The organism is Corynebacterium breve (assembly GCF_030252165.1).
GTDB lineage: Bacteria > Actinomycetota > Actinomycetes > Mycobacteriales > Mycobacteriaceae > Corynebacterium > Corynebacterium breve.
Genome location: NZ_CP126969.1, coordinates 230,686 through 286,038, shown reverse-complemented (window position 1 = coordinate 286,038; position 55,353 = coordinate 230,686). Strand labels below are relative to the sequence as shown.

62 protein-coding genes and 4 tRNA genes (2 of these 66 cut by a window edge) are annotated in these 55,353 nt (G+C 58.0%); 17 read left to right on the top strand and 49 right to left on the bottom strand.

Annotation, left to right across the window (positions count from 1 at the left end; genetic code table 11):
- Positions 1–649, top strand: partial view of a carbohydrate kinase family protein gene (locus QP027_RS01450; RefSeq protein ID WP_284825412.1) — the 3' portion only. It extends 236 nt beyond the left edge of the window; only the last 649 of its 885 coding nucleotides appear in the window; the start codon falls outside the window, past its left edge; its stop codon occupies positions 647–649.
- Between the two features lie 64 nt (positions 650–713).
- Here the strand turns inward: QP027_RS01450 and rpsQ are convergent, their stop codons facing one another.
- From rpsQ to rpsJ, 11 genes are read right to left on the bottom strand one after another with little or no spacing between them, the layout of a single operon-like run.
- Entirely contained in the window at positions 714–992 is a 279-nt protein-coding gene (gene rpsQ, locus QP027_RS01445) for a 30S ribosomal protein S17 (RefSeq protein ID WP_284825411.1), read from the bottom strand.
- A 2-nt stretch (positions 993–994) separates the two neighbouring features.
- Complete coding sequence (gene rpmC / locus QP027_RS01440; RefSeq protein WP_284825410.1) at positions 995–1,225, bottom strand: 50S ribosomal protein L29; 231 nt, start codon at positions 1,223–1,225, stop codon at positions 995–997.
- Entirely contained in the window at positions 1,225–1,641 is a 417-nt protein-coding gene (rplP, locus tag QP027_RS01435; protein WP_284825409.1) for a 50S ribosomal protein L16, read from the bottom strand. Before rplP ends, rpmC begins: the two co-directional genes overlap by 1 nt.
- 5 nt (positions 1,642–1,646) lie before the next feature.
- Positions 1,647–2,393 (bottom strand): 30S ribosomal protein S3, encoded by a 747-nt coding sequence (gene rpsC, locus QP027_RS01430; RefSeq protein ID WP_284825408.1) that lies wholly within the window; start codon positions 2,391–2,393, stop codon positions 1,647–1,649.
- Complete coding sequence (rplV, locus tag QP027_RS01425; protein ID WP_284825407.1) at positions 2,393–2,755, bottom strand: 50S ribosomal protein L22; 363 nt, start codon at positions 2,753–2,755, stop codon at positions 2,393–2,395. Before rplV ends, rpsC begins: the two co-directional genes overlap by 1 nt.
- A gap of 3 nt (positions 2,756–2,758) precedes the next feature.
- Complete coding sequence (rpsS, locus tag QP027_RS01420) at positions 2,759–3,034, bottom strand: 30S ribosomal protein S19 (protein WP_092256463.1); 276 nt, start codon at positions 3,032–3,034, stop codon at positions 2,759–2,761.
- A gap of 16 nt (positions 3,035–3,050) precedes the next feature.
- On the bottom strand, positions 3,051–3,887 hold the full coding sequence (gene rplB, locus QP027_RS01415; protein ID WP_284825406.1) for a 50S ribosomal protein L2: 837 nt from the start codon (positions 3,885–3,887) through the stop codon (positions 3,051–3,053).
- A gap of 24 nt (positions 3,888–3,911) precedes the next feature.
- A complete protein-coding gene (gene rplW, locus QP027_RS01410; protein WP_284825405.1) occupies positions 3,912–4,217 on the bottom strand; it encodes a 50S ribosomal protein L23 in 306 nt (101 codons plus the stop codon).
- Entirely contained in the window at positions 4,217–4,873 is a 657-nt protein-coding gene (gene rplD / locus QP027_RS01405; protein WP_284825404.1) for a 50S ribosomal protein L4, read from the bottom strand. Before rplD ends, rplW begins: the two co-directional genes overlap by 1 nt.
- On the bottom strand, positions 4,870–5,526 hold the full coding sequence (rplC, locus tag QP027_RS01400; RefSeq protein WP_284825403.1) for a 50S ribosomal protein L3: 657 nt from the start codon (positions 5,524–5,526) through the stop codon (positions 4,870–4,872). The genes rplD and rplC overlap by 4 nt, the downstream gene beginning before the upstream one ends.
- A gap of 37 nt (positions 5,527–5,563) precedes the next feature.
- Positions 5,564–5,869 carry a 30S ribosomal protein S10 gene (rpsJ, locus tag QP027_RS01395; protein WP_003848085.1) on the bottom strand — a complete coding sequence of 102 codons (306 nt, stop codon included), beginning with the start codon at positions 5,867–5,869 and terminating at the stop codon, positions 5,564–5,566.
- Between the two features lie 637 nt (positions 5,870–6,506).
- Between rpsJ and QP027_RS01390 the strand changes: the two genes are divergently transcribed.
- The 6 genes from QP027_RS01390 to QP027_RS01365 all read left to right on the top strand — a co-directional run bounded on the left by QP027_RS01390 (position 6,507) and on the right by QP027_RS01365 (position 9,326).
- Positions 6,507–6,983, top strand: a complete 477-nt coding sequence (locus tag QP027_RS01390) for an Asp23/Gls24 family envelope stress response protein (RefSeq protein ID WP_284825402.1) — start codon at positions 6,507–6,509, stop codon at positions 6,981–6,983.
- 3 nt (positions 6,984–6,986) lie between these two features.
- Positions 6,987–7,316, top strand: a complete 330-nt coding sequence (locus QP027_RS01385; protein WP_284825401.1) for an Asp23/Gls24 family envelope stress response protein — start codon at positions 6,987–6,989, stop codon at positions 7,314–7,316.
- Positions 7,317–7,345: 29 nt separating this feature from the next.
- Positions 7,346–7,546, top strand: coding sequence for a hypothetical protein (locus tag QP027_RS01380; RefSeq protein ID WP_284825400.1), 201 nt, complete (start codon positions 7,346–7,348; stop codon positions 7,544–7,546).
- On the top strand, positions 7,546–8,226 hold the full coding sequence (locus QP027_RS01375) for an Asp23/Gls24 family envelope stress response protein (RefSeq protein ID WP_284825399.1): 681 nt from the start codon (positions 7,546–7,548) through the stop codon (positions 8,224–8,226). Before QP027_RS01380 ends, QP027_RS01375 begins: the two co-directional genes overlap by 1 nt.
- Positions 8,223–8,597 carry a hypothetical protein gene (locus QP027_RS01370; RefSeq protein WP_284825398.1) on the top strand — a complete coding sequence of 125 codons (375 nt, stop codon included), beginning with the start codon at positions 8,223–8,225 and terminating at the stop codon, positions 8,595–8,597. Before QP027_RS01375 ends, QP027_RS01370 begins: the two co-directional genes overlap by 4 nt.
- 171 nt (positions 8,598–8,768) lie before the next feature.
- On the top strand, positions 8,769–9,326 hold the full coding sequence (locus tag QP027_RS01365) for an Asp23/Gls24 family envelope stress response protein (protein WP_284825397.1): 558 nt from the start codon (positions 8,769–8,771) through the stop codon (positions 9,324–9,326).
- Here QP027_RS01365 and QP027_RS01360 read toward each other — a convergent pair.
- The 5 genes from QP027_RS01360 to rpsL all read right to left on the bottom strand — a co-directional run bounded on the left by QP027_RS01360 (position 9,323) and on the right by rpsL (position 14,947).
- Positions 9,323–10,021 carry a hypothetical protein gene (locus tag QP027_RS01360; protein WP_284825396.1) on the bottom strand — a complete coding sequence of 233 codons (699 nt, stop codon included), beginning with the start codon at positions 10,019–10,021 and terminating at the stop codon, positions 9,323–9,325. The genes QP027_RS01365 and QP027_RS01360 overlap by 4 nt on opposite strands.
- 103 nt (positions 10,022–10,124) lie before the next feature.
- Positions 10,125–11,315 (bottom strand): elongation factor Tu, encoded by a 1,191-nt coding sequence (tuf, locus tag QP027_RS01355; RefSeq protein WP_284825395.1) that lies wholly within the window; start codon positions 11,313–11,315, stop codon positions 10,125–10,127.
- A gap of 394 nt (positions 11,316–11,709) precedes the next feature.
- Entirely contained in the window at positions 11,710–13,836 is a 2,127-nt protein-coding gene (gene fusA, locus QP027_RS01350; protein ID WP_284826881.1) for an elongation factor G, read from the bottom strand.
- 269 nt (positions 13,837–14,105) lie between these two features.
- On the bottom strand, positions 14,106–14,573 hold the full coding sequence (gene rpsG, locus QP027_RS01345) for a 30S ribosomal protein S7 (protein ID WP_284825394.1): 468 nt from the start codon (positions 14,571–14,573) through the stop codon (positions 14,106–14,108).
- Positions 14,573–14,947, bottom strand: a complete 375-nt coding sequence (rpsL, locus tag QP027_RS01340) for a 30S ribosomal protein S12 (RefSeq protein ID WP_284825393.1) — start codon at positions 14,945–14,947, stop codon at positions 14,573–14,575. Before rpsL ends, rpsG begins: the two co-directional genes overlap by 1 nt.
- A 285-nt stretch (positions 14,948–15,232) precedes the next feature.
- On the opposite strand from rpsL, the gene QP027_RS01335 reads away from it, so the two are divergent.
- Positions 15,233–15,889: a DUF1707 SHOCT-like domain-containing protein gene (locus QP027_RS01335; RefSeq protein ID WP_284825392.1), complete on the top strand. Its 657-nt coding sequence runs from the start codon at positions 15,233–15,235 to the stop codon at positions 15,887–15,889.
- Between the two features lie 93 nt (positions 15,890–15,982).
- On the opposite strand, the gene QP027_RS01330 is transcribed toward QP027_RS01335, so the two are convergent.
- Both QP027_RS01330 and rpoB read right to left on the bottom strand, forming a co-directional pair.
- Complete coding sequence (locus QP027_RS01330) at positions 15,983–19,981, bottom strand: DNA-directed RNA polymerase subunit beta' (protein ID WP_284825391.1); 3,999 nt, start codon at positions 19,979–19,981, stop codon at positions 15,983–15,985.
- 117 nt (positions 19,982–20,098) lie between these two features.
- The gene (gene rpoB, locus QP027_RS01325) at positions 20,099–23,593 is read right to left on the bottom strand and encodes a DNA-directed RNA polymerase subunit beta (RefSeq protein ID WP_284825390.1); all 3,495 of its coding nucleotides are present in this window, start codon (positions 23,591–23,593) and stop codon (positions 20,099–20,101) included.
- A 488-nt stretch (positions 23,594–24,081) separates the two neighbouring features.
- On the opposite strand from rpoB, the gene QP027_RS01320 reads away from it, so the two are divergent.
- The gene (locus QP027_RS01320) at positions 24,082–24,444 is read left to right on the top strand and encodes a carboxymuconolactone decarboxylase family protein (RefSeq protein ID WP_432418600.1); all 363 of its coding nucleotides are present in this window, start codon (positions 24,082–24,084) and stop codon (positions 24,442–24,444) included.
- Here QP027_RS01320 and pgfA read toward each other — a convergent pair.
- The 20 genes from pgfA to QP027_RS01220 all read right to left on the bottom strand — a co-directional run bounded on the left by pgfA (position 24,441) and on the right by QP027_RS01220 (position 39,527).
- Positions 24,441–25,370 carry a cell envelope lipid trafficking protein PgfA gene (gene pgfA, locus QP027_RS01315; protein WP_284825389.1) on the bottom strand — a complete coding sequence of 310 codons (930 nt, stop codon included), beginning with the start codon at positions 25,368–25,370 and terminating at the stop codon, positions 24,441–24,443. The genes QP027_RS01320 and pgfA overlap by 4 nt on opposite strands.
- A gap of 109 nt (positions 25,371–25,479) precedes the next feature.
- Positions 25,480–25,869: a 50S ribosomal protein L7/L12 gene (gene rplL, locus QP027_RS01310; RefSeq protein ID WP_284825388.1), complete on the bottom strand. Its 390-nt coding sequence runs from the start codon at positions 25,867–25,869 to the stop codon at positions 25,480–25,482.
- 77 nt (positions 25,870–25,946) lie between these two features.
- The gene (gene rplJ, locus QP027_RS01305) at positions 25,947–26,465 is read right to left on the bottom strand and encodes a 50S ribosomal protein L10 (protein ID WP_284825387.1); all 519 of its coding nucleotides are present in this window, start codon (positions 26,463–26,465) and stop codon (positions 25,947–25,949) included.
- Between the two features lie 264 nt (positions 26,466–26,729).
- Positions 26,730–27,599: a hypothetical protein gene (locus QP027_RS01300; protein WP_284825386.1), complete on the bottom strand. Its 870-nt coding sequence runs from the start codon at positions 27,597–27,599 to the stop codon at positions 26,730–26,732.
- Between the two features lie 2 nt (positions 27,600–27,601).
- Positions 27,602–28,480: an HTTM domain-containing protein gene (locus tag QP027_RS01295; RefSeq protein WP_284825385.1), complete on the bottom strand. Its 879-nt coding sequence runs from the start codon at positions 28,478–28,480 to the stop codon at positions 27,602–27,604.
- Positions 28,481–29,020, bottom strand: a complete 540-nt coding sequence (locus QP027_RS01290; protein WP_284825384.1) for a hypothetical protein — start codon at positions 29,018–29,020, stop codon at positions 28,481–28,483.
- Between the two features lie 37 nt (positions 29,021–29,057).
- Positions 29,058–30,491 (bottom strand): phytoene desaturase family protein, encoded by a 1,434-nt coding sequence (locus QP027_RS01285; RefSeq protein WP_284825383.1) that lies wholly within the window; start codon positions 30,489–30,491, stop codon positions 29,058–29,060.
- Between the two features lie 109 nt (positions 30,492–30,600).
- Positions 30,601–31,065 carry a winged helix-turn-helix domain-containing protein gene (locus tag QP027_RS01280; protein ID WP_284825382.1) on the bottom strand — a complete coding sequence of 155 codons (465 nt, stop codon included), beginning with the start codon at positions 31,063–31,065 and terminating at the stop codon, positions 30,601–30,603.
- A gap of 18 nt (positions 31,066–31,083) precedes the next feature.
- Complete coding sequence (locus QP027_RS01275; RefSeq protein WP_284825381.1) at positions 31,084–31,488, bottom strand: RDD family protein; 405 nt, start codon at positions 31,486–31,488, stop codon at positions 31,084–31,086.
- Positions 31,488–32,471 (bottom strand): serine hydrolase domain-containing protein, encoded by a 984-nt coding sequence (locus tag QP027_RS01270; RefSeq protein ID WP_284825380.1) that lies wholly within the window; start codon positions 32,469–32,471, stop codon positions 31,488–31,490. Before QP027_RS01270 ends, QP027_RS01275 begins: the two co-directional genes overlap by 1 nt.
- 137 nt (positions 32,472–32,608) lie before the next feature.
- Positions 32,609–33,322 (bottom strand): 50S ribosomal protein L1, encoded by a 714-nt coding sequence (rplA, locus tag QP027_RS01265; RefSeq protein WP_284825379.1) that lies wholly within the window; start codon positions 33,320–33,322, stop codon positions 32,609–32,611.
- A 67-nt stretch (positions 33,323–33,389) separates the two neighbouring features.
- Entirely contained in the window at positions 33,390–33,818 is a 429-nt protein-coding gene (gene rplK / locus QP027_RS01260; protein ID WP_284825378.1) for a 50S ribosomal protein L11, read from the bottom strand.
- A gap of 203 nt (positions 33,819–34,021) precedes the next feature.
- The gene (gene nusG, locus QP027_RS01255; RefSeq protein WP_284825377.1) at positions 34,022–34,939 is read right to left on the bottom strand and encodes a transcription termination/antitermination protein NusG; all 918 of its coding nucleotides are present in this window, start codon (positions 34,937–34,939) and stop codon (positions 34,022–34,024) included.
- A 501-nt stretch (positions 34,940–35,440) separates the two neighbouring features.
- On the bottom strand, positions 35,441–35,767 hold the full coding sequence (gene secE / locus QP027_RS01250) for a preprotein translocase subunit SecE (RefSeq protein WP_284825376.1): 327 nt from the start codon (positions 35,765–35,767) through the stop codon (positions 35,441–35,443).
- Between the two features lie 26 nt (positions 35,768–35,793).
- Positions 35,794–35,866: transfer RNA gene (locus tag QP027_RS01245), tRNA-Trp, on the bottom strand.
- A gap of 67 nt (positions 35,867–35,933) precedes the next feature.
- A tRNA-Met gene (locus QP027_RS01240) sits at positions 35,934–36,010 on the bottom strand.
- 22 nt (positions 36,011–36,032) lie between these two features.
- Positions 36,033–36,105 (bottom strand) — tRNA-Thr (locus tag QP027_RS01235).
- A 126-nt stretch (positions 36,106–36,231) separates the two neighbouring features.
- Positions 36,232–38,040 (bottom strand): Hsp70 family protein, encoded by a 1,809-nt coding sequence (locus QP027_RS01230; RefSeq protein WP_284825375.1) that lies wholly within the window; start codon positions 38,038–38,040, stop codon positions 36,232–36,234.
- Positions 38,041–38,335: 295 nt separating this feature from the next.
- Positions 38,336–38,421: transfer RNA gene (locus tag QP027_RS01225), tRNA-Tyr, on the bottom strand.
- Between the two features lie 89 nt (positions 38,422–38,510).
- Positions 38,511–39,527, bottom strand: coding sequence for a polyprenyl synthetase family protein (locus QP027_RS01220; protein ID WP_284825374.1), 1,017 nt, complete (start codon positions 39,525–39,527; stop codon positions 38,511–38,513).
- A 156-nt stretch (positions 39,528–39,683) separates the two neighbouring features.
- On the opposite strand from QP027_RS01220, the gene QP027_RS01215 reads away from it, so the two are divergent.
- The gene (locus QP027_RS01215; RefSeq protein ID WP_284826879.1) at positions 39,684–40,922 is read left to right on the top strand and encodes a geranylgeranyl reductase family protein; all 1,239 of its coding nucleotides are present in this window, start codon (positions 39,684–39,686) and stop codon (positions 40,920–40,922) included.
- Between the two features lie 2 nt (positions 40,923–40,924).
- On the opposite strand, the gene QP027_RS01210 is transcribed toward QP027_RS01215, so the two are convergent.
- Positions 40,925–41,614 carry a demethylmenaquinone methyltransferase gene (locus tag QP027_RS01210; RefSeq protein ID WP_284825373.1) on the bottom strand — a complete coding sequence of 230 codons (690 nt, stop codon included), beginning with the start codon at positions 41,612–41,614 and terminating at the stop codon, positions 40,925–40,927.
- A gap of 74 nt (positions 41,615–41,688) precedes the next feature.
- On the opposite strand from QP027_RS01210, the gene QP027_RS01205 reads away from it, so the two are divergent.
- Positions 41,689–42,147 (top strand): hypothetical protein, encoded by a 459-nt coding sequence (locus tag QP027_RS01205; RefSeq protein ID WP_284825372.1) that lies wholly within the window; start codon positions 41,689–41,691, stop codon positions 42,145–42,147.
- Here QP027_RS01205 and QP027_RS01200 read toward each other — a convergent pair.
- The 5 genes from QP027_RS01200 to QP027_RS01180 form a co-directional block, all read right to left on the bottom strand.
- Complete coding sequence (locus QP027_RS01200; RefSeq protein ID WP_284825371.1) at positions 42,144–43,343, bottom strand: glycosyltransferase family 4 protein; 1,200 nt, start codon at positions 43,341–43,343, stop codon at positions 42,144–42,146. The genes QP027_RS01205 and QP027_RS01200 overlap by 4 nt on opposite strands.
- A gap of 65 nt (positions 43,344–43,408) precedes the next feature.
- Entirely contained in the window at positions 43,409–43,828 is a 420-nt protein-coding gene (locus QP027_RS01195) for a DUF3592 domain-containing protein (protein ID WP_284825370.1), read from the bottom strand.
- Complete coding sequence (menD, locus tag QP027_RS01190; protein WP_284825369.1) at positions 43,828–45,441, bottom strand: 2-succinyl-5-enolpyruvyl-6-hydroxy-3-cyclohexene-1-carboxylic-acid synthase; 1,614 nt, start codon at positions 45,439–45,441, stop codon at positions 43,828–43,830. The genes QP027_RS01195 and menD overlap by 1 nt, the downstream gene beginning before the upstream one ends.
- A 47-nt stretch (positions 45,442–45,488) precedes the next feature.
- Positions 45,489–46,022, bottom strand: coding sequence for a hypothetical protein (locus tag QP027_RS01185; protein ID WP_284825368.1), 534 nt, complete (start codon positions 46,020–46,022; stop codon positions 45,489–45,491).
- 62 nt (positions 46,023–46,084) lie between these two features.
- The gene (locus QP027_RS01180) at positions 46,085–47,032 is read right to left on the bottom strand and encodes an o-succinylbenzoate synthase (RefSeq protein WP_284825367.1); all 948 of its coding nucleotides are present in this window, start codon (positions 47,030–47,032) and stop codon (positions 46,085–46,087) included.
- A gap of 38 nt (positions 47,033–47,070) precedes the next feature.
- On the opposite strand from QP027_RS01180, the gene QP027_RS01175 reads away from it, so the two are divergent.
- A complete protein-coding gene (locus QP027_RS01175; RefSeq protein ID WP_284825366.1) occupies positions 47,071–48,003 on the top strand; it encodes a 1,4-dihydroxy-2-naphthoyl-CoA synthase in 933 nt (310 codons plus the stop codon).
- A 329-nt stretch (positions 48,004–48,332) separates the two neighbouring features.
- Here QP027_RS01175 and QP027_RS01170 read toward each other — a convergent pair whose 3' ends face one another.
- Positions 48,333–48,806 (bottom strand): DUF2231 domain-containing protein, encoded by a 474-nt coding sequence (locus QP027_RS01170; RefSeq protein ID WP_284825365.1) that lies wholly within the window; start codon positions 48,804–48,806, stop codon positions 48,333–48,335.
- 124 nt (positions 48,807–48,930) lie between these two features.
- On the opposite strand from QP027_RS01170, the gene QP027_RS01165 reads away from it, so the two are divergent.
- Together QP027_RS01165 and menE are read left to right on the top strand one after the other, a co-directional pair.
- The gene (locus QP027_RS01165; protein ID WP_284825364.1) at positions 48,931–49,515 is read left to right on the top strand and encodes a hypothetical protein; all 585 of its coding nucleotides are present in this window, start codon (positions 48,931–48,933) and stop codon (positions 49,513–49,515) included.
- Between the two features lie 19 nt (positions 49,516–49,534).
- Positions 49,535–50,665 carry an o-succinylbenzoate--CoA ligase gene (gene menE / locus QP027_RS01160; protein WP_284825363.1) on the top strand — a complete coding sequence of 377 codons (1,131 nt, stop codon included), beginning with the start codon at positions 49,535–49,537 and terminating at the stop codon, positions 50,663–50,665.
- Here the strand turns inward: menE and QP027_RS01155 are convergent.
- The gene (locus QP027_RS01155) at positions 50,662–51,537 is read right to left on the bottom strand and encodes a glycosyltransferase (protein ID WP_284825362.1); all 876 of its coding nucleotides are present in this window, start codon (positions 51,535–51,537) and stop codon (positions 50,662–50,664) included. The genes menE and QP027_RS01155 overlap by 4 nt on opposite strands.
- A 60-nt stretch (positions 51,538–51,597) precedes the next feature.
- On the opposite strand from QP027_RS01155, the gene QP027_RS01150 reads away from it, so the two are divergent.
- Positions 51,598–52,506: a 1,4-dihydroxy-2-naphthoate polyprenyltransferase gene (locus QP027_RS01150; protein WP_284825361.1), complete on the top strand. Its 909-nt coding sequence runs from the start codon at positions 51,598–51,600 to the stop codon at positions 52,504–52,506.
- A gap of 424 nt (positions 52,507–52,930) precedes the next feature.
- Positions 52,931–53,866, top strand: a complete 936-nt coding sequence (locus QP027_RS01145; RefSeq protein ID WP_284825360.1) for an AEC family transporter — start codon at positions 52,931–52,933, stop codon at positions 53,864–53,866.
- On the opposite strand, the gene QP027_RS01140 is transcribed toward QP027_RS01145, so the two are convergent.
- Positions 53,867–54,190, bottom strand: coding sequence for a DUF4229 domain-containing protein (locus QP027_RS01140; RefSeq protein ID WP_284825359.1), 324 nt, complete (start codon positions 54,188–54,190; stop codon positions 53,867–53,869).
- Positions 54,191–54,247: 57 nt separating this feature from the next.
- On the opposite strand from QP027_RS01140, the gene QP027_RS01135 reads away from it, so the two are divergent.
- A complete protein-coding gene (locus QP027_RS01135; RefSeq protein WP_284825358.1) occupies positions 54,248–54,532 on the top strand; it encodes a hypothetical protein in 285 nt (94 codons plus the stop codon).
- Here the strand turns inward: QP027_RS01135 and QP027_RS01130 are convergent.
- A complete protein-coding gene (locus QP027_RS01130; RefSeq protein ID WP_284825357.1) occupies positions 54,529–54,780 on the bottom strand; it encodes a helix-turn-helix domain-containing protein in 252 nt (83 codons plus the stop codon). The two genes, QP027_RS01135 and QP027_RS01130, sit on opposite strands and share 4 nt — an antisense overlap.
- Positions 54,781–54,943: 163 nt before the next feature.
- On the bottom strand, positions 54,944–55,353 hold the final stretch of the coding sequence (gene ccsB / locus QP027_RS01125) for a c-type cytochrome biogenesis protein CcsB (RefSeq protein ID WP_284825356.1). 622 nt of this gene lie beyond the right edge of the window; only the last 410 of its 1,032 coding nucleotides appear in the window; its start codon lies beyond the right edge, outside the window; its stop codon occupies positions 54,944–54,946.

Sequence of the window (55,353 nt, the reverse complement as noted above, 5' to 3'; positions counted from 1 at the left end):
GCCGACCACTTTGGCAGTTACCGCGTTGAAGGAGGACGGCAGCGCTTCCTACACTTTTTACACCGAGGGCACCGCCGACCGGTTCGCTGAGCCGACGGCGGCTACCTCGGGTTTCGCAGTGTTCGGTACGGTGTCGCTATCACTTGAGCCTGCCGCGTCTCGCTACGCACAAGCCTGCGCAGAAAGCGCGGTCAACGGCGTAGTTGTGTGCCTCGATCCCAACATCCGCCCGATCTACGACACGCCCGAGCACCGCGAATTCCTCGGCCAGATGCTCCCCCACATCACGGTTTTGAAAATGAGCGACGACGAAGAAGCGTTCATGGGAGACGTGAGCCAAGTTCCAATCGTGGTGACCACACGAGGCGGACAAGGTATTCACGTGCGCGCCCCTTTTGGCGAGGCAAGCATCGACTCGTCCACGGTCGAAGTCGCCGATACCATCGGCGCCGGTGACACTGTGATGGCGGCCCTAGTGGCAGAGTTTGACCATCGCAGGTTGTCTCAGGAGACGCTCCTGAACTTGGAAAAGAGCGACTGGGAGGAGATCCTTCTCTTCGCAGCCACTGCGGCAGGCATCACCGTGTCTCGCACTGGTGCTGATACCCCGACGCGAGCCGAGGTTGAAGCAGCCCTAGAACGGATTTAGAAAACACACAACCCGCAGCCACCGGAGTGGATGCGGGTTGAAATGTTCGTCGTAAAGCGGTGCTCTAGCGAGCCTTCTCTACGATCTCGATGAGACGGAAGTGCTTGTCCTTGGACAGCGGGCGGGTCTCTTCGATACGCACGAGATCGCCAACACCTGCGGTGTTTTCTTCGTCGTGTGCCTTGACGCGCTTGTTCTTGCGCATGATCTTGCCGTACAGAGCATGGGACTTGCGGTCCTCAAGCTGCACAACGATGGTCTTTTCCATCTTGTCAGAGACAACGTAGCCCTGGCGGACCTTTGCTGCCTTCTTTTCAGTTTCGTTCACGTTAGCCTCACTCATGATTAAGCCTCAGCTCCCGGAACTACGGACAGGCCGAGCTCACGCTCACGCAGCACCGTGTAGATACGTGCGATGTCACGCTTGACCGTGGAGATACGGCGGTTGTTGGTCAGCTGTCCGGTCGCGAGCTGGAAGCGCAGGTTGAACAGCTCTTCCTTTGCTTCTGCCAGACGGTCGTTGAGCTCCTCGTTGTTGAGCTCGCGGAATTCGTGTGCGGGGGTTCCTGCAGCCATTAGTACTGGTCCTCCTTAGCGATGATGCGGACCTTGCAAGGAAGCTTCTGAGCCGCGCGGCGCAGAGCCTCTACTGCGGTAGCCTCATCCGGGTAGGACATCTCGAAGAGAATGCGGCCTGGCTTAACGTTAGCCACCCACTTCTCAACAGGGCCCTTACCGGAACCCATACGAACGCCGAGCGGCTTCTGGGTCAACGGACGGTCCGGGAAGATGGTGATCCAGACCTTGCCACCACGCTTGATGTGGCGGTTGATGGCAATACGGCCTGCCTCAATCTGGCGGTTGGTGATGTATGCCGGCTCGAGAGCCTGGATTGCGTAATCACCGAACTGAATCTTGTTGCCACCCTTGGACACACCCGAACGGGTCGGGCGGTGCTGGCGGCGGTACTTGACGCGCTTAGGGATAAGCATGTGTCTTAGCCCTCCTTCTTCTGCTCTGCACGCTGGCGGCGCTGGCCACCACGGCGTGGGCGACGATCACGATCGCCGCGGCCACGGCCTGCGGATGGAGCGTTGAGCTCGGATTCGCGGACGCCACCGACAACGTCGCCCTTGTAGATCCACACCTTGACGCCGATGCGTCCGAAAGTGGTGTGAGCCTCGGCGAAGCCGTAGTCGATCTCAGCACGCAGGGTGTGCAGTGGCACACGGCCTTCGTGGTAGCGCTCAACGCGGGACATTTCTGCGCCACCAAGACGGCCGGAGCAGAGCACCTTGATGCCCTTGACCTGTGGCTGACGCATTGCAGACTGGATAGACTTGCGCATTGCACGACGGAATGCGACACGGTTTACCAGCTGCTCGGCGATCGACTGCGCAACCAGGGTTGCGTTAGCGTCGACGTTCTTGACCTCGAGGATGTTCAGAGCGACCATCTTGCCGGTGAGCTTTTCGAGCTCGCGGCGGATGCGGTCTGCCTCGGACCCGCGGCGACCAATCACGATGCCCGGACGAGCGGTGTGAATGTCAACGCGGACACGGTCACGGGTGCGCTCGATGACGACGTCAGCGATACCTGCGCGCTCCAGTCCAGAGGACAGGAATTCGCGGATCTTGATGTCTTCAGCGACGTACTCAGAGTAGTTCTTGTCGGCGTACCAGTGGGACTTCCATTCGGAAGTGATGCCCAGACGTAGGCCGTGAGGATGAATCTTCTGGCCCATTACTTAGCCCCTTCCTTCTGGCTCTCCACAACAACGGTGATGTGGGAGGTGCGCTTGCGGATCTGGAACGCACGGCCCTGAGCGCGAGGCTGGAAGCGACGCATGGTTGGGCCTTCGTTTGCGTAGCACTCAGCTACTACCAGAGTGCGTGGGTCCAGGCCGAAGTTGTTTTCAGCGTTCGCAGCAGCGGACGCGACAACCTTAGCCACAGGCTTAGCAGCACCCTGAGGTGCGTACTTCAGGATTGCGAGTGCCTCGGACACGGACTTGCCGCGAACGAGATCGAGGACGCGGTTGACCTTCATCTGGGAGATGCGGACGTACTTCGCGGTCGCGGATGCGGAGGTGATGGTTTCACTCATCGCTTATCGACGTCCCTTCTGGTCCTTGACGTGACCCTTAAAGGTCTTGGTAGGTGCAAACTCGCCGAGCTTGTGGCCAACCATGGACTCATCAACGAACACTGGCACGTGCTTGCGGCCATCGTGGACTGCAAAAGTGTGGCCAATGAAGTCAGGGAGAATGGTCGAGCGGCGAGACCAGGTCTTGATGACCTGCTTGGTGCCCTTTTCGTTCTGAGCATCCACCTTGTTGAGGAGGTGCTCATCGACGAACGGGCCCTTCTTAAGGCTGCGTGGCATGTCTGTTTACCTCCTCTTAGCGGTTCTTGTTCGAGCGACGACGGCGCACGATCATGTTGTTGGAATAACGGTTCGGGTTGCGGGTACGGCTTTCCTTCTGGCCCCAAGGGGACACTGGGTGACGACCACCGGAAGTCTTACCTTCACCACCACCGTGTGGGTGATCCACAGGGTTCATGACAACACCGCGGACCGTTGGGCGCCAGCCCTTCCAACGCATACGTCCAGCCTTACCCCAGCGGATGTTGATCTGGTCAGCGTTGCCGACCTCACCAACAGTTGCGCGGCAGCGGATGTCTACGCGACGGATTTCGGAAGAAGGCATACGCAGGACTGCGTAGGAGCCTTCCTTACCGAGCAGCTGAATAGAAGCACCTGCGGAGCGAGCGAGCTTAGCGCCTGCACCTGGCTTCAGTTCAACGTTGTGGATGGTGGTACCGGTTGGGATGTTGCGCAGTGGAAGGTTGTTGCCAACCTTGATGTCTGCGTTCGGGCCCGACTCGATAATGGTGCCCTGCTTCAGGCCCTTCGGTGCGATGATGTAGCGCTTCTCGCCATCGAAGTAGTGGAGCAGTGCGATGTTAGCGGTACGGTTTGGGTCGTACTCGATGTGAGCGACCTTTGCCAGTACGCCGTCCTTGTCACTACGACGGAAGTCGATGATGCGGTAGCGACGCTTGTGGCCGCCGCCGCGGTGACGAGTGGTGATGTGGCCGTGGGAGTTACGACCGCCGGTCTTCGGGAGTGGGGCCAGCAGGTTCTTTTCCGGGGTCGAGCGAGTGATCTCGCTGAACTCGGAAACGGAGCTGGCGCGGCGACCCGGAGTTGTCGGCTTGTACTTACGAATAGCCATAATTGTTCCTTTTCTATCGCAGTCTTAGGCGACCGAGCCGCCGAAGACGTCGATGGAGTCGCTGCCCTCACGGAGAGTTACGTATGCGCGCTTAGTGTCCTTACGCTTACCGAAACCGGTGCGGGAACGCTTGCGCTTGCCCTCGCGGTTTGCGGTGTTCACGGAAGCGACCTGAACGCCGAAAATCTCTTCTACAGCAATCTTGATCTGGGTCTTGTTAGCAGAAGGGTTCACGAAGAACGTGTAGGTGTTCTGCTCCATCAGTGCATAGGTCTTCTCGGAGAGGACTGGTGCAATGATGATGTCGCGTGGATTCGCGGTCTTAGCCATTAGTTCTCCTCCTTGGCCTCTGCGCCGTTAGTACGCTCGACGAAGGTGTGCAGTGCCTCAACGGAGAACACGACATCGTCGGAGTTCAGCACGTCGTAGGTGTTCAGCTGAGCTGGCTCAAGAACGTGAACGTTAGGCAGGTTGTTAGCACTGCGGCGAGCGTTCAAGTCTTCGCGGCCAACAACGAGCAGAACGGACTTACGATCCGTGAGGCGCTCGATGAATGCGCGTGCTGCCTTGGTGGATGGTTCCTGGCCTGGAACGAGCTCCTCGACGACGTGGATACGTGCGTTGCGTGCGCGGTCGGTCAGTGCGCCAGCCAAAGCTGCCTTGATCATCTTCTTAGGGGTGCGCTGCGAGTAATCGCGTGGCTTAGGTCCGTGGACAATGCCACCACCGGTGTAGTGAGGCGCACGGATCGAGCCCTGACGAGCGCGACCAGTACCCTTCTGGCGGAACGGCTTCTTGCCGCCGCCACGTACCTCTCCACGAGTCTTCGTGGAGTGGGTGCCCTGACGACCAGCTGCCAGCTGTGCAGTGACAACCTGGTGCATCAGAGGGATGGAAGCTTCACGGTCGAACAGTTCTGCCGGAAGCTCGACGGATCCGTTGGTCTTTCCGTCGGCGGTGTGGACGTCAAGAGTCAGGTTCGTCATGCGTGAGCACCGCCCTTCACTGCGGTCTTGACGGTGACAACGCTGCCCTTAGCACCAGGGATTGCACCCTTGATGAGGATCAGGTTGGATTCGCCGTCGATCTTCTGAATCTTCAGGTTCTGGGTGGTTACCTTGTTGCCACCCATGCGGCCTGCCATGCGGGTTCCCTTGAAAACGTGTCCAGGGGTTGCAGACATACCAATGGAGCCGACGCGGCGGTGCGCAGCCTGGTTACCGTGAGCGGCACCCTGGCCAGCAAAGCCGTGGCGCTTCATTGCGCCGGCGTAGCCGTGGCCCTTGGTGGTACCGGTGACGTCAACGAAGGTGTCGCCTTCGAAGATATCAACGGTGAATTCCTGGCCAAGCTCGTAGCCGGAGACATCGTCCATGCGAATCTCAGCAACGTAGCGGCGTGGGGTCACGCCAGCCTTCTTGAAGTGGCCAGCTGCAGGCTTGTTAGCTTTACGAGGATCGATGTCGCCGTAAGCAATCTGGATGGCGTTGTAGCCATCGGTTTCGGTGGTGCGAATCTGGGTAACCACACATGGCCCAGCTTCAACGACGGTAACCGGGATGACACGGTTTTCCTCGTCGAAGATCTGAGTCATGCCGAGCTTTTTGCCCAGAATGCCCTTGATCTCTGTGTTAGTCATATTTGTTCTCCGCTACAAAAGTCTTCGGGATCAGCGATTACTGGATGTTCACATCGACGCTGGCCGGAAGATCGATGCGCATGAGAGCGTCAACGGTCTTCGGGGTTGGGTCGAGGATGTCGATCAGGCGCTTGTGAGTGCGCATCTCGAAGTGCTCGCGAGAGTCCTTGTACTTATGTGGAGAACGAATAACGGCGTACACGTTCTTTTCGGTAGGCAACGGCACTGGTCCAACGACACGTGCACCCGTACGGGTAACAGTTTCGACGATCTTCTTTGCAGATGCGTCGATCGCTTCGTGGTCGTAGGCCTTCAGCCGAATGCGGATCTTTTGTCCCGCCACGCTTTCCTCTTCCTCGCATTCCCCACATTCCACCTTGGTGAAGCGGTGGGGTGTTAGCTTCTCGATTTCTCTATAACGTTGTCCGGGACTAGGCCACGGCTCCAACGCCAGTGTCTTTTACTAAATGACTGTCATGACATGAACCGATAGATGAAAAGAGCGGGGAAATAAATGCGCTCAATCAGTGCTGTCGCCACGGGCTCGTCGTTAAGCAAGCTCATGTATGTCAGACTCGGAAGGGATCGTATACCCCCATATACGGGATAAGCGTGGCCCTTGCGTACTGCCGCTGTTTATTTGCCATGCCCCTTCTCCGGTCCCCATTCTCGGAAGTGTCCTTTGACCTGTACCCGATCATGAGGCCTTCGTCAGTCTTTCGCCTTACGACGATCGCCTGTGCAAAGGTGTCATGTTCGCCTCACCATCGGCACCCTGCGGTTTCCAGCAGAAATGCCGTTGTTAAAGCAACTCGAGTATTAAACCACGAAGTGTACCGGAAACACAAATAGCGTTTGACCTTGCGCCATTTTTGTTTTCTGTAGAGTTGTCTTCGTACTGAGAAATTGCATCTGAAGCATGGATGACATGGCAATTTAATGGATTTGTCACTGTGCCTGTGAGCTTCGAGAGGGTTCCCATGACTAACTCCACACCTACCGAGCAGACCCCAGCTACCTCGACCTCTGTCGTGACTGAAACGCAGTCGACAAATGAAGTCCTGGTTACTGACTATGGCTCCACCATCATTGAAGACACCGTCGTCAGCAAGATTGCTGGCATCGCTGCCCGCGAGGTCTCGGGCGTGTACAACCTCGGCGGCTCCACCGCCCGCATGGTGGGTGCGATCCGCGAGTCGCTCACCTCCTCCAGCAATATCCAGCAGGGCGTCACCGTCCAGGTAGACAACGGCCACGCTTCCGCAGCCGTTTCAGTTATCGCGGAGTATGGCGTCGCAATTCACGAGCTTGCCAACGCAATCCGCGAAAACATTATCTCGGCAATCACCCGCATGACTGGCCTGATCGTGGACAAGGTAGACGTCACCGTCCACGACATTCACCTCCCAAGCCTTGATAACGAGGTCGACGAGACCACTAAGCAGGTGGAGCAGTAACACATGCCCGCCCGCCTGAATATCGATGACGCCTTAGCCGCACAAGCCGCCGTGTTGTCCGTCTCCGGTGTCGCTTCCATGCACGCGGGGCGCCACGGAGAGGTGGCCATGTTGTATCCCCACGAGCGAGTCGTGGGGCTGAAGCCTCTTCACCGCGGTGGCGCCGACGGACTCGAGGTGCACGTTGTAGCTGACATCTCCGCCGGCCGAAATCTGAACGAGCTTGCCGACGATGTCCGCCACCAGGTCCAGACAGTGACGGGCATGTCGCTCATCGACGTCACCGTTGGTGATATTTCCGAGTCATTCCAGCCGGACAACACGCCAGCGTGACGCCCGTCTTAGAGAATTGGTGAAAAACTGTGAACTTTTTTGAGAATAAAACCATCCTCGGTGTCGTGATCGGCCTAGTCTTCGCGTTTGCCATCATCATCGGTGGCTGGTCTGGGCCTATTTGGGTGCTTCTCTTTGGAGGCATCGGTGGAGTCGTCGGTGCACAACTAGACGGTCGCATTGATCTAGCTGAGAAGATCAGCACGCTGTCCGGAAAGGGCCGCAGCTAATGTCCGACTCCTATCGAATCAGTGAACGCACCGTTGAACGAATCGCCTCTGTGGCTACCAAGTCGGTGCCAGGCACGGTGAATCAGGATGCGAAGCTCGCTGGTTTGGCTGGACGAAGTTTGCCACGCTTCACTGCATCAATCGATCGACCGGCGGGCCTAGTGACTATTGATGCCGAAATCGCTGTCGCTTTTCCCGCGCCGGCAAAGGCGATCGCCGAGCGAGTCCGCCAAACTATCACTTCACGGGTGCAGACCTTTACCGGCTACACAGTGAGCCGTGTCAACGTAACAATTGTCGCTTTCGCACCAAGCCCCACTGGCGCACGAGTTACTCGCGACGAAGTTCGACACCACCGCGTCGAGGCAACCCTACGTCCGATTCAGGTGCCATCGAAGAGCATTGTCCACCCAGAAGTCTTGCCGCAGCAGCCTTTGCGTGCCGTGTCGGTGGCTCCTGCACTTCCTGTTCGTGCACCGCTTACACCTCCGAAACCGGTTGACGTCTGGGTCCCACAGACTCCGACTCGGCTTCCGCTTGTCTCGGACTTCCCCGTAGTGGCTTCTTACGCGCCACAACCGGTGGTCGTCCCCGAACCGACGCCGGTGTTCGTGCCTTCGGTGCCGGAGCCGTTGCCTCTTCGCCCAATCGCTATTCAACCCGGAGGAGATTTCCAATGACCACATCTGGTTACGGCGCGGAGCCTCGTGCTCACCCACAGGCCCGCGGTCTGACGATCCTCCTTGGCATCATCTTGGTAGGTCTGTCTACCGTACTTGGCCGGGATTTGTGGATGGCATTGCAATACGAGGACCGGCGCGGTTGGCTCGAACCCGTCTATGACTTTCTGGCCAGCTTCCCCGTAGGCACCCCTGCAGTTGCTGGGGGGTATCGTCGTCACGCTTGTCGGCCTTTGGCTGATCTGGATGGCATTCGCGCCGCGTCTTCGTCCTTATGTCCGGATGAAATCCTCCGCCTCTATCTGGATGCGGCCGGTGGACATCGCGCGCAAGTCAACAGCCACTACCAAGTCCGAGGTTGGGGTCGCTGACATTAGTTCACGCGCCGATCGCAAGCGGCTTGCCATTTCTGTTGGCGACGACGGAACAGGTGACGCGCTCTTGACATCAATTCCTGAGGCCCTTCGCCCTGAGCTCGAACTGCTCGACCCTCCCCCTGCCATCAAGGTCAACGTGATTCCCGAAGATCCCAAGGAGGTCCTATGACCCCCGTTCTGTCCTTTTTCGACCGCTTCGCCGTCTTCATATGCGGACTCCTACTCGTTGTGGCAGGCCTATATCCACTCGCGCTGTACTTTGACATTCCACGTGTGAGCTCCGTCGTTCGGGCGTGGGACCGTTCCGTAGTAGCCGATCTACCGCAGTGGTCTTGGTATCCCTGGGTCCTCGGACTCTTATGCGTTATTTTCGCAGCGGTAGGCATCTCCATGATCGTCGCCAACCTGCGCAAACGTAGCTTTACTCGCAGAGAGCTTAACGACGACCACCAAAGCGGAAACACCACCGTCCACATCGGTCAACTCGCTGGCGCGATGGGCACCATCTTGCAGCAAACTGAAGCCGTGACCTCGGTGCAGGCTGCCGTCGCGATGATCAAGGACCGTCCTACCATCACGTTTACGGTCAGCGCTGATCCGCATGCGGACCTTCACGACCTAGTTCACGTAATCGAAGCCACAGAGGACAACTTCCGTGATGCTGTGGAGGATCTTGATCTAGACACCGTGTACAAGCTTCATCTCAACCGAGTCGAAGCCTAGTTTTCGATCAGTTCGATCTCCTGGACAATGCCAAGGTCAATGGCCGTACCGCCGCCGGCTGGTTGCACGATGAAGGGGGCTCCCTCCACGCATTGAACCACCGAGTGCCAGGAGAGCTGCCGGTGTTCAATGTCTCTGTTCGACGCGTCCCAGATACGAATCTTGTGGCCGAGAATCACACGGCGGTCGTCGTCGAGCCGAAGGAACCAAGAGTAGTTTCCTAGGTCTTCGCGCTCCAATCCTTCGAGTTCGATAGCGTCGTCGGACTGCAGATTGGTGATGAGCGAGACTACGCCAAAACGATGGTCGATCTCGTTCTCATCGGCGATGACAAGTGGCCTTCCTGGACCGGTCGAACGGATCGCCGAGTATTGCCAGGCAGCAGGCTGTCGCGATTGACTACCACCAGCGCGAATCACCACGGTGTTTGGCGAACAAGTTACTCGAGTCGTTGGGTTTGTCGTCGAGATCAAGAACCGACCCGCCGCGCGACCTTCTTCGTCGCGGGGCAGAAGGTCTGGGTGTAGCGCACTCTCTTTTCTAAGCGCCTCGACGAGATCTTCATCCGACGCGCCCCACCCCGCTCCCCTATTGGCAAGGATGCCGAAAAGTGCGGGCAGAGTGAGATCCGGTTGCCCTTCCCACGTGGCTCGGAGTTCTTCGAGCACGCGCGGAATACGGGTTGGATCATTCATGTCGCACAAGTCTAGTGAATTCCTCGTGGACAATGCGAAATGCCGCCCTACCCTGAAGGGTAAGACGGCATTAGGCAAGTGTTGCTAGCAAGCTAGCGCGTTATCACTCGATGATCTTGGTAACGCGGCCTGCACCAACGGTACGGGAGCCTTCGCGAATTGCGAAGCGCAGGCCCTCGTCCATTGCGACTGGCTGAATGAGCTCAACGGTCATGTCGACGTTGTCGCCTGGCATAACCATCTCGGTGCCCTCAGGCAGCTTGACAACGCCGGTCACGTCAGTGGTACGGAAGTAGAACTGAGGACGGTAGTTGTCGAAGAATGGGGTGTGGCGGCCGCCCTCGTCCTTGGACAGAACGTAGACAGAGCCCTCGAACTTCTTGTGAGGGGTGTAAGCGCCTGGCTTGATGATGACCTGGCCACGCTCAACGTCCTCGCGCTTGATACCACGAAGAAGAAGTGCAGCGTTGTCGCCAGCCTCAGCGGTGTCGAGAAGCTTGTTGAACATCTCGATGGAGGTAACGGTGGTGGTGACTGGCTTTTCCTTGATGCCGATGATCTCAACGTCATCGTTCAGGTTCAGGACGCCACGCTCAACACGGCCGGTAACAACGGTACCGCGACCGGAAATGGTGAAGATGTCCTCAACTGGCATCAGGAAGTCACGGTCGGTCTCACGGACTGGGTCCGGGATCGAATCGTCACAAGCCTGCATGAGCTCGCCAACTGCATTGACCCACTTCTCTTCGCCGTTCAGTGCGCCGAGAGCGGAGATCTGGACGATTGGTGCTTCTTCGTCGTAGTCCTGGTCAGCCAGAAGCTCACGAACTTCCATCTCAACGAGCTCGATGATTTCCTCATCGTCAACCATGTCGCACTTGTTCAGCGCAACGAGGATGTAAGGAACGCCAACCTGGCGAGCAAGCAGAACGTGCTCACGGGTCTGAGGCATTGGGCCGTCAGTTGCAGCAACAACGAGGATTGCGCCGTCCATCTGAGCAGCACCGGTAATCATGTTCTTGATGTAGTCGGCGTGGCCTGGTGCGTCAACGTGTGCGTAGTGGCGCTTAGGGGTGTTGTACTCAACGTGGGAAATGTTGATGGTAATACCGCGCTCGCGCTCCTCAGGAGCCTTGTCAATCGCGTCGTATGCGAAGGACTCGTTCTCCTCAGGGTACAGGTCTGCAAGAACCTTGGTGATTGCAGCTGTGGTGGTGGTCTTGCCGTGGTCGACGTGACCAATGGTGCCGATGTTAACGTGCGGCTTTGTACGCTCGAACTTCGCCTTTGCCACTGTATGTCCTCCTGGACTTCATGGTGGCTACGACCTTCGCAGCCACGTGGGTTTACAGATGCCTTGTTACCCAGCCGCCTTGCGGGGCGTGGATAGCAATGGCCATTTCACAATGTGCCAGTTACATGATCCTAGATTTCTCAAGGCCGTTTTTCAAACCAAGGTCGGCTCGGGCCGACTATGGCAGGTGGCCGATTCAAAACTCGAATCAACATTGAGGGTAACGGCCGGCTCAGACACCCCCATCACCGGGGTGGTATCTCAGCCCGACCGCTGCCCTACTGGGCGGGTCTATCGCATCCTACACACGGAAAGCTGGCACAGCCATTCCTGTGGGTCCTTGACAACGCGATAGACCCATTTTAACGACAAGCGTTAGTAGTTCGGAAACTACCTATGCCTTACCGTTGCGCTCGTCGATGATGTCCTGAGCAACGTTCGATGGAACCTCACCGTAGGAGTCGAACACCATGGTGTAGTTCGCGCGACCCTGGGTCTTGGAACGCAGGTCGCCGACGTAGCCGAACATCTGAGACAGTGGAACAGTCGCCTTGACAACCTTCGCGCCGGAACGATCTTCCATCGCACCAACCTGTCCACGACGGGAGTTCAGGTCGCCGATAACGTCGCCCATGTACTCCTCAGGAGTGGTGACCTCGACAGCCATCAAAGGCTCCAGCAGAACTGGCTTTGCCTTTGCAACAGCTTCCTTCAGAACCTGGGAACCAGCCATCTTGAAGGCCATTTCCGAGGAGTCAACGTCGTGGTATGCGCCGTCTTCAAGGGTTGCCTTGATGTTAACCAGTGGGTAACCAGCAAGGTAGCCATACTGCATTGCATCCTGGATACCAGCGTCAACGGATGGGATGTATTCCTTAGGAACACGACCACCGGTAACAGCGTTCTCGAATGCGTAGGTTGCGCTCTGGCCCTCTTCGAGCTCGTCCGCAGTTGGGTTGTAAGGCTCGATGGTGACGATGACCTTTGCGAACTGACCGGAACCACCAGTCTGCTTCTTGTGGGTGTAGTCCAGGGACTCGACCTTCTTGCGGATGGTCTCGCGGTAAGCAACCTGAGGTGCACCAACGTTTGCCTCAACCTTGAATTCACGCTTCATGCGGTCAACAAGAACGTCAAGGTGGAGCTCGCCCATGCCGCCGATAACGGTCTGTCCAGACTCGTCGTCGAGGTGCACGGTGAAGGTTGGGTCCTCTTCAGCAAGCTTCTGAATTGCAGTACCCAGCTTCTCCTGGTCAGCCTTGGTCTTTGGCTCAATAGCAACCTGGATAACCGGATCAGGGAAGTCCATGGACTCCAGAATGATTGGGTTTGCAGGATCGCACAGGGTGTCACCGGTGGTGGTGTGCTTCAGACCAATGAACGCGTAGATGTTACCTGCGTCTGCGTGCTCAACAGGGTTTTCCTTGTTTGCGTGCATCTGGAAGAGCTTACCGACGCGCTCGCGCTGCTCCTTGGTGGAGTTCAGCATCTGCTCGCCTGGGATTGCCTGGCCCGAGTAGACACGGACGTAGGTGAGCTTACCGAAGAATGGGTGCACAGCGATCTTGAATGCCAGTGCGGAGAATGGCTCTTCAATTGCTGGCTTACGGGTGAGCTCTTCATCCGGGTTACCAACTGCAATGCCGTGAACCTCACCGATGTCGAGTGGGTTAGGCAGGAAGTCAACAACTGCGTCGAGCAGCGGCTGGATGCCCTTGTTGCGGTATGCGGTACCACAGTAAACAGGGTAGATCTCGGAGTTGACAACCATCTTGCGGATGCCGGCCTTGAGCTCCTCAAGGGTTAGCTCTTCGCCACCGAAGTACTTCTCCATGAGCGCTTCATCGGACTCTGCAACGGTCTCGACGAGCTTCTCGCGGTATTCCTCGGCACGCTCTTGCAGATCAGCTGGGATCTCTTCAACGGTAGCCTCGGTACCGACCTCGACCTTGCCGCGCCAAGTCAGAGCCTTCATCTCAAGAAGGTCAACGACGCCGTCAAAGTCATCCTCAGCGCCAATTGGCAACTGCATCACGAGTGGACGTGCGCCTAGGCGATCCTCAATGGTGCCTACGGTGTAGTAGAAGTCTGCACCGAGCTTGTCCATCTTGTTAACAAAGCAGATACGAGGAACGTCGTACTTAGCAGCCTGACGCCAGACCTGCTCGGACTGTGGCTCCACGCCTTCCTTGCCGTCGAAAACAGCAACTGCGCCATCCAGAACACGCAGGGAACGCTCAACTTCAACGGTGAAGTCAACGTGACCCGGGGTGTCAATGATGTTGATCTGGTTACCTTCCCAGAAACAGGTCACAGCAGCGGAGGTAATGGTGATGCCACGCTCCTGCTCCTGCTCCATCCAGTCAGTGGTTGCGCCACCGTCGTGGGTCTCGCCCACCTTACGGTTGATACCCGTGTAGAACAGGATGCGCTCGGTCGTGGTGGTCTTACCAGCATCGATGTGAGCCATGATGCCGATGTTGCGAACCTTGTTTAGGTCCTTAAGCACTTCTTGTGCCACAGTCTTACCCCAACTTAAGTAGTCGTGGACGTCGTGGATGATCACCAGCGGACGCCAAAGGTGGATAGTTCTCGGTTAATTCTGCCATTAATCGTGGTATATGGCAGCGTGAGCGGGGGTAAAAAGCCTATCTTTTGCCTCTTCCCCACTCAACGGCAAAAGCCCGAAAGCCCAAGCCACTACGTTGCAACGAAATCAGTTTCGAATTCGCGCTATTGCGGTGACACGGGTCATTCGGGCTCTGTGCTCGTTCATATAGTTCGCTTTGATTACCAGCGGTAGTGAGCGAATGCACGGTTGGCTTCAGCCATCTTGTGCATATCCTCGCGGCGCTTCACGGAAGCACCAAGGCCGTTGGATGCGTCGAGAATCTCGTTTGCAAGACGCTCAATCATGGTGTTCTCGCGACGCTGACGGGTGTACATAACCATCCAGCGCAGTGCGAGGGTGTTGGAACGGCCAGGACGAACTTCGACTGGAACCTGGTAGGTTGCGCCACCAACACGACGGGAACGAACCTCGAGGTCTGGGCGGATGTTGCCCAGGGCCTTCTCCAGGGTGCCTACCGGATCGGTGCCGGTCTTTTCGCGGCACTGCTCGAGTGCACCGTAGACGATGCGCTCAGCGGTGGACTTCTTACCGTCCAGAAGGACCTTGTTAACCAGCTGGGTAACCAGTTCAGACTTGTAAACTGGGTCCTTAACTACTGGCCGCTTGACTGCTGCATTCTTACGCATTAGTTCTGTCCCTTCTTTGCACCGTAGCGGGAACGAGCCTGCTTACGATCCTTAACACCCTGGGTATCCAGTGCGCCACGGACGATCTTGTAACGAACACCAGGAAGGTCCTTCACACGACCACCGCGGACGAGCACCATGGAGTGCTCTTGGAGGTTGTGGCCCTCACCTGGGATGTAAGCGGAAACCTCGATGCCGGAGGTCAAGCGAACACGCGCGACCTTACGGAGTGCAGAGTTAGGCTTCCTAGGAGTGGTGGTGTACACGCGGGTACACACGCCACGACGCTGTGGGGAACCCTTCAGAGCTACCGTAGCAACCTTCTGGCTCTTGTCGTGGCGGCCCTTGCGGACCAGCTGCTGAATAGTTGGCATGAACCGTCTTTCTTGTTTATCTGATCGGCTTGCGGCCGGGAATGCCGACCGATTGTTGAGAAAGCTTGAAAAGCAAGCTCAGTTACCCGAAACGCACACTTCTTTAAACGCGCGAAAACCAGTCAGCCGCTCTCGCTGGCCTACTGGATACATTCAGGCTCCCACCATCTAGACGTGGGATACCCGATAGACGTTACTACAGCAACACTTAAGTCCCCAAATCCCGCTGTACGGTGGTTTCCACATACCCGGCACTACACGCGGTTTCCGAGTAAAATCACGCCCATGAACAGCCCACTTCCGCCGGAGCACACCCCCAACACCCCTCGGCGTCGCGCCACGAGTCAGGAGCGAGAAATCGCGTCCAATGCCCTCTCCGAGGCCTTTGCCGATGGACAAATCACCCTCGCCGAGTTTGAAGAACGCACCTCAGTTGTTTGGAAGTGCACCTTTGGCGACGAGCTGGATGACCTCACCAAAGATCTTGTCCTCTCCCCTACACAACCTCCAATCCTAAGGCCACCCAATCAAGCATCGCATTTCGTTTCCACAGACAAAGGCGGCTCGAAGCTGTCTTTAGCGATCATGGGCGCTGTCACCCACGAGGGTGACTGGCAAATCGGTGCGCAGCACGTCTCTTTTGCGATGATGGGTGGCACGGATCTGAACCTACAGCACGCTCGTTTGTCCTCGACCAGCACTACTATTAGCGCTTTCGCCCTCATGGGTGGGGTCCGACTAGTGGTCCCGGAAGACGTGCGGGTCAAGGCCGAGGGGTTTGGTCTGATGGGTGCTTTTGAGGTCAAAGATCATCCCTCGGTGACAGTTGCGCAACGCGATCTTCCCGCAGATGCGCCTTCCATCACGATCCGAGGGGCCGCGCTCATGGGAGCCGTGGAAGTGCTCCGTGTCTCTCGCGAAGCTATTGTTCCGGCGGACTAGCAACTAACGACGAATCCCCTCTGAGTCCGACAATCAAGCCGGACCCAGAGGGGACTTCTGTTGCAGCAGACCTAAGCCAGAAGGACCTGCTGACTACAGTTGGTCGAAACCGTACTCATCCAGTGGGACGGACGCACCGGTGAATTCACCGTAGCCATCGTCACCGTAGATGGAATCGCCGAAGCTCGGGATCGAGTAAGCCGCGGAACGCGCTGCCTCGGTCGGCTTGACGGAGATATTGCGGTAACGCGAGATGCCGGTACCAGCCGGGATCAGCTTACCGATGATCACGTTCTCCTTCAGACCGATCAACTGGTCAGAGCGCTTGTTAATCGCAGCGTCAGTCAGAACGCGAGTGGTCTCCTGGAAGGACGCAGCAGACAGCCACGACTCGGTCGCCAGCGACGCCTTCGTAATACCCATGATCTCGGAACGCAGCTCAGCCGGTTGGCCACCTTCTGCGACAGCAGCAGAGTTGATGTGCTTCGCTTCACCAAGGTCTGCCAGGGTGCCTGGCAGGTAGGTGGTCGAACCAGCATCGATGACGGTACCGCGACGCAGCATCTGGCGGATGATGATCTCGATGTGCTTATCGTGGATCGATACACCCTGGGTGCGGTAAACAGCCTGAACTTCGTCGATAAGGTGCTTTTCAACACCACGACGGCCCAAAATCTCCAAGACGTCATGAGGATCGGCCGCACCACGCAGCAGGCGGTCGCCTACCTCAACACGGTCACCTTCGCGCAGGGATCGCTCAATCATCGCCTCTGGGTTGGATTCCATTGGGCGACGAACCTGTGCGAGGCCCTGACGCTTGGACAGCTTCTCATAGACAACATCGTCGGATCCGTCATCTGGGGTGATGGTAAGGGTCCAGAAGTTGCCTTCGTCGGAAAGCGAAATGGTGCCAGCGACGGAAGCGATCGGTGCACGGTTCTTTGGTACACGTGCCTCGAACAGCTCCTGAACACGTGGCAGACCACCGGTAATGTCGCCACCGACACCACCCTGGTGGAAGGTACGCATTGTCAGCTGGGTACCAGGCTCACCAATGGACTGAGCAGCAACGATGCCGACTGCCTCGCCGATATCGACAAGGTGGCCGGAAGCCATGGACTTGCCGTAGCACTTTGCACACACACCAGTGGTCGTCTGGCATGTCAGTACGGAGCGGACCTTCACCTGCTCGATGCCCTTTTCAACCAGGGTGTCGATGCGCTCTTCGGTCAGATCGGTGCCTGCCTCGAAGATAACGGCGCCTTCCGCGTCCTTGACATCGGTTGCCACGACGCGGCCAGAAACAGAGGTCTCGACCAGATCGTGGCGTACCCACTTGTCGCCAACGCGCTCAGCGACTGGAACGCGGACGCCCTGGCGGGTGCCACAATCGTCTTCGCGGACGATAACGTCCTGTGCCACGTCGACAAGACGACGGGTGAGGTAACCGGAGTCGGCGGTACGCAGCGCGGTATCGGCCAAGCCCTTACGGGAACCGTGCGAGTTGTTGAAGTACTCAAGAACGGACAGGCCTTCGCGGAAGGAGGTCTTGATCGGGCGGGTGATGTACTCACCACGCGAGTTCACAACCATGCCCTTCATACCTGCCAGGGTCCAAATCTGACGCATGTTACCGGCCGCACCGGACTTCACGATCATCGGAATTGGGTTGTCGTCTGGGTACAGATCCTCGACAGCCTGACCAACCTTGTTGGTTGCGTCCTGCCACAGCTCAACGAGACGGTCGTAGCGGTTCTCTTCGGTAAGAGCACCCTTCTCCCAGAACTTGCGCTCGATCTCTTCTGCTTCCTTCTCGTACTCCTCCAAGATCTCAGTCTTGTTAGGCAAAACGATAACGTCGGACATAGAGATGGTCACACCGGAGCGGGTAGCCCAGTAGAAGCCTGCGTCCTTGAGCTTGTCCAAGGTCTGGGAGACGGTGATCATTGGGTACTTTTCCACCATTGCGGAAATGATGTCACCCAAGAGGACCTTATCGTTGCCGCCGCCCTTACGGACCATCGCGCCTTCCTGGTAAGGGAAGTTGTACGGCATCAGTTCGTTGAACATGATGCGGCCCAAGGTAGTTTCGAGCATCCAGGACTGGCCCTTTTCCCAACCGTCGGGGAACTGCTCTGCTTCGATCTCCGGCGTTGGACGCAGGTGATCCAGACGAACCTGAATTGGTGCCTGCAGGCCGAGCACTCCACGATCGTAGGCCATGATGGCCTCACGGTGGGAGGAGTACACGCCGGTTGCAGGACCGGTCTCGTCGGCAGGCTTGTACGCGCCCTGGCCACCGATTTCGCTCTCTGTCTTCTTCATGGTGAGGAAGTACAGGCCGGTGACCATGTCCAGGCGCGGCATTGCCAGTGGCTTACCGGATGCCGGGGACAAAATGTTGTTCGAGGACAGCATGAGGACGCGTGCCTCAGCCTGTGCCTCTGCCGACAATGGCAGGTGAACAGCCATTTGGTCGCCGTCGAAGTCAGCGTTGAAAGCTTCACATGCCAGCGGGTGCAGCTGGATCGCCTTGCCCTCGACAAGCTTTGGCTCAAATGCCTGGATACCCAGACGGTGCAGGGTCGGTGCACGGTTCAGAAGAACTGGGTGCTCGGAAATTGCCTCTTCCAGAACGTCCCATACCTCTGGTCGCTGACGCTCAACCATGCGCTTTGCGCTCTTGATGTTCTGCGCGTAGTCGTTGTCAACCAGACGCTTCATCACGAATGGCTTGAACAGCTCCAGAGCCATCAACTTCGGCAAGCCACACTCGTGCAGCTGCAGCTGAGGACCGACAATGATGACGGAACGGCCGGAGTAGTCAACACGCTTACCCAAAAGGTTTTGACGGAAACGACCCTGCTTGCCCTTGAGAAGGTCCGAGAGGGACTTCAAAGGACGGTTGCCAGGACCGGTGACCGGGCGTCCACGACGACCGTTGTCGAACAGCGCGTCAACAGATTCCTGCAGCATGCGCTTCTCGTTGTTCACGATGATCTCTGGGGCACCCAGGTCGATCATGCGCTTCAGACGATTGTTGCGGTTGATTACGCGGCGGTAGAGGTCGTTGAGGTCGGAGGTTGCAAAACGACCACCATCAAGCTGCACCATTGGGCGCAGCTCTGGTGGGATCACCGGAATGCAATCAAGGACCATGCCAGCTGGGTCGTTGCCGGAACGCTGGAACGCAGCAACAACCTTAAGACGCTTCAGGGCGCGCATCTTCTTCTGACCCTTGCCCTCAGCGATGATGGTGTTGAGCTCTTCTGCTTCCGCATCAAGGTCGAAGTTGCGGATCAGGGTCTGGATTGCTTCCGCGCCCATGCCGCCGGTGAAGTAGTCCTCGTAGCGGTCTACGAGTTCCTCGTACAGGTTCTCGTCGATGATCATCTGCTTTGGAGCAAGCTTGACAAAGGTGCTCCAGATTTCATCTAGACGCTCAACTTCGCGCTCACCCGCGGAGCGCATGTTGCTCATTTCCTTATCGGCAGCCTTTTGCACCTTGTTGCGCGCATCGGCTTTAGCGCCGGCAGCTTCGAGCTCAGCGAGGTCTTCCTCAAGCTTCTGCGCACGCTCAGCGATGTCGGACTCGACTTCAGCTTCGACTTCCTTCTTCTCAAGGATCATTTCTGCCTCGAGAGTGGACATGTCGGCATGACGTGCTTCTTCATCAACACTGGTGATGATGTTCGCAGCAAAGTAGATGATGCGCTCAAGGTCCTTCGGAGCAAGGTCCAGCAGGTAGCCCAAGCGAGATGGGACACCCTTGAAGTACCAGATGTGGGTCACTGGAGCGGCGAGCTCAATGTGACCCATGCGCTCACGACGCACCTTGGACTTGGTCACCTCGACGCCACAGCGCTCGCAGATGATGCCCTTGTAGCGGACACGCTTGTACTTGCCACAAGCACATTCCCAGTCACGGGTAGGGCCGAAGATACGCTCGCAGAAAAGGCCGTCCTTTTCTGGCTTCAAGGTGCGGTAGTTGATGGTCTCAGGCTTCTTAACCTCGCCATGGGACCAACGTCGGATGTCGTCGGCAGTGGCCAGGCCGATGCGGAGCTCGTCGAAGAGGTTTACGTCAAACACGTAAATTCCTTTCACCTCCCGGCTGGGAGGATCGATGTGTGAAAAAGATCAGTTAGTCGTTGCTCCAGGCGGTCGTCGTCAAGCACGATGCTTATCGACGACCCCCTGGGCCTGGCGTTATGCGGTATCCGCGGAGGCACCTTCGTCGCGCGACAGGTTGATGCCCAGGGAGGAACCTGCGTGGTCATCATCGTCGTCGCCGTCAAGCTCCATGGCGGTGCCATCAGCCGCAAGAACCTCAACGTTGAGGCAGAGCGACTGGAGCTCCTTGAGCAAGACCTTGAAGGACTCTGGGATGCCCGGGTCAGGGATGTTGTCGCCCTTGACGATGGCTTCGTAAACCTTTACACGTCCGACCACGTCATCAGACTTGATCGTAAGCAGCTCCTGCAGTGTGTAGGCAGCGCCGTATGCCTGCATTGCCCACACCTCCATTTCACCAAAGCGCTGGCCACCGAACTGTGCCTTACCACCCAGTGGCTGCTGGGTAATCATGGAGTAAGGACCGGTGGAACGAGCGTGGATCTTCTCATCAACCAAGTGGTGCAGCTTCAGCATGTACATGTAGCCGATCGACACTGGGTATGGGAATGGCTCACCGGAGCGGCCATCGAGAAGGATGGTCTTGCCGTCTGGGTCCACCATGACGTCACCATCGCGGTTTGGCTTGGTGTTCGCCAGCAGGCCTGCGATCTCCTCGTTGGTCGCGCCGTCAAACACTGGGGTTGCGGTGAGCGACTCTGGTGGGACATCGTAAAGCGCCTCAGGGAGGGTTTCCAGCAGCGCTGCGTTTGCAGGATCGTCTGGGTTGACGGTCCAGCCAGCCTTGGCCAGCCAGCCCAAGTGGACTTCAAGAACCTGACCAATGTTCATACGACGTGGAACACCGTGGGTGTTCAAGATGATGTCCACTGGGGTGCCGTCTGCCATGAATGGCATATCTTCCTGTGGAAGAATCTTGCCGACAACACCCTTGTTGCCGTGACGTCCAGCCATCTTGTCGCCGTCTTGGATCTTGCGCTTTTGGGCGACGTATACGCGGATCATCTCGTTAACGCCTGGGCTCAGATCGTCGTCGTCCTCGCGGGAGAAGCGACGGACTGCAATGACCTTTCCGGTCTCGCCGTGTGGCACCTTCAGGGAAGTATCGCGAACCTCGCGAGCTTTCTCACCGAAGATCGCGCGCAGCAAGCGCTCTTCTGGGGTCAGCTCGGTCTCGCCCTTCGGGGTGACCTTGCCGACGAGGATGTCGCCGTCACGGACGTCTGCACCGATGCGAACGATACCGCGCTCGTCGAGGTCCTTGAGGACATCTTCGGAAACGTTTGGAATCTCGCGGGTGATCTCTTCTGCACCGAGCTTGGTGTCACGAGCATCGATCTCGTGCTCTTCGATGTGCACGGAGGTCAGGATGTCGTCTTCGACAACACGCTGGTTAAGGATGATCGCGTCCTCGTAGTTGTGGCCTTCCCATGGCATAAACGCCACGAGTAGGTTGCGTCCGAGGGACATTTCACCGTTTTTGGTACCTGGACCGTCAGCGATAACCTGGCCTGCCTCAACGCGGTCGCCCATGTTGACCAGTGGGGTCTGGTTGTAGCAGGTGCCCTGGTTGGTGCGCTCGTAGGTGCGCAGCAGGTAGGTGTCGCGCTGGCCTTCGTCATCCATGATGGTGATCAGATCGCCGGAAACGTTTTCAACAACGCCGGCCTTCTCAGAAATGACTAGGTCGCCTGCGTCGTATGCGGCGCGCTGTTCCATACCGGTTGCGACATAAGGAGCTTCTGCACGGAGAAGAGGCACAGCCTGCTTCTGCATGTTCGCACCCATCAGTGCACGGTTAGCATCGTCGTGCTCAAGGAACGGAATCATGGCGGTAGCCACAGAGACCATCTGGCGTGGAGAGATATCGAGGTAGTCGACGCCCTGAGCGTCGGTGACCGCGATGTCGCCGTCCTTGATGCGGACCTCGATACGGTCCTCGATGATGTTGCCTTCAGCATCCATCTTGGTGGCTGCTTCAGCGATGGAGTAACGATCTTCCTCATCAGCGGTCAGGTAATCCACCTGATCGGTGAGCTTGCCGTCCACTACCTTCTGGTACGGAGTCTCGATGAAACCGAACGCGTTGACGCGCGCATAGGACGACAGAGCGCCGATCAGACCAATGTTCGGGCCTTCCGGAGTCTCAATCGGGCACATGCGGCCGTAGTGCGAAGGGTGAACGTCTCGAACTTCAATACCGGCGCGTTCGCGGGACAGGCCACCAGGACCCAGTGCGGACAGACGGCGCTTGTGGGTCAGACCCGATAGCGAGTTGTTCTGATCCATGAACTGGGACAGCTGCGAGGTACCGAAGAACTCGCGGATAGCAGCCGAAACTGGACGAACGTTGATCAGAGAAGTCGGGGTGATCGACTCTGCATCCTGAGTGGTCATGCGCTCACGCACGACACGCTCCATGCGGGAGAGGCCAAGGCGGACCTGGTTCTGGATCAGCTCGCCGACGGTGCGCAGACGACGGTTACCAAAGTGGTCGATGTCGTCAGTGTTGATCGGAATGATCTCGCCGGTTGGGGAGGTCATCTCGGTCTCCCCTGCGTGCAAACGAACCAAGTACTCCAGAGAGGTTGCAATGTCCTCTTCGGTCAGGGTCATCAGCCCATCGTGATCGCCACCGAGGCCGAGCTTGCGGTTGACCTTGTAGCGGCCAACGCGAGCGAGGTCGTACCGCTTCGCCTTGAAGAAAGAGTTTTCCAACAGGGACTGTGCAAGATCACGCGTTGGCTGCTCGCCTGGGCGCTGCTTGCGGTAGATCTCTAGGAGTGCCTCGTCCGTGTTTGCCACGCCGTCGGACTCGAGGGTGGACATCATAATCTCGGAGAAGCCGAAGCGCTCGGTGATCTGTGCTTCGGTCCAGCCAAGTGCCTTCAGAAGGACAGTCACTGGCTGACGACGCTTGCGGTCAATACGGACACCGACGGTGTCACGCTTGTCCACGTCAAATTCCAGCCACGCACCGCGGGAAGGGATGACCTTCACTGCGTGCAGCGGGCGCTCGGTGGACTTATCGATAGTCTCATCGAAGTACACACCTGGGGAACGCACGAGCTGGGAAACAACAACGCGCTCGGTGCCGTTCACAATGAACGTACCCTTGTCTGTCATCAGCGGGAAGTCGCCGATGAACACCGTCTGAGACTTAATCTCTTGGGTGTCGTTGTTGATGAACTCTGCGGTCACGTACAGTGGCGCGGAGTAGTTGATATCTTTGTCTTTACACTCGTCAATGGTGTACTTGACCGGCTCGAAGCGCGGTTCAGAGAGCGACAAGCTCATGTTGCCCGAGTAGTCCTGAATCGGGGAAAGCTCCTCGAGGATATCCTCAAGGCCGCTTGTCACGTGAGCGTCAGGCCCACGGAGTTCTTGTTGACGTTCACGCCACTCGGCGGTGCCAACAAGCCACGAAAAGGATTCGGACTGTACGTCAAGGAGCCCAGGAACGGCAATCGGTTCGCTGATCTTTGCGAACGAGTACCGCTTCGGGGCTCCGGGGATTTCGGCCACTGACTTGGTCTGGCGGGAGACTGCCAAGATGGGTCCTTCCAGCACCTCACGCGGGTCCGAAAAAATTGCTCTGGCTTTACAATTTTTCGGTTTCCCGCTGGATAAATTAGCATTCGGTCTGCTGTGGAAGATCCGCCCCCAGATAGCACAAAATCACCTTGTCAAATAGGATTTTTACAAATCACATGAACAAGGTTTCTTCTACCGCTAGAGACGGCTTCCAGCGCAACGTCATAGCCTATAACAAACGCGACTAGATGTAAAGGCGGAACTCCAAAAAACTTCTACCGCTCCCCCTCTAGCGCATGCCGTCCAGCGCCCTTAAGCGGTATTGCAGGGAACTCTAGCACCAATCCATGAAATTGCAGCAACAAACCTCGGCAAGTTGCGGACTTCAACGATCGACGTTTTAGCGCCCGTCACCGCCCGTGCCATCCGTGTTTATGCCCTGACCTCGCATTTTATTGCTAGTGTGGCGCATGTACGGCAATGCCGAATTTTTTATCGAACGATTCTCAACAGAGGTGGAAATAATGTTCTCGATGGACAAAGGGCAAGATTTTATCCAACAAACTGGCACCGGCGAGGGGTTCAAGGAGCAGCTTGACAAGTACGCTCCGGGGGCATCGGATTTCATCGTCGGCGGGATCTTTGGTGGAACTTATCAGCGCGAGGGTCTAGAACTTCGCGATCGTCAGATGCTGACAATGTCCGCATTGGCAGCGATGGGCGGTACGGAGCCACAGCTCGAAGGCCACATTCTGACCGCAATCAACCAGGCGGGCATGTCGAAGGAAGATGTCGCTGAGTGTTTTGTCCATTTGATGCCGTACATCGGTGTACCTAAGACTCTCGCAGCCTTCCGCTGCATGTACCGCGCTTTAGGCGAGGCTTAGGACTTCCGACGCCCTTCCGGCCGGAAAGCGCCAATCAGTCCGAGCAGGGTGAGGACACCGCCCAAAGTCATCACCACAATCGTGGCGTTTCGTGAGGTGCCTTGCGAAGCAACTCGCTCTAATTGCTTCATGCGCGCGTCATTCCCAGATGTCTCGGCGGCATAGGTCACGTAGTTTTCTACCCGGTTGCCGTCGGCATCTGCGTAATACATGTCCACGTCTTCTGTGATGCCGATGACCAAACCAGTGATGTGATCGACGGTGAGCACTCGCTTTGCTTCGTAGGTGAGGTAGAGCTGCTGCGCGTTGCCCTCTCCGTCCTCTACAGTCTTGGTGTTCTGCATGGCAGCGTACTCTCGCGCCAGATTCGTCGGTTCAATGGTTTGGGCATAACTATCGGCCTGGCGTCCGAGTAGCTGGTGTTCCCCTTCCCTCACCGCAGGCGCAGTACGACGAAGCATGGGGTCAAACAGGTTGACCTCATCGGCATCATTTTCCACCGGCAGCTTGATCCACGGGCCGCCCATGTCCACCTTGGTTGCAGGCATCACCATGACAGAGGACAACGAGGCCGAGTCCAGCGGGTCGCCCGTGACTCGATTCATCTGCCAGGACCAAGTCTCTGCGGTGACTAGGTTGTCCAGCTGGTCCGCTTCCTCACCGTGGAACAAGCTGTTGCCCATGCGTAGCGACACCATTTCATCGTCGGCCGGATTCTGGATTTCCAGGTGCATCTGGCGCGTGACGGGAGTGGATTCGTCTTCGAAGCGCGCGTCGTCGTCGACAAGCGTGTATGTGGTGTTTTCCAAGTCCAGGGGAAAGCGTCCGTCGCCAAGCAGGAAGCGGGGTGCGACGAGTCCAGCGACGATCAGGGCAACGCCGAGGCCGACTAGTAGTGCAGAAAAGAGGCGGGACTTTGGAAGCATATGGGGAAGTCTACAAGGGTTGGTTTAAGGAAGACGAAACCCCCGTCACCGCATGGTCGCGATGACGGGGGCCGTCGAAGTTTGTGAAGACTTCTTTATGCCGCCTGAATTACTTCAGCTCGACAGATGCGCCAGCTGCTTCGAGCTTTTCCTTTGCAGCTTCTGCGTCTTCCTTGTTCGCGCCCTCGAGGATAGCCTTAGGTGCGGACTCAACCATTTCCTTTGCGTCCTTCAGACCCAGGCCGGAAACGATTTCGCGGACAGCCTTAATGACGCCGATCTTCTTGTCGCCAGCAGCGGTCAGGACAACGTCGAACTCGTCCTTCTCCTCTGCAGCAGCTTCGCCGCCAGCAGCAGGTGCGCCTGCAGCTGCAACAGCAACTGGAGCAGCAGCGGTTACGTCGAAGACCTCTTCGAATTCCTTGAGGAACTCAGAGAGCTCGATGAGGGTCATTTCCTTGAACTGCTCAATGAGCTCGTCCTTGGTGAGCTTAGCCATGATGGCTTCCTTTCTGTATCAGGCAGCAATTCGTTGCTGGCCTGAAATAAGTATTTGTTGTGTATGTACTTCTTGTTTTATGCAGCTTCTTGCTTGTCCTGCAGCGCAGCAACCAGACGTGCAGTCTTGGATGCAGGTGCCTGGAACAGGCCAGCAGCCTTGGCCAAGGAGCCCTGGAAAGCGCCAGCGATCTTGGCAAGAGTGGTCTCGCGGTTGTCCATCTCGGCGATAGCACTGACATCATCAGCAGTCAGCGTATTGCCATCCATGTAGCCGCCCTTGACGATGAACTTGTCATTGTCCTTGGCGAACTTCTTCATGACCTTCGCGGCGTCAACTGCTTCACCCTTGATGAAGGCGACAGCGGTTGGTCCGGTCAGAAGATCATCGAGACCCTCAATGCCATTCTCGTTAGCAGCGATCTTGACGAGGGTGTTCTTGGCGACGTGGAGTTCGACATCAAAGCCCAGCTCTCCGCGTAGCTCCTGGAGCTGAGAGACAGTCAGGCCGCGGTACTCGGTCAGTACAACGGAGCTGGCTCCTTCAAACTTCTCCTTGAGTGCTGCGAGTTCTGCAGTATTCTTTGGGTTTGCCATCTTCACACGCCTCCTTCCAAATGCTTCATTGGTTTTGATCCGCCGAGGCCTTTTGCGCAAACAAAAAGCCTCGTGCAGAAGCACGAGGCACACACAAGTGTTTTGCCACGTTTCTCCTGCGTGGGTCGCTCCTGGTTGGGAGTCCTTCGATCCTGTCTTGCAGGATGACCGACGGTCTTCGGTGAAACTTGAGCTTGGGCTCTTAGGGCCCATTCAAACTTCGTCGGCAACTATAACAATGCTTATCGACGAAAACCAAATCGCTTACTTTTGCTTTGCGACGACTGGCCCAATCGGAAAGTAACCTAGGTACGGGATACCGGACATGTTGTACTTGAACTTGATCCCCATCACTGTGGCGATACCCCAATGCATCGCCCATGCCGCCAAGGCGAATGCCTGTCCGAGTTTCCTATTTGTCAGAGCCAAAGGCGCACCCAGCTCAATCGCAAGAGCACCGACTCCCAGAAGCCCCACTGCGTCCTTTGCTTGGTAGATCGGCTGAGCGAGACGTCCTGCTTCACCGCCAAGGACTTCCTTGCGGATCGCATCGGCTGCCACTTGCTCGCGCAGTGCCGTGCCCCCTGCCCAGCCCCACCCATAGTCGCTGCGCACTTTGGCCACCCCGGAAATCAGATACATCGCCGTAGCTGCAAGATTGACGGCTGTAGGTACTCCCCCATACGCCCGAGAGTACTTTTTCGGCAACAAGCATTTGTTCCTGATTACCGAATCGACTGACAGCGCATCGGCAGCCGGCGAGAATCCGACGATCAGCTGTTGAGTCGCCAGCAAATGCACCGAGTGAGTCATGTGCCCGAAGGAGTTGCGGTAGCTCATATTCCACAGTTGCAGTAGGGCGTTGAGAGGCCCGACCACTTTGTACCCCACGCCAACAAGAGCCATGGCGTTTGTGGCTTGGGCCACGTCATAGAGGGCATCGGCAAACGAGGGTTTTAACGGCTTGTGCAGTACTGAACAGATCCCTACCGGACTAAAGCGGTTCTCCGGCTGTCGATGGACGCTTCGCATGGTCGCGCGTCGTCGATAGTTATAAAGACCCTGGTAAGCGGTGATCCCGATGCGGAGGATTGCCGGGCGCTCTGCGCGGGCTAGGGGCCTGAGCAGATCCATGATCATCGCGCTACCCCGATGGGAAGGAACCCAAGGTACGACAGTCCAGACAGGTTGAAATTGAATTTGATGCCCATGACAAAGCGGATCCCCCAGTGCATCGACGCTGCAGCCAACGCGAACGCCGCACCGATCTTGCGGTCCAGCAATGCTACGGGGGCGAGCAGCTCGACGGCGAGGGCTCCGGTTGCCAGTACCCCAATCGGCCCCTTTGCTTGATAGAGCGTCTCCGCATGTTCGGGTGGCGTGGTCCCGAATACCTCTTTTCTTAAGGCATCGGCGGCGATCTGTTCGCGCAGTGCAGTTCCACTGGCCCAGCTCCACCCGTAGTCGCTGCGTACCTTGGCCACACCGGAAATAAAGTACACCACCACTGCGGCAATGTTGGCGGCCGTGGCAATTCCGCCATAGTCGCGAGACTTCTTGTTCGGCACCAGGGTTTGGTACTTGCGCCAAGAGTCAACAGACAGGGCATCCGCGCTCGGCCCGAGACATGTTGCTGCTTGCTGTAGCACCAGCATGTTGTCGTTGTGCAAAATCATGCCGAATGAGTTGCGGTACGTGATGGTCCAGAGCTGTAAGAGCGCATTCGCCGGGCCGGTGATTTTGTGTGCGAGCCCCAGGACAACAAGGGCATTTGTGATCTGTGCTGCGTCGAAAAGTCCGTCTGCTACCTCGGGCTCGAGGGGCTTGTCCAGTATTCGACACACCCCGACTGGGTGGAAGCGGTTCTTCGGCTGGCGGTGTAAATCGCGCAAAATCGGGCGACGAATCGCATTATGCACTGCCGAGAACCCATTGACCCCGATGCGCAAAACTGCCGGCCGCGTTGCACGGGAAGTCGGACGCAGAGTATCTACGAGACGAGGCATGAGAGTCATCTAGTTACCTCCCGGGAACTTCGGCAGAGGTGCACCCTGAGCCGGTTTAGCTCGACCACCCACGAGACAGGTGGCGTGAAGGGATTCAGCTTGGGGAGATTTGTCACCGTTGAAGTAGTCGTCGAACACAAAGCGGGAACGCACCACGTGTACTTCAATCACGTCACGCTCATTGGAACGAGGCTTGACGGCCAGAGCGTCGGCGTAGGTCTGCGCGACCTCGACGCCTCGCTTCTTTTTCAACATCTTGGACAACTGCCGACGCGTTTGATTGAGTCCCCCCAATCCGAAGTGGGAGTAGTGGAGGTTTACTCGTTCCCCAGTGTCGGTGATTCCGATAACGTGGGGCACTGTGATACGCCCTCGTCGATAAGCGGAGAACATTGGGTAGGTAGAAAGAGGGAAAGAGTCGTTGTCGTTTTTCTTTTTGTTTACCTGTTCCAGCGGGCCGACGTAGTGGCGCAGCGGGCTGAGCAGAACTGCGGTGATCGCTCCGTATGCGCCGAGCGCGAGCCAGTCTCGTTCGGTGATAGGGACCAATGGAATCATCCTCGGTGAAGTTGTAGGGGAATCGGTTCTAAAGAGTGCGCTTGTGGTCGACCATCGCTTCGTGGGCGGCCCACCACCCCGGCATTCCGTGGACTCCGGCACCCGGCGGAGTGGAGGCGCTGGCCAGATATAGGCCGCGGCGAAGACGGTGAGGCCGCAGCGCTAGGCCTGGGCGAAGAAGCACCTGCGCCCCGCTCATAGATCCGCCGGCGATGTCGCCTCCCACTAGATTGGGGTTCCAGTCCTCGAGCGCGGCGGGGCTGGTGTCTTCTGCCGCGACGATGGTGTCGCGGAACCCCGGCGCGAACCTCTCGATCTGATTGATGATGGCATCACGCACCTCGTTAGGGTGCTTTTCGACGTACCCGTGTGGGACATGGGCGTAGGTCCACAAGGTGAGGCCTCGGGAAGGATCCGCGGCAAACTGCTGGCAGGCCATCACAAAGGGGCGCTCGGGCATTCGCCCAGCTGCAGCTTCATCTTCGGCGAAGGCAATCTCTTCTATTTTGCCGCCCAAGTGGACGGTACCGGCCTGGCCGACGCGCGGATCAGTCCACGGCACCGGCTCGCTTAAGAGAAAGTCGACCTTGTACGTCGCGGTGCCATATTTCCACCGACCGAGTTGGCGCTTCTTCGCATCCGGCAGGTCCGTGCCACGCAACCGGAGGATCTGGCGTGGGGTGAGGTTAAGTACGGTGGCATCCGCCGGCGGCAGCTCGCGCAAGTCTGTTACTTCCCTGCCAGTGTGGAGCTTTCCGCCATTCAAGGTAATCACGGAACTGAGCGCATCGACGATCGCCTGGGTTCCGCCTCTGGCTACGGGCCAGCCACGCGTCATTCCGAGACCCCCGAACAGCATGCCGAAAGCACCAGTACATGGCTTCGCCGGGGATGCGATGGCGTGGACGGCGCTGCCAGCGAGGAGAGCGCGGGCTCGCTCCGTTGTAAATAGCGCTTTTCCTAAGACACTGGCGGGAAGAAGCGCTGGCGGGCCGAATTGCACCATGCGCAGCGGATGGTTGGGCCAGCGGAGGATGGGTCCGAGGAAGTTCTCTAGGTGTTGATCGATATGGGAAACGGTGGGGCCATGCAGGCGTTTCCATGCTTGAGCATCTTCGCCCAGTGACGCAGCCGTTTCCTCAAGGGAATTGGACAGGAAGGCGGTGTCGTCGTCGACAAGCGGGTGCGCCATCTCATATGGCGCTGTCACCCACTCCAAGCCGTGCTGCTCCAGATCGAGCGAGCGGAAGGCGGGGCTTGCGACCCCGAACGGGTGGCCGGCGGCTCCGAGATCGACAATGGCATCGTTGCTAAACGTCGTGCTCGTCGAGGCGGCTGCCCCTCCGATGGAGTCTGCGCGCTCGTAGACGTCAACTTCCCAGCCAGCGGTGGCAAGGCGTGCGGCGGCCGTGAGACCGTTAGGGCCTGAACCGACGATGACGGCGCGGAGTTGGTCACTCATGTGATGTCGCTTCCCTTGTACTGATAACCACTATGGATCATCATGGCAGGAGAAGATGATATCAACGTGAACTTTCGGTGAGGAGTTCTTCATCTCCGCTAACGGCTGGCTAGTGATCCTCTCCAGCGGCAGCGATCACCATGAGTGGCACGATCCTCGCGGGAGGGACCGAATGCTTGCCTTGCGCGTCTTTTTCCAGCCATCCGGCCTTGAGCAAATCGTTGAGGTGGTGGTAGGCCTTGCCGGTAGAGGTGAACACGCCATCGTCGACAAGCTCCGCGACCGTAGCCGGCTTTTCCACTAGCCTGCGCAGCACGTGGGCGCGAATAGGACTAGCGAGTGCGGCAATGCGTTGAAACGAAGGCTCCCAGGCGTCGCCGGTAAGGAACCAGGCCGGGCGCTCCCAGGAGTAGGTGATGTTTCCGCCGCCTATTTCCAGTTCGCCGCCGAACACGATGCGACCGGTGGCGATAGCGTCGTGCGGTGCGTTGGGATCGGATTCGAGGTCGGCGACGCGTTTCTCTAGCTGCTCGATGCGGGACTCAAGAGCAGAAAGTTGTTCATCGGTAGCCATGTGTTGATTGTTTCATACTTATTTATTTGCTAGAAATACCTCTGTACCTGCGACGCGATCATGTAATCCGCGACGGTCTGGATCGATGAGGACCGCGCCGAACAGCACCGCTATCACTGCGACGGTCAGCCACGGCCCAATCGTGGGGATGGTGTAGAGCAAAATCCACGAATTACGCAGAAGCGCTTGAGTCCTGCTCAGCGGTTTGTGGATGCGCACTTTGGTCATCAGCTGCCCAAGCGATCCCCCGAACAGCACCTGCATGCCAGAGCGAATTAACCAGAACGAAAATACAAACATGAGCAGCACCCAGTAGCTGTGGGCAGCCGCGCCACCGATCACGAAGTTTGCCAATGCGTTTGTTATCGCAGCCAGGAAGAGCAGGTCTGTGCCCAATGCGGCGCATCGTTGCCAGGTAAACATTACAGTCCCCCCTCTTGAACAGCTTTGAGTAAGTCCTCTGCCAAGTAGTTCACTCTGCTACCCGTGTCCCCTGCGACGTAGACGGCGGTGCCGGATGCAGGATCGATGATCAGGTCATTGGTAAAGCCGAAGCTCGCCCCGTTGTGCCAGAAGGTGCCGTTGTCCTCCTTCACCCATACCGCATTCGGATCGTGCTTATCGACGATCGCCTGGGCATACTTGGCCATATCTTCCGGCGTCGAGCGCAGTGCCCCGGCAGGGGCGTAGCCTTCCTGCTCCCATGCCTCGACACTGCGGCCCGACGCCCACACGCCCCGTGGCGCCTCAGGTCCGACGGTTCCCGGCAACGCAACGTAGGTCGAGTGCATTTCAAGTGGTGTGAGGATGTCGCGTTGCAGAAGTTCTGGATAGGCTAGCTGGGCATTCTCGGCGAGCAAGTGCCCGAGGACCGCATGGCCCAGGTTGGAGTAATTTTCGGTACCTCTATCGGTCAACTTGGCACGAAGTGCCTGGTCCATAACATAGTCGGTGTCTTCCCCCACGTAAGGATTGGCCCCGATCACCATCGCCACAGCGTTGCGTAGCTTCGTTTTCCCCAGGCGAGGTAGCCCTGCGGTGTGCGTTGCAAGTTCCTCCAACGTCACATCAGCGAGCTCGGAATCTACAGCGCGCTCTCCGATGATGTCCGCCACGGTAGTTGTGTAGGCCACGTCGCCACGCTCAACGGCTTGGTCTAGGAGTTCTCCATTGAAGGTCTTTGTTACCGAAGCGATTTCAAATTCCGTGGCTTGATCGGAACCCAGTCCCCCGTAACGCACGCGCCCATCGACAAGAATGAAGGCCGATAGGTTGTTGTGCCCCCAACCGGCGTGCTTTCGCAACAACTCGGCTATTTCTGGCTCGCCGGTGCGGGTCGTCGATAAGCGGGCGGGTGGGCTGACGATAAACATCACTACGCTGGCCAGTGCGATGCAGGCCAGCACAACCGCCAGCCTCGTACCTGCACTTTTGCCTGTTTTCCGTAATTCCATAGCGTTAGTATCCCAGAATTACGGAATACCGGCAACTGGAAGGCAAAAAGAAGCCCCGCACGAGGCGGGGCAACTTTGTTGTAAAAGCCTTACTCAGGCTTTGCTGCGTAGTTCTTCTGAACGGAGGTATCCACGAGGACGCCTGGGCCGTTGGTCGAAGAAACAGCAATCTTCTTCAGGTAAACACCCTTCGCGGAGGATGGCTTCAAACGCAGAATCTCATCGAGGAGCGCGCCGTAGTTCTCAGCCAGCTGCTCAGGGGTGAACGATGCCTTGCCGATCAGAGCATGCAGGTTGGACGCCTTGTCAACGCGGAAGGAGATCTTGCCGCCCTTGACGTCCTGGATAGCCTTTGCAACGTCAGGGGTGACGGTGCCGGTCTTAGGGTTAGGCATCAGACCACGAGGGCCCAGGACACGCGCAACGCGGCCGACCTTAGCCATCTGGTCTGGGGTAGCGATTGCAACATCGAAGTCGATGGTGCCTTCGTTGATCTGCTCGATCAGCTTGTCGGTACCAACGATGTCTGCGCCAGCTTCCTCAGCTGCGGTAGCCTTCTCGCCTTCAGCGAAAACAGCAACGCGGACGGTCTTACCGGTGCCGTTAGGCAGGGATACGGTGCCACGAACAAGCTGGTCAGCCTTACGTGGGTCTACGCTGAGACGCATTGCAACGTCGATGGAAGCGTCGTAGTTCTTAGAGGAGGTCTCCTTCGCAAGGGTGACTGCCTCGAGCGGGTGGTACAGCTTCTCGCGGTCAACCTTAGCGAGAGCCTCGGTGTATGCCTTGGACTTCTTGGCCATTTTTGGTTCCTTAACTTAGATGTAGGAATTGTGGTGCGGGCCGGGCCTGACCCTTCCACGAAATTGCTTACTTGTCTACGGTGATGCCCATGGAGCGAGCGGTACCAGCGATAATCGCTGCGCCTGCCTCGATGTCACGAGCGTTGAGGTCGTTCTTCTTCATTTCAGCGATTTCCTTGCACTGATCCCAGGTGACAGAGCCGACCTTCTGGGTGTGAGGAACGCCGGAGCCCTTCTTCAGGCCAGCAGCCTTCAGAAGCAGCTTTGCAGCTGGTGGGGACTTCAGGATGAAGTCGAAAGAGCGGTCTTCGTAGACGGTGATCTCAACTGGGACAACGTTGCCACGCTGGGATTCGGTAGCGGCGTTGTATGCCTTACAGAACTCCATGATGTTAACGCCGTGTGCACCCAGTGCAGGACCGACTGGAGGAGCCGGGTTAGCAGCGCCTGCCTCGATCTGCAGCTTGATCAGACCGGTTACTTTTTTCTTTGCCATCGAATTGCCTCAATTCCTTGGTACAGGGGCTACGCCACGATGAATAACGCAACCCTGCCGGATGCCAGCCATAATCTCGCCAGCCACCGGGGATGAAAATTTGGAAACGCGCATGCAAAAACACACGCGTTGGAAAAGTCTACGGGGTGCGATCGTCGAAAAGCAAAAAACTTAACGACGACCGCACCCCGCCGCACCAGCCCTTAGCTGATGCGCTCGATCTGATCCGCGGTCAGCTCGACTGGGGTCTCGCGACCAAAGATGGAAACAAGCGCCTGGATCTTGCCGGTCTCTTCGTCGATCGCGTTGATCGTTGCGGAAACACTTGCCAGCGCACCAGAGAGAATGGTGACTGCCTCGCCGACCTCAAAGTCGTGGGCACGCTTAACCTTGACCTCTTCCTCAGGCATTGCGACAACGGTCTCGCCCTCTTCGTTGGCCACAGACTTGGTCGCTTCCTCGGCACCTTCCGCAGGGGCGAACTTAGGCATGAGGAACTTTGCTACGTCGCGGTGCTTCACCGGGGTCGCGTTGCCCTCGTTGCCAACAAAGGAGGTCACGCCCGGGGTCTCGCGCACTACCGACCAAGCCGCGTCGTTCATGTCCATGCGCACGAGAACGTAGCCCGGCAGAAGCTTACGCTTGACCAGCTTGCGCTTGCCGTCCTTGAGCTCGAGAGCCTGCTCGATCGGAACGACCACGTCATAGATGGAGTCCTCCACCTCAAGAGTCTGGATACGCATGTCAAGGTTTGTCTTTACCTTGTTCTCGTAGCCGGAGTAGGACTGAATGATGTACCAGTCACCGGGCAGCTTCTTCAGTTCGCGAGTGTATTCACGCAGGCGCTTCTTGTACTCAGCCTCAGCCTCTGCCTCGGAATCGTCGCCTAGGGCTGCCGCGGCGGCAGCTTCCAGCGACTCATCCGCCTGCTGCTCAGCTGGTTCCTCAACCGCTTCTTCATAAGCTTCGGCTGCCGCTTCCTCGGCACCCTCGGTCTCTTGCTCTAGAACGACTGGCTCGGTCTCTGGAGAGACAGGGGCCCCTTCATCGATCATGGCTTTTTCGTCGACAAGCTCTGCTTCGACTTCTTCGCTAAAGATGTCCTGAGGCTGATCACTCATTGGTGTTCTCCCATGGTTTCTTCTTGGTTAAGTAGTGTTTATGTGCCATCCACAGTACGCGCACGAGAGCGGTTGCTTTGGCAATAAATTATCCCGCCTACCCAGAACCGGGTGACGGGATCATTTGTGATGATGAAGCCAGTATAGCGAAGGTGCTTGCGCGAACCAATTTTGAGGTCGAGCCGGCGTCCCGCTACTGGGCAGGATCGTCGGCGGACTCCTTAAAGTCCTCTTCATCAGCGTCGGTGGGCTGATCCAAAACTTCCGGCTCAGTTTCGGGGTTTACTGGTGCTCCCTAGTCGATCATGGTCTTTTCGTCGACAAGCTTTTTCTCGGTATTGCTAGGTTGGTTGCTCATGTTGTCCTCCCTTAGTGTCAATCATTCGAAGAATGTGTCGGTCGATGTCCCACCAAGACTACTCGGATTTTTCCTTGTGTTCAGAAAAATTTAACCCGCCTTCCCTTGAAGCAAGGGTGACGGGTCATGCAAGCTTGGAGGATTTACGGAACCAGGATCCATTCGACAACCATCATGGCCAGAGCATCAACGCCCCACACCAGCGCGGTCATTACGATCAGGAACGCGAACACGATCAACGTGTAGTTCAGCATCTGGCGACCAGTTGGCCAAACAACCTTGCGCATCTCGGAGACAACTTCACCCGGGAAAGCCGCTGGGCCGCCCCCCGGAGTCTCATCGGTCTGCACGTCTGTGCGGGCGATCTTCTTTGCCTCATACGATGAGGTGGAGGTGGTGCTAGCGCCACTCAGCTGACGCTTACCGGTCGGCTGAGCCGGCTTGTTGCCTTTTGGCTGTTCTTCGCTCACAGCACTCCTCTGGTGTTAAAACTTTGCAGGGGCGACAGGACTCGAACCTGCAACCTACGGTTTTGGAGACCGTTGCTCTACCAATTGAACTACGCCCCTAGGCGCATACTACGAAATGTAGTACGCCTACCCTACCACGAACGAGGACTCGCTTTTGATTGGGTAGTGGTAGCGGTGGAGAGACTTGAACTCTCGACCTCGCGATTATGAGTCGCGCGCTCTCACCAGCTGAGCTACACCGCCACTTGTCCTAATCAAAGAACAGAGCCCCCTAGCAGAATCGAACTGCTGACCTTTTCCTTACCATGGAAACGCTCTACCGACTGAGCTAAGGGGGCTTAGCTTCTGAACTTGTGGATTCTCTTTTCGATTACCCGCTCCGTTGAAGCCTTTGAAAGATTAACCCGCAACCTACATAGAACACAAATCGTAAGGTTAACGCGGGTTTTTGTCCAATGTTCCGACTACATGAAACCAACCTCTTCGGCGTACTTCTGAATATCGTCAGCAGACTGTTCCATCGCAGTGTTAAACGCTAGAACCTGCGCGTCTGGGTAGTACACCACCATCGCAGTCTGGCTCTGTGTGCCCTGCTGCCCTACCCAGTGATACACACCTGGGCGATTCTTCTTCGGCGCCTGCAGCTCCTTGAAATCGTACGTCGCAGGGTTTCCGTCGCGCATCCACTCAAAGCCGGTCTTGGCGTCCTCACCCGTAGCCAAATACTTGCTCGACTTGCCGATGTGCTTCGAATCGTTCTCCTTGCTCGAACCAGTTGACACCGGCACTGGGAAACCGTCGAGAACCTCCAGCGAGGTCGTTTGCATTTTGGGTTCGCTGTAATACGAGGTATTTTCAAAGTAGGCCGCAGGCATCGTGTCGAGAATAACGGGATCCACCTCGATTAAGTCTTCTACGAGCGAAGAATCAATCGCCGTGAGGTCGGCGGACACAGGCTGCGGGGCGTCCCCGCCGCCACCCTTGACGGCATAGAATCCAACCGCGCCAAACACAATGACTGCGGCTACTGTCGCACTGGCGATCAGTGGACCTTTCCCCTTCTTGGCCTTCGGCTTGGTGTCTTTGCCTGACGCGGGTGCCGGCCGCGAGAAGCTAGCCATGCTACTCGTCGCCGACGCCTCGTGCTGCACTGCTGGTGAAGCAATGGTTGGAGGCGGCGATCCAAAGGGATTGTGTGGTTCTGTGGCCGTAGGGGACGCGTTTTGCAGCGCCTGAGTGGGCGATCCATCTACGTGGTGGGTGAATCCGAGCAGGCTTGCACGGAGTGCGCCGCGCGAAACGACGGTCTTCGGGTCATCAAGTGTCATGACCGAACCGAGCTCAAAGAGCCTGTTTTGCACATACGGAATGCGCGACGAGCCACCGGTCATATAGATCGGCGTTGCACTGTTCGCCCCGGCTTGCTCAAGCGCAGACTGAGCAAGTTCTACCGCACGGTCTACCGCCGGAGCGATGATCGCATTGAACTCATCGCGGGTCAGCAGCACATCGTGTTCACCTTCGGGAGTTGACACATTTACCGTTGCCGACGAAGTGTCGGAAAGCATCTCCTTAGCCTCGCGAATATTCGAGGTCACAGAGTGCATCACCGAGATCGGCGCGTTGTGCAAGTAATCCGAGAGGTCGGCATCCTCTTTGCCGATCTGGTCGATGAGCCAGCGAAACAGGAGATTGTCCACAGTGCGACCACCGAGCGAGTTGTCGCCCTTGGTGGAAACGACATCGAAGTTACCGTCCGCTTTGGCCTGCAGTACTGCGATATCCAACGTGCCACCACCAAAGTCAAACACTGCGACATGGTCGCCTGCCTCGATCTTTTGTTGAGCCGCATAGTGGATTGACGCCGCGCGTGGCTCCGAAATCAATAGGACCTGGTCGCGAGCGATGCCGGTCGCGCAGATGGAATCGATCAGGGTTCCTACAGCGTGGGGCGACCAGGCTTCAGGGTGCGTCAGCGTCACAGTCGCCGGCATTGTGCCGCTGTGTTGCGACTTGGCTCGTTCCAGCACCGATGAGAAGACAGCGGCATTGATCTCTACTGCCGAGATGTCGTCGCCGCCGACCTTAATTACATCGTGGTCGATGAATCGCTTCGGGCTCATTACTAGGTTCCCGGGTTCACGCCGACCATTAACCAGTGCGTTATCGCCTGCCACGAACTGCGGCGCGCCCGAGCTCTTATCGACGAACACGGCGGTCGGCATCAAATTGGACCGGTGGCTAAGCGCCAGTGTTTCCACTTCCCCTCTCATAGGCGCTGTGTGTGCAGCTGAAGTGTTGCTGGTACCAAAATCGATTGCGAGGTGCCACGGCTGGTTCATACTTTTTCAAATCTCCTGCTGTAGGGACATGACTTGTCGCGAATTCTCTGGTGGATTCATCCGGTGTCGACTTTCCGCTTAGAGTACTTTCCACTGAACGTTTGCGCAGCGCATAACGACTCGGTGCAAGTTCGCGCTTCGTGACTATGTAATACCCCACGAGCTGTGAAAGTTCCCGACAGCACGAAAGAAAGCACCCACTGCGCGTGCAGTGGGTGCTTTCTGGTGGTGCCAGGTAGAAGATTCGAACTTCTGAAGGCATAAGCCGGCGGATTTACAGTCCGCTTCCTTTGGCCGCTCGGACAACCTGGCGGAACTCGTTTGGAGTGCGTGAACTACCTTACATGAGACTCCCCGCACTATAGCAAATCGGCAGGTAACAGGCCTATTTTCAGGGCCTGTTAACCTACACGGTCCACGGTGTAGCGCGCCAGCGTTCCCAAAGCGGTAGTAGCGGCAGATTCAGGCAACAATGCGATCTCTTTGTCGGCCTCAGCCAAGTACTTGTAAACAACTTCCATCGAGCGCTCTCGACCCGTCGAGCGGGCCAAGAGTTCAAGCGCACGTGCAACTTCAGCATCGTCGGTAAGCGGGCCGGTGAGCATGCCGCGCAGCTCCTCGCCCACCGCTGTGTCCTCCTCCAGCGCATAAAGAACCGGGAGGGTGAATACTCCCTCGCGTAGGTCTGTGCCCGGGGTCTTGCCGGACTCCTTCGCGTCCGAGAAGATGTCGATCATGTCGTCGATGATTTGGAAGACGATGCCGATATCACCACCAAGGCGGTACATCGCGGAGACGATCTCATCGCTCGCACCGGAATGACGCGCACCCAAATAGCCTGCAGAGGCGATGAGCACTCCGGTCTTTTCCTTGATCACTTGCATGTAGTGCTCGATCGGGTCACTGTCTCCTGCACCGATGGTCTCCCGCATCTGACCTGTCACCAGCTCGCCAAAGGTCTCAGCGAAGTGGGCCACGGTGTCAGTATCCAGCTCACTCATCAAACGTGAGGTGTGTGAGAGCAAAATATCGCCGGCAAGGATGGCAACCGAATTACCCCAACGGGCGTTGGCCGACTCTACCCCGCGTCGCTTGTCGGCCTCATCCATCACGTCGTCGTGATAAAGGGTGGCCAAGTGCACCATCTCCACGATGGCTGCAGCCTTCACTACATTTTCGGACCCTTGGCGTGGGCCGTACTCACTAGCCAAAAGCGCCATCAACGGGCGGAAGCGTTTTCCGCCGGCTTGAGCCAGGTGGAGCACCTTCTCGCTGACAAAATCAGGACCCTTGGAAAGTTCACGGACCAGCAGTTCTTCCACTTCGCGCATACCGGTGTGGATACGCTCGGTCAGGGCTTCGTCGCCAAGCTCCACGCGTGGAACGCTGCGGGGTGACGGGGTCGTGCCAGGAGTCATCGATGAAGTCCTCGTAGTCAAAATCAATAGTCAAATTCAGAGGAGAAATGATGCAGCATGCGCTGTTCATTTCTCCCACAGTTAATCTTGCACTTAACCGTAGTCCAAAGATCACCGTTCCATCACCCTAGGGTGGCAAAAACCTCGTCTGGCACAATGGGCCTGGTGAGTATGAACTTTGAATGCGTAGTAGTCGGCGCGGGCCCTTCGGGCGCTGCTGCGGCGCTGGCAGCCGCCCGAAGAGGTCTAGATGTTGTCTTGCTGGACGGCGCGACTTTCCCCCGCGACAAGACGTGCGGAGACGGACTGACCCCGCGCGGAGTTCATGCGCTGCGCCAACTTGGCATCATTGATGTCCTACCTGAATACCGCAACAACGGATTGAAGCTCCACGGCTACGGTGGCTCAGTCACCGCCCCTTGGCCCGACGGACATTATGGACAGGAAGGCTCCGCAATGCCACGCGAGCTTTTCGACGATGCCTTGGTCCATCAAGCTCGCACCGCCGGTGCCCAAGTTTGGGAGGGCTGCCCTGCGACCGACGTAGAGTTCACAGACGGACGCATCACGGGGATCGTCACACCTCAAGGTGTAATTCGGCCGAAGTGGGTCATCGTCGCCGATGGCGTGCGCTCCCCGTTTGGCAAACTCCTCGGTCGCACCTGGCACAAGGGCGAGGTGTACGGCATCGCCGCGCGCTCTTATTGCGCTTCTCCGCTTTCCGACGAGCCATGGATGCACTCCCACGTCGAGCTGCGCGATTCCGAGGGCGAGATCCAACCCGGCTACGGCTGGATCTTCCCGCTTGGCAACGGCGAAGTGAACCTAGGCTGTGGCGCGCTATCGACCAGTGACCGTCCCGCCAAGATCAATACCAAGAAGTTGCTCAGCCAATATGCGGAGCATGTCCGCGAGGAATGGGACCTTGGACCAGAGCAGCGCGTGACCTCGGCAATGTTGCCGATGGGAGGTGCTGTGTCTAATGTCGCCGGCGCCAACTGGATGCTGATCGGAGATGCTGCCGCATGCGTCAACCCGCTCAACGGCGAGGGCATCGATTACGGGCTGGAAACCGCCCAGATGGCGGTAAACCGACTAGGAACCGAGTCCGATTTCACCCTCACCTGGCCTTTCGCTCTGCGCGAGGCGTATGGCGAGGCATTTGTCTTGGCGCGCACCGCCGCTCGACTTCTGACCTACCCGAAGTTCTTGCCGCTGGCAGGTCCGGTCGCGTTGCGCGGGCCCGTGGGCGCTGCGCTCATGCCAGCCGCCGCTCGCTTGATGGGCAACCTGATCACCGACGAGGATCGCGACCTGATCGCGCGCACCTGGCGCACGGCAGGAAAAGCGGTCTCCGCTTTCCGACGAGATACTCCCCTGTGGTCGGTGGAATAGACTTACTGCGGCTTCGTCGCCGCGTGCATCGCGACGATGCCAAAAGTTAGGTTCTGCCAGCCGCAATCGGACCACCCGTTGGCATTGATCTCGTTGGCCAGTTCGCGCTGATCAGGCCAGGCACGAATGGATTCCGCCAAATATTCGTAGGCAGGACCATTGGATGAGACAAGCTTGGCAATCGCCGGGAGAGCACGCATGAGGTACTCCTTGTAGATCGTGGAGAACACAGGCACTACCGGAGTTGAGAACTCGTTGACCACGAGCAGGCCACCAGGCTTGGTCACGCGCGCCATCTCGCGCAGTCCTTGGCGGAAATCGTGGATATTGCGCAGCCCGTAGGAAATAGTGACGGCATCGAAGGTCTCATCAGCAAACGGTAGATGCATGGCGTCGCCGACGACCTTGGGCACTTCGCGGTCCTTGCCGGCTTCGAGCATTCCCTGTGAGAAATCACACGCCACGCACCATGCGCCAGACTTCGTCAGTTCGACGGTGCTTACCGCGGTGCCAGCGGCGAGGTCAAGGACTTTCTGCCCAGGCTTAAGGTTGAGACGTTCACGTGTCTTGCGACGCCACACTTTGTCCTGGCCGAAAGACAGGATCGTGTTCGTGATGTCGTAGTTCTTTCCGACATCGTCAAACATTCCTGCAACGTCGAAGGGTTGTTTCTCCAGATCTGCCTTGGCCATGTTTGCCAAGTGTAATGGAGAACGCCTTTGACGCAGCTTCCGGGATCGTCGGGCATACGCTTAAGATGTGATTTATGAAGAAACTGGACCTGAGCCTGCGCCTTTTCCTCCCCGCAATCTGGTTGGGGATTATCATCGCCATCGATGGTTTCGAAGCACCTCTGAAGTTTCAGGCTCCCGGGATCACGATTCCTTTGGGGCTTGGCATCGGCAAACTGGTATTCACCGCCATGAACGCGTGCGAGATTCTCCTGGCGGCCTTAATCGTCGTTGCTACGCTGCGCACGAAATACGTGCAGCCTGCGTGGACGTGGGTGTGGAGTCTCGTCGCCCTGCTGGCGGCCAAAGTTGCCATCATCCGCCCGCTGCTCAACATTCGCACTGAGGCGGTAATCGCCGGCGAATCTGCCCCGTTTGGCTACATGCACGCCGTGTATATCGTGGTGGATTTCTTGATAGTGGTGGCGCTGATTGTCTACATGGCAAAACAGGCACGCCACCTCGTCCGCGCGCCTGAGCCTATTGCTGCTTAAGCTGGTCGACGCCCCAGCGCCTTAGTAGCCCATGCTGGTAGCTCGGGCCTGGGACCAAAGATTGTCTGGGGCTGGTTCTTCGCAGCATCGATCGCCTGGCCGTAGTAGCCCATAAGCTGCTCGCACAGTGCTTCCCAGGTCTTATTCGCCACGGAGTTTCGCGCATTGTCCTTGAGCTGGGCGTGGCGCTGGTCGTCCAGAAGCCAGTCTGCTGCGGTTGAGAGCTCGCGCTCGAAAGTGTCCACATCCAGCAGCAATCCGTTGTAGCGCTCCTGCACCAAGTCGACTGGGCCACCTGCGCGGGGGCCGATCGTCGGCACGCCCGATGCTTGAGCTTCTTGGATTGCCTGACAGAACGTTTCAAACTCGCCGGTGTGCACGAACAGGTCCAGGCTGGCGTAGTGGCGGGCAAGTTCCTCGCCACGCAACGCTCCGGTGAAGATCGCGTTGGGCAGGGTTGCCTCCAAAGAATCGCGCTCAGGGCCGTCGCCGACGATGACCAACTGCAGGTCTCGGCGCCTATCTAGCACCGCGAGACGCTCAACACTTTTCTCTGCTGCGAGGCGACCGACGAAACCGACGACCTTCTTCTTGCCGGTCGGATCCCATTGACGACGCAGAACCTCGGAGCGCTTCGCAGGGTGGAAAAGCTCAGCGTCCACGCCTCGACCCCAGTGGTGGATGTTATGGATTCCGTGTTCTTCCAGCTCTGCAATGGTTAGCGATGAGGGCGCGAGCGTCATGTGTGCCATGTTGTGCAGGGTTCGAGTCCACTCCCACGCGGCGTTGGCAAGTGGCGTGAAGTTGTACTTCGTCGCAAAGCCTGCCACGTCGGTTTGATAGAGGGCGACCATCGGAAGGCGCAGCTGACGCGCGGCCACAGCACCGGCGCCGCCCAACACGAACGGGCTGGCAAGGTGAACGACCTCAGGCTTGAACTCAGCCAGCGCTTCATGCACCGCGCGGGTAGGAACGCCGACGGGAAGGGAATCCACCATTGGAATCTTCACTGTTGGGACACGCAAGACTGGGTAGCCCAGGTAATCCGGAACCTCTTCTTTGAAGTCACGCGCACCAGGAGCGATCACAATCGCCTCGTGCCCGTGTGCCTTCAAATACTCCAGAACACGCAGAACGGAGTTAGTCACACCGTTGATATTCGGAAGAAATGATTCGGCTACAATCCCAACACGCATAAGGGACATCATCTCCTATCAGTTCAAACTATTGCTTTATCTGTGGAAAACAGAAAGTGAATTCTTTACGACGAAGCCTTGCGACCGGTTTTCACCCTGGTGACCGCCACCCATGCTGCAGCTGCGATCACAGTGGAGACCACCGCGACCGATAGCGCTGGAACTACGGCGAGCCGCCACGTGCGCCCTTCCACTTTGACCAAATCGGGATTGCTCTTCGCATAGGTCACCCAGACGCGCTGTCCTTCGCCCAAGCCGGTCGGATACAGCAGGCCCTGGGGTGGCGAGTGATAACGCCCCGTTTCATCTTGGTAATCAACGGCCGTGCGCACTGGGCTGACACCAGTAACTGTCGCCATCCCTCTGCCTGGATCGCTCATGATGACGACATCGTTGATCACCGGCCCCATCACCATCGCGACGCTTCCTAGCATCGCCGAGGCGTAGAGCACCATGATGAGCTGGTGTAGTCGGCGGCGCAGCATTACTTTCGCAACCGATCTGCCAACGCACGGCGGGTATCACGCTGCGTAACTGCCTCAATGACCAGCACTGGCTCTGGTACCTCGACTTGCTCCATCAGCAGTTCGAGTAATTCTCGCAGGTTGTCAGCGCGGCGATAGGTGGCGCCATAGCCTTCGGAAAGCTGCTGGATATCTGCATCATGAGGGGTGCCGAAACCGCGTTCGAACTGATCGCGGAGCTCGGGGGCACCAATCTCAAGTCCTTCGAAGATGCCACCGCCGTTGTCATTGGCCACGACGATAACCAAGTTGCCGGGGCGAGGCTCGTCAGGGCCGATCAACAGGCCGTTGATGTCGTGCAAGAAGGTCAAGTCGCCCATCAAAGCCACCGTGCGCGGCGCGCGGACCTCGTCGGGGTGCAGTGACTGAGTGGACAACGCAACGCCGACGGCCTGGGATACGGTGCCGTCGATGCCCGCTACCCCACGTGCCGAATAGGTGGCTACGCCGTCGAACGGCAACCCGACAAAGTTTGCGTCGCGCACCGGGTTGGAAGAGCCCACGATGAAGCTATCCCCCACTCCCAAAGTGTCGGCGACTGCTGCAGCGACGTGGAGTCCTGTGAATCCGAAGGAGTCGTCGTCAAGCGCATCGCGCACGGTTTGCGCGCCCACGTCACCTGCTGCGTCGCAGATTTTCAGCCAACTGTCGCGAGGTTGACCCGTGATTTTAAGGCGCGTCGCGTGCTTATCAGGGTGGCCGGTGAACGTATCGGTGCGCGAAAGCCCGATCACTTCAATCGCAGGGTCGGCCATCAAAGACATGACGTCGCGGTGCAACGTCGGGTGGCCCACAACGACTACTTGCTCGGGCTTGGTCGACGCTGCAAAGTCGCCGCCATCGTGGCTGATCGCCACCTTCTCTTGGGCGAAGAAGCGCGCCGCTAACGGATGCACGTGATGGAAAGGAGTGGGCGCCGTGGGTTCGGCGATCGTCGGAACGTGCTCAAGGCCAGGGACCTCCCACGCTTCATCACCTGCGATGACCAGCGTGTCTTTGGATAAGTCGAGCGGAATCTCGCCGTGGTCAACAAACGCTGGAGATGTGCTGAGCCGACCAGGTCCAACGCGGCGTGGCGTGCCCGAGAGTTCAGGAAGCTTGGACGGCACCAGCGGGGTATCCAGTGCGACGTTGATATGCACCTGGTCGGCATCGAAGCTCATAGGGTCGGTGATACTTGCCACCTGTTGGGTCTCGGCATAGCGCCCGAAAATCCCCTGCTGCCAGATGGTCTGCGAGGCTCCAGTACCCAGCAGTCGTTCCGGGCGATCGGCGCTGATGATGGCAAGTGGCGTGTGGGACATGTTCGCCTCAATGACCGCCGGGTATGTGTTCGCCACGGCGGTTCCCGAAGTCATCACCACACCGACGTGCCTGCGCTGCACGCGCGCCAAGCCGAGGGCTGTGAAGGCGGCGGAGCGCTCGTCGATACGCATGTGTACGCGCATATCTCGGCGCGCCAGCAGAGCCAAGGTCAGTGGCGAGTTGCGAGATCCGGGGCTGACCACAACATCAGTGACGTGCTGGGACAGAACTTCTGCGACATGCGTGGCCAAAGCCATGGATTCAGACATGACAGCTAGCTTACTCGGGCACGCAACCTGACCTAGTTAGTTACCGGCTAGTTACCGACCGCGCTTTCGAGGTCGCTGATCAGCCCGTCCAGCCATTCCTGGGCATCCTGTGCACCATCGGAGATTTCGGGAGGAATCTCCGATGGGATTTCGGACGGCATCTCGCTCGGAAGCTCTGGGTTGCCATCTTCGTCGCGCTGGAACAGATCGGTCGGAATGATCGGTGCGCTCTTCGTTGTGGTTTCCACGGTGGTTTGTGTGACCGTCACCGGCGGCGGCGGTGGCTGGTTCGCCTTCTCCGCGGCCCCGCGCCACATGAAAAACAGCACTGCTGCTGCCAGCAAGGTGAGCACAAAGAGCAGGCCGAGAACAATACCGCCGACGTTGGACTTCTTCGGCTCCTCATAGCTATACGACGAAGCACCCGGCTGGTACGGCTCCTCGTAGGGTTGCTGCTGGTACTCGGGCTGGTACGCAGGTTGGTATGCCGTTTGATCCTGCCCCTGTGGGAATTGCTGCTGCGGCCGCTGCGGGTCCTCATAGGGGTCGTTCCGGCCAAACTGACGAGTCTGATCATCCATGCGTTAAACAATACTTACTGCATTGTGCTGCACCTGAGAATGAGCGAGCAACCAGCTGGGACTTAACCCTCCAGCACCTTCAGACACTCACGTACCCTGTTGAACCACCAGTCTCGTCGTGAAGCATCCGCGCGAAGTTCGGAAAGGCGTGCCGGATCCGGGATCGTCGGGGCGACTGACAAGCAACCGTCAACGAGTTCCCGTGGTTCTGCGACATCCTCGACGAACAGACGCTGCGTTGCCAGGCCAGCCGCGCGCGAGTTGGTCAGCTTCGCCGCAACAAGCCCTGCGTTCATCCCTACGGCAGTGTCCAGCGCTGAAGCCACCGTAAGTGAAAGACCGAGGTCATTGGCGATCTTCATCAGCGGACGCACCCCTCCTAACGGCGCAACCTTGACCACGGCAACGTCGGCGGCGTTAAGCTCGGCAACACGGTAGGGATCCGAAGCCTTCCTAATAGATTCATCAGCGGCAATCGGCGTGCGCACACGTCGCCTGAGCTCGGCCAGCTCCTCCACCGTGGCGCACGGCTGCTCCATATACTCCAATTCGCCGAGCTCGCGCGCTGCTTCAACGGCTTCGGCGACACTCCAGCCTCGGTTAGCATCGACTCGTACCGAGGCTTCTGGCATCAAGGTGCGCACGGCGTTGACGCGCGCGATGTCGTCGTCAAGTGTTTGGCCCGCTTCTGCGACCTTCACCTTAAACGTGCGCACGCCCGGATAGCGCGCCATCACCTCCGCAACCTGCGTCGCGGGAACCGCCGGGATAGTGCCATTAACCTCGACGAATCCTTCCGCCTCGGGCAGCCCCTCGAACGCGGCCTCGATCCCCGAACGCAACCACGCCGCAGCCTCCTGCGGGCCGTATTCCAAAAACGGCGAGAACTCGCCCCAGCCTGCCGGCCCATCGATGAGCAATGCTTCGCGATAGTCGATGCCACGGAAGCGCACCTCCATCGGCAAACTCACAACATGGGCGCGGTCGAGAATATCGTCGGCGGTGATCATGGTGGCCAGCCTATATCGCTGTTCTAGACTTGGTCGATATGAACTACTCCACCGAACAGCCCTTCGACCCCGCCCAATGGCGCAGCGTGGAAGGCTTCGACTTCTCAGACATCACCTACCACCGCCACGTTGGCGAATCACGCGCCGACGGCATCGTCCGCATCGCCTTCGACCGCCCCGAGGTGCGCAACGCCTTCCGCCCCCACACTGTCGACGAGCTGTATCGCGCGCTCGACCACGCCCGCCAGGATCCCTCCGTGGGCGTGGTGCTGCTCACCGGCAACGGACCAAGCGGCAAAGACGGCGGCTGGGCATTTTGTTCCGGCGGCGATCAGCGCATCCGCGGCCGCTCCGGTTACCAATACGCCGAGGGCGAAACCGCGGAGACCGTGGATTCTGCGCGTGTCAAGGCCGAGGGCGGGCGCTTGCACATCCTCGAGGTGCAGCGGCTAATCCGAACTATGCCAAAGGTTGTTATCGCGGTGGTCAATGGTTGGGCTGCAGGTGGCGGCCACTCCCTTCACGTGGTGTGCGACATGACGATCGCCTCGCGCCAAGAGGCGCAGTTTAAGCAGACTGATGCCGATGTTGGTTCCTTTGACGCGGGCTACGGCAGCGCCTACCTAGCCAAGATGGTTGGCCAGAAGTTCGCCCGCGAAATCTTCTTCCTGGGACGCGCCTACTCTGCAGAGGAGATGCAACGCATGGGTGCTGTCAATATCGTCGCGGATCATGGCTCGTTGGAGGCCGAGGCGATTCAGGTTGCCCGCGAGATCAACGGAAAGTCCCCTACCGCCCAGCGTATGCTCAAATTCGCCTTTAACCTTCTCGACGACGGCCTCATGGGTCAGCAAGTCTTCGCCGGTGAAGCAACGCGTCTTGCATACATGACCGACGAGGCCGTCGAAGGCCGCGACTCCTTCCTAGAAAAGCGCGACCCAAACTGGGACCAGTTCCCGTTTTACTACTAGGCGCCTTCAGCGCACAATTGCTGCCGTTTTACCGGCCCGCAGGTCGTCGCAAAGCCAACAAACGGCAACCACTGTGCGGGCCTAGCACCCCACCGAACAAACACTGCCGTTTTACCGGCCCGCAGGTCGTCGCAAAGCCAACAAACGGCAACCACTGTGCGGGCCTAGCACCCCACCGAACAAACACTGCCGTTTTACCGGCCCGCAGGTCGTCGCAAAGCCAACAAACGGCAACCACTGTGCGGGCCTAGCACCCCACCGGACAGACACTGCCGTTTTACCGGCCCGCGGGTCGTCGCAAAGCCACCAAACGGCAACCATTGTGCGGATTAGCTGGCGGATGTCTCCAGAACTGCCTCGATGCGCGCAGCCTCGTCTTTCCAAACAAGCTGAGCGCCCGAGTGCCCGGCAAGAACCGAGGTCACCAGCACCGCGACCGCGGACACAGCGACCAGCCAACGCACGACTACACCCCAAGTCTTGGCCCACATGTCGCGACCGAGCATCACCGCCAGCGCAATCAGCAACAGCACCATCAAGCCGGTGGCCACGGTGAATGCGTTGGCATAAGCCTCGTGGATGCCAGGCTCGTTCACAGGCACAAGAGCTTCACCAGTCGTGCGAGTCAGGATAAGGGCGATAACGCTGACTGCCACGCCGATCATCGTCGGCCAGCGAAGCAACGTACGGAAGCGGGGCACGAGCGCCCACAAAATCCCAAGAAGTGCGGTAAGTGGAATGAGAACTACGGAGCCGTGAACGAAGAGTGGATGAGCGGGGATACCAGCGATCATGGTGAACATAGGGCAGAACTTACGCCTTTGGTGACGCCTCAACAAGCATTGAAAGCCTATCCTTACCTGCACTTTTGCCACACAATGGCGACGCTTCACTGGTAAGCCAGCCCTAACCGCTACCCTGAATTCCATGACAAACTTTCTTGCGGATCGGCTAGACCACTACAACATCAAAGTGACGGGCATCTCGCCGTATGGGTTCGGCACCGCTGAGACCTTTTGGCAAATGCCCGAGGCGTGGGAAGACGTGACCGTCGCCGTACAGGGTGTCTCCGAGATGCAGTCGGGCGCGATGTTGCTGCGAGAGAACTCCCCAGCGCACGAGTTTGCGCAGAATTTGGCCACCTATACGTGGGTGCTGGATGGCCAGGTGCCGTTCGAGATGATTTTCACCGGTTTGAAAGAACCTGTGCCCGAGGAAGCCGCCAACGCAACCACCTACAGTGGGATTACCACAGTCAGCGCCGATTTCGCCGCAGCCTGGATGACCACCCGGTTTTCGTCGGTGATGGGTGAAGTGGAACTCGACTTCGTGTCGTTTACCCAGTTCAACTGGTGGCCGCTGGATACAACGGGCATGCAGACACCTTTTGAACAGCCGTCCCTACTTGTGCAGCGCACGATGGTGCTTGTCGACGAAGAATCGTCCACCCCGCTGCCCGAGTTTCGCGAGCTACCCCACAACCTGGATGATCTAGCGAACCCCAACCGCTAACCGGCTAGCATCAACACATGTGAAGCACGTTCTTGAAGTTCTCCCCGTCGACCCGGCACACCCTACTGCGATCCTTGATGATCTCGAGGAAGCCATTGCCGGTCAGCGCTCCCTCCTCCCAGTACCTGCGAACGACTCGGTGCGAACCAACTTGCTCAAGAACACGCTCAAGGCCGGGCGCGATATCGATGACCGCATCGCGCTCGTCGTCTCTACCTCCGGCTCTACCGGCACCCCAAAGGGCGCACAGCTCACCCCGGCGAACCTTGTAGCCAGCGCGGATGCGACTCATCAGTATCTTGGTGGGCCAGGCCAATGGTTATTAGCGATGCCAGCCCACCACATCGCGGGAATCCAAGTGCTGGTCCGCAGCCTCATCGCAGGCGTGGAGCCCGCAGCATGCGACCTCACCCATGGGTTCGACGTCGCTGAATTCGCGTACCTAGCCCAGGAGCTCAATAGCACCGGCGATCGCTGCTACACCTCGCTGACCCCGATGCAGCTATCGAAAGCCATGGATACGCTCCAAGGCATCGACGCGCTACGGCTCTTCGATGCGATTCTCGTGGGCGGGGCTGCCACCAGTCCGAAGGTGCTCGACTCTGCCCGCAAGCTGCGTGTCAAGGTGGTAACCACGTACGGGTCGTCGGAAACTGCAGGCGGCTGCGTCTACGACGGTCAGCCAATCGCCGGCGCGCAGGTCCGTGTTCGGAACGGCCGGATCTACCTCGGCGGCCCCATGATCGCGCACGGCTATCGCAACCTTCCAGAGCACGAGGCTTTCGAGCACCCCGGCTGGTTCGCCACCTCCGACGGAGGCACGCTTGACGACGACCACCTCACCGTCACCGGTCGCCTCGACGCAGTGATCGACTCCGGTGGATTGAAACTGCACCCCGAAGTGCTGGAAAAATTCATGTTGGCACTGGATGGAGTGGATTCGGCGTGTGTAGTGGGAGCGCCGGACGAACGCCTTGGCCAACGGATCGTCGCAGCGTACACGGGTTCTGCAACGCGGGCGGATCTGCTGGAAGCGTTGGATGAGTTACCACGCTGGCAGATCCCAAAGGATATTGTGCACCTCGACGCGATGCCGGTGATCGGCCCCGGCAAGGTCGACCGTCAGAAAGTCTCGGAGCTATTCGCCTAAGCGCGATCGAGTTCGAGCGTGTGGGCGTCGATCAGCGAGGAAATATCGCGCGGACGATAAGTCAGCGCGATTTGCTCGTCGTTGCCGCCCATGAGGGTGTTCCCCACAACTAGGGCACTGAGCTGCGTCGATGGAATCACCGCGAAGTCGCGCGGGTGGTTGTACACCTGGCGGGCAAGATGGCCGGAGCGCAGCGCGCAGGCATTGAGCCAGACGTCGTCGGCGCGCGGGGTGCACTGCAAGAAAACGTCACCTTGCTCGACGACGAAGCTCACCATCGACGGCGGGTACGCCACACCGGAGACACCGGTGAAGAAGTTCAACCGTGATGGCTCGGTATCCATCGTGGGCTTCCAGTATTTGTAGGGAAGCAGGCCTTCGTCGTCAAGCTTCATGGCGTGGGTGCGGTAGGCGACGACGCAATCGGGGCTGGCCTCGGCGGCGATGAGGAGTTTCTCTAGGAACCACGTCGGGTAGATCATGTCGTCGTCGACGGTGACTACGCGGATGCCGGAACCGGCGAGCTCGCGGAAAGTACCCCAGTATTTCGTGTGCGGCCCGTAAAGTCCGTCCGAGCAGCGCACCTGCAACCCGCGTTCAACGAGGTTGCGCAGCGTTTTCGGCCACACACCTTCGTAATCGTCGCGATCAAGCCACAAAATGATCGGGGCGCGCTGGGTGCCTTGGATCAGCGACTCGATAGTCAGATACACCGTGCGCAGGCGGGGGCCGTGGGTGGTGAGTGAGATGACGGTGTCGCCACTATGTGGGATCATGCGTGACGACGACCGCGAGGTAAGCAACAAATCTGCAACCTTAAAACCGGTTGACAGAGAGCTGCCCACTTGACGCAGTACATAGTCGATCCACATAAACCCATATAATAGCCCGACTGTTAGCCCATTTTGATGTTCTGGAGCATGATAGAAGACATGACACAGAGTCCTCACAGCTCAAAGTACCCCGCAACGCGACACGACTGGTGGGAGGCGGCCCGCCCGCACACATGGGCCAATGCGATATCTCCAGTAGTTGTTGGCAGTGGCGCAGCTGCGTTTCAGGGCGGGGCTCATTTTGGGCGGGCGATCCTCGCGCTGATCGTGGCGTGGGCTCTGATTATCGGCGTGAACTATGCCAACGATTACTCCGACGGAATCCGCGGCACCGACGAGGACCGCACCGGACCGACTCGGCTTACAGGTTCGGGACTGGCTGCGCCAGAGCACGTGAAGTTGGCTGCATTCGCGTGCTTCGGTGTGGCGGGGATCGCCGGCATCATCTTGTCGTTGTGGTCGGCATGGTGGTTCATCTTGATCGGCGCACTGTGTATCGCCGGCGCTTGGTTCTACACCGGTGGCAAGAACCCTTATGGCTACCGCGGGCTCGGCGAGGTCGCGGTGTTCATCTTCTTCGGCCTCGTTGCGGTGCTGGGCACGGAATACACGCAAGCCGGCGCGGTGTCATGGGTGGGTCTTGCGTCGGCTGTGGGCATCGGCTCGATCTCTGCATCAGTGAATCTGGCTAACAATATCCGCGATATTCCCTCCGACGCGGAGGCCGGAAAGATCACCATGGCGGTACGCTTGGGCGACAAGGCAGCCCGCATCGTCTTCGCAGTGCTGTCCATGGTTCCCTTTGCGATGAGCTTATTCATGGCGGCTGCGTACACCCCAGTGTTGGTTGGATTTCTTGCGCTGCCGCTAGCGCTGCACGGCGTGTTGACGGTACTGCGTGGCGCACAAGGCAAGGAGCTCATCCCAGTCCTGGGTATCAACGGCAAGGCGATGCTCGCCTGGGCTGTACTCACCGCAGTGGCGCTGTTCTTCGGTGGGATGCGCTAACGCATGCTTGACGTACTGACCGCCTTCGCGATCATGTCTTTTTAACTGCCATTGTTCGGCGTCTGCTTATAGCACCCAGTCCGACACCGAGAGCAGCGCCGATAAAAAGCAAAGTAGAGAACGGGATGGCGGAAGCATTCATCAATATGAGTGCTTGGACCACACCAGTCAAGGGGGGAATCATAAACCACCACCAAGTAAAACCGCGTTGAGCCGTATCTCGCCACGACAGCAGAAGAGTCAGCACTGGATTAAGAACAACCAGCGGGACGGCCCACCCCAGTGGCCCAAAAACGGGCGAAACCAACAGAAGTACTGTGGATACGAGTACATACGTGATTAACAATCGCCAGCGTGGTTCCATTGAATCGCCTCCAAGCAGAAACATTACTTGACGGAAATAATACGGAAAGAGAAATGCGGCATGCTCTCAGTCATCACGGGGTTCGCGATCATCTTCGCGGTCATCGGCACCGGATATCTGCTCGCAAGGAAAGGCGTGATCCCGCCCGGCAAGCAGCGCCTGATGTTCAACAAGGTGGCGTTCTACGCTGCCACCCCTTCGTTGCTATTTAGCTCCGTGGTGAAGTCGGACCTATCGACCTTCTTCTCCCCCGTCGTGCTCGTGGTTCTCATCGCCACAGTTGCCACCGCGGTGCTGTATTGGGTCTTCTCCGCGATCTTCTTCCGCCAAGGCGTGCCCACGACTTCGGCGGGGGCGTCGTCGGCAAGCTATTTCAACTCGGTGAATATTGGCCTTCCGATCTCCATCTACGTGATTGGAGATGCAACGTGGGTCATCCCCGTGCTAGTGATGCAGATGGTCCTGTTTACGCCTTTTGTGATCGCGGGGCTGACGTTCGATGAGTCCGGGACTGGCTCGCGTGCCCGAAAGATCGGCGATGCGATCCGCACGGGTGTTCTTTCCCCCGTGGTGATTTCGCCACTTGTAGGACTTGTCGTGGCGGGGATGAACTGGACGGTGCCGGAGCCTGTGCTGGCACCAATTGAGATCCTCGGTGGTGCTTCGATCCCGATGATCTTGATGAGTTTCGGCGCGTCACTGCGTGGCGGTGCCGTGCTGGATCACAAGCCGGACCGGCCGGCGATTCTGACGGCGTCGGCGTTGAAGATCGCCGTGATGCCACTTATCGCATGGGCGGTGGGCATGGCACTTGGCCTGCCGAACAATTTGCTCTACGCCGGCGTGATTCTCTCCGCGCTGCCGACCGCGCAAAACGTCTACAACTACGCGGCGACCTATCAGCGCGGCGAGATCGTCGCCCGCGACACGGTTTTCATTACGACCTTTGCGGCACTACCTGCGATGATCGTGATCGCGCTACTGTTTGGAAATTAACTAGCGCTCGGCAAGCTCCTGGCGTACCCATTCCTTCTTCGCCTTGCGCTTCGCGGACCACTCGGCCACGGCGTTGGTCGCCTCAACGCGCTGCTTGCGAAACATCAACATGGATAGCGGGAAGGCGACGATCAGGGCCAATAGCGCCGAGATCACGATTGGTACTGGCGCACCGAGAAGCAGGGCGAGAACCTGGATGACGATCGTTAGCGCTATGAACAGACCAAGGCGCAACAATCCGTAGATCGCGACGGCCTTGTTTGCGCGCGAGCGTACCGCCGGATCGAGTTCCGGGGTATCAGTTTTCTTCTCAGGGGTAGCCACAAACCTCAACCCTACTCAAACAAAAGTGGTAAATCGAAACCACGTATGGTGTTGGATATGGGACGAGTTTTTCTTTTTCTACTAGTGCTCTTGGCTGTCTGGCTTTTGTGGCGCGCGTTCGGACCAGGCAGCCAGCAGCGTTTTCAATCTGCTGAGGCCAATCAACCACCCGCGATTAAGGGCCCAGACGACGACGAAGAGTTCCTGTGGAATATCGAGAAAACCCGCTTCAAAGAGCGACGTGCGCGCGAAGAAGCTGAGCGACGAGCTCGTGAGGAAGAAGAACTACGAAAGAAGTTCGGCGAAGATCTCCCAGACTCAGACAATCCGCCTGAGTCTTAGTGGCTCTTCTCCACGAACTGCACCTTTAGTCCCAGTGCATCTGCAACGGCAACGATTTTTTCAAAACGCACACCCGCGCCACCATGTTCAATGGTGTGCAGCGTGGAGCGAGAAACTCCTGCACTGTCCGCTACTTCTTGTTGGAGGCGTCCGGAGGCGCGTCGTCGTGAAGCAAGAAGCTCGCCCAGCTCAATGAGCACTGGGTCTTCGCTTGCTGGTTTGCCAGTCTTATTTCGTGGTCCAGCCATAGCGTCTGTTCCTTTCTATAGACCCGGGACAAACTCATCCCGATTAATGCATAACGCCCACCTTACAGGTCAGCTTGACTTGATTCGAAAAGTAAAACCTTATGCGTGTTGCAAACAAGAATGGGCCACGAGGAGATTCCTCGTGGCCCAGCGTGATGCAGAACTAGTTCAGACCAGCGTAAGAGTGCAAGCCGGACACCACCATGTTGATAAAGAAGAGGTTGAAAATCGAGGTGGCCAGCGCCAACACGTTGATCCACGCGGCCTTGTAGTTCTTCCAGCCAGCGGTGGCGCGCGCGTGCAGGTACGCCGCGTACAGGATCCAGGTGATCAGCGAGACGGTTTCCTTCGGATCCCAGCCCCATGGGCGTCCCCACGCGGCCTCAGCCCAAATCGCACCGAGCAGAATACCAATGCCGAAGACCGGCAGGGTAACAATCGCGGTTTTATAGGCCAGCGAATCCAGCGTCTTTGCGCTTGGCAGCGGCTTGGCCACCGCGCCGAAGAAGCCACGCTCCTTCCCCTTCGGCTGCCAAATGCGCAGCAGGTACAGCAAGGAGAACACACCAGAGA

Bases quoted from the DNA above. Each gene is read 5' to 3' on its own strand.
- rpsQ (WP_284825411.1), bottom strand. From the start codon at position 992: ATGAGTGAGGCTAACGTGAACGAAACTGAAAAGAAGGCAGCAAAGGTC.
- rpmC (WP_284825410.1), bottom strand. From the start codon at position 1,225: ATGGCTGCAGGAACCCCCGCACACGAATTCCGCGAGCTCAACAACGAG.
- rplP (WP_284825409.1), bottom strand. From the start codon at position 1,641: ATGCTTATCCCTAAGCGCGTCAAGTACCGCCGCCAGCACCGCCCGACC.
- rpsC (WP_284825408.1), bottom strand. From the start codon at position 2,393: ATGGGCCAGAAGATTCATCCTCACGGCCTACGTCTGGGCATCACTTCC.
- rplV (WP_284825407.1), bottom strand. From the start codon at position 2,755: ATGAGTGAAACCATCACCTCCGCATCCGCGACCGCGAAGTACGTCCGC.
- rpsS (WP_092256463.1), bottom strand. From the start codon at position 3,034: ATGCCACGCAGCCTTAAGAAGGGCCCGTTCGTCGATGAGCACCTCCTC.
- rplB (WP_284825406.1), bottom strand. From the start codon at position 3,887: ATGGCTATTCGTAAGTACAAGCCGACAACTCCGGGTCGCCGCGCCAGC.
- rplW (WP_284825405.1), bottom strand. From the start codon at position 4,217: ATGGCTAAGACCGCGAATCCACGCGACATCATCATTGCACCAGTCCTC.
- rplD (WP_284825404.1), bottom strand. From the start codon at position 4,873: ATGACGAACCTGACTCTTGACGTCCACACCGCCGACGGAAAGACCAAC.
- rplC (WP_284825403.1), bottom strand. From the start codon at position 5,526: ATGACTAACACAGAGATCAAGGGCATTCTGGGCAAAAAGCTCGGCATG.
- QP027_RS01390 (WP_284825402.1), top strand. From the start codon at position 6,507: ATGACTAACTCCACACCTACCGAGCAGACCCCAGCTACCTCGACCTCT.
- QP027_RS01385 (WP_284825401.1), top strand. From the start codon at position 6,987: ATGCCCGCCCGCCTGAATATCGATGACGCCTTAGCCGCACAAGCCGCC.
- QP027_RS01375 (WP_284825399.1), top strand. From the start codon at position 7,546: ATGTCCGACTCCTATCGAATCAGTGAACGCACCGTTGAACGAATCGCC.
- QP027_RS01370 (WP_284825398.1), top strand. From the start codon at position 8,223: ATGACCACATCTGGTTACGGCGCGGAGCCTCGTGCTCACCCACAGGCC.
- QP027_RS01365 (WP_284825397.1), top strand. From the start codon at position 8,769: ATGACCCCCGTTCTGTCCTTTTTCGACCGCTTCGCCGTCTTCATATGC.
- QP027_RS01360 (WP_284825396.1), bottom strand. From the start codon at position 10,021: ATGAATGATCCAACCCGTATTCCGCGCGTGCTCGAAGAACTCCGAGCC.
- rpsG (WP_284825394.1), bottom strand. From the start codon at position 14,573: ATGCGTAAGAATGCAGCAGTCAAGCGGCCAGTAGTTAAGGACCCAGTT.
- rpsL (WP_284825393.1), bottom strand. From the start codon at position 14,947: ATGCCAACTATTCAGCAGCTGGTCCGCAAGGGCCGCCACGACAAGAGC.
- QP027_RS01335 (WP_284825392.1), top strand. From the start codon at position 15,233: ATGAACAGCCCACTTCCGCCGGAGCACACCCCCAACACCCCTCGGCGT.
- QP027_RS01320 (WP_432418600.1), top strand. From the start codon at position 24,082: ATGTTCTCGATGGACAAAGGGCAAGATTTTATCCAACAAACTGGCACC.
- pgfA (WP_284825389.1), bottom strand. From the start codon at position 25,370: ATGCTTCCAAAGTCCCGCCTCTTTTCTGCACTACTAGTCGGCCTCGGC.
- rplL (WP_284825388.1), bottom strand. From the start codon at position 25,869: ATGGCTAAGCTCACCAAGGACGAGCTCATTGAGCAGTTCAAGGAAATG.
- rplJ (WP_284825387.1), bottom strand. From the start codon at position 26,465: ATGGCAAACCCAAAGAATACTGCAGAACTCGCAGCACTCAAGGAGAAG.
- QP027_RS01300 (WP_284825386.1), bottom strand. From the start codon at position 27,599: ATGGATCTGCTCAGGCCCCTAGCCCGCGCAGAGCGCCCGGCAATCCTC.
- QP027_RS01295 (WP_284825385.1), bottom strand. From the start codon at position 28,480: ATGACTCTCATGCCTCGTCTCGTAGATACTCTGCGTCCGACTTCCCGT.
- QP027_RS01285 (WP_284825383.1), bottom strand. From the start codon at position 30,491: ATGAGTGACCAACTCCGCGCCGTCATCGTCGGTTCAGGCCCTAACGGT.
- QP027_RS01280 (WP_284825382.1), bottom strand. From the start codon at position 31,065: ATGGCTACCGATGAACAACTTTCTGCTCTTGAGTCCCGCATCGAGCAG.
- QP027_RS01275 (WP_284825381.1), bottom strand. From the start codon at position 31,488: ATGTTTACCTGGCAACGATGCGCCGCATTGGGCACAGACCTGCTCTTC.
- rplA (WP_284825379.1), bottom strand. From the start codon at position 33,322: ATGGCCAAGAAGTCCAAGGCATACACCGAGGCTCTCGCTAAGGTTGAC.
- rplK (WP_284825378.1), bottom strand. From the start codon at position 33,818: ATGGCAAAGAAAAAAGTAACCGGTCTGATCAAGCTGCAGATCGAGGCA.
- nusG (WP_284825377.1), bottom strand. From the start codon at position 34,939: ATGAGTGATCAGCCTCAGGACATCTTTAGCGAAGAAGTCGAAGCAGAG.
- QP027_RS01230 (WP_284825375.1), bottom strand. From the start codon at position 38,040: ATGAGAGGGGAAGTGGAAACACTGGCGCTTAGCCACCGGTCCAATTTG.
- QP027_RS01220 (WP_284825374.1), bottom strand. From the start codon at position 39,527: ATGACTCCTGGCACGACCCCGTCACCCCGCAGCGTTCCACGCGTGGAG.
- QP027_RS01215 (WP_284826879.1), top strand. From the start codon at position 39,684: ATGGGCCTGGTGAGTATGAACTTTGAATGCGTAGTAGTCGGCGCGGGC.
- QP027_RS01210 (WP_284825373.1), bottom strand. From the start codon at position 41,614: ATGGCCAAGGCAGATCTGGAGAAACAACCCTTCGACGTTGCAGGAATG.
- QP027_RS01205 (WP_284825372.1), top strand. From the start codon at position 41,689: ATGAAGAAACTGGACCTGAGCCTGCGCCTTTTCCTCCCCGCAATCTGG.
- QP027_RS01200 (WP_284825371.1), bottom strand. From the start codon at position 43,343: ATGCGTGTTGGGATTGTAGCCGAATCATTTCTTCCGAATATCAACGGT.
- QP027_RS01195 (WP_284825370.1), bottom strand. From the start codon at position 43,828: ATGCTGCGCCGCCGACTACACCAGCTCATCATGGTGCTCTACGCCTCG.
- menD (WP_284825369.1), bottom strand. From the start codon at position 45,441: ATGTCTGAATCCATGGCTTTGGCCACGCATGTCGCAGAAGTTCTGTCC.
- QP027_RS01185 (WP_284825368.1), bottom strand. From the start codon at position 46,022: ATGGATGATCAGACTCGTCAGTTTGGCCGGAACGACCCCTATGAGGAC.
- QP027_RS01180 (WP_284825367.1), bottom strand. From the start codon at position 47,032: ATGATCACCGCCGACGATATTCTCGACCGCGCCCATGTTGTGAGTTTG.
- QP027_RS01175 (WP_284825366.1), top strand. From the start codon at position 47,071: ATGAACTACTCCACCGAACAGCCCTTCGACCCCGCCCAATGGCGCAGC.
- QP027_RS01170 (WP_284825365.1), bottom strand. From the start codon at position 48,806: ATGTTCACCATGATCGCTGGTATCCCCGCTCATCCACTCTTCGTTCAC.
- QP027_RS01165 (WP_284825364.1), top strand. From the start codon at position 48,931: ATGACAAACTTTCTTGCGGATCGGCTAGACCACTACAACATCAAAGTG.
- QP027_RS01155 (WP_284825362.1), bottom strand. From the start codon at position 51,537: ATGTGGATCGACTATGTACTGCGTCAAGTGGGCAGCTCTCTGTCAACC.
- QP027_RS01150 (WP_284825361.1), top strand. From the start codon at position 51,598: ATGACACAGAGTCCTCACAGCTCAAAGTACCCCGCAACGCGACACGAC.
- QP027_RS01145 (WP_284825360.1), top strand. From the start codon at position 52,931: ATGCTCTCAGTCATCACGGGGTTCGCGATCATCTTCGCGGTCATCGGC.
- QP027_RS01135 (WP_284825358.1), top strand. From the start codon at position 54,248: ATGGGACGAGTTTTTCTTTTTCTACTAGTGCTCTTGGCTGTCTGGCTT.
- QP027_RS01130 (WP_284825357.1), bottom strand. From the start codon at position 54,780: ATGGCTGGACCACGAAATAAGACTGGCAAACCAGCAAGCGAAGACCCA.